This is a genomic window from Asaia sp. Ae19-3 (assembly GCF_059801175.1).
Window position 1 is genome coordinate 687420 of the sequence record NZ_JBCHWF010000001.1, and the last position, 55888, is coordinate 743307.

Consider the following 55888-nt stretch of genomic DNA (forward strand, 5'->3'; position numbering starts at 1 on the left):
TCCTCGCCGCTGTGACAGTTCGAGACCTGGCTCGACCTGTCATGCGGGGATACGCGCCGCGCGGCCTGTGCAGGATCGTAATTGATCGTTGCGTGTGTAAGGCGCTTTTTCAAGGGCAGGCCAACTCAGTAGGATTTCAGCAGCCTGTCCAGATAATTCAGTTCGCTCTGCGGACGCGTTCTGTCTGCGTCCCGACGACGTAATTCGCGTTCGATCTCACGCGCTTTTTCACGACTATCGGCATCGGGTATCGTGCCGTCCGTATCGGCGCCCGAATGCCCCTTGCCGAGTTTGCGCCCCAGAGGATCGCGATCAGCCTTGCTGCCGCCATCCCCTTCGGAGTCATCATCATCGCTGTCGGCCTGATGTTGGTCGCCCTTGCCTTTACCGCCTTGAGCGCTGTTGCCGGTCCCCATGGTCGGCAGAAGGGCGAGCGGACCACCACCGTGATTCTTGCCCTTCTGGGCTTCGCTCATTTGCTGCCCCGACTCAGCGAGGTCTTTCAGCACCTGGCGGATTGCACTTTCAGCAGGGCCATCCTGAACACTCGCCAGTGCCTGACGGACAGAATGCATGTCCTTGTCCGCCTTGGTGAGCCCCTCGAGGGTTTTGCCAGTCAGTGATTTGATGTCGTCATTGAGCAGCCGAGCTACCATCTGCAGGGCGCGCTGAACAGCGTGGTCATCGCGTCGCTGCTCATGCTGCGCGGTCGCTTCTTCCTGAGACAGGACAGGCGGTTGTGGCGGCGGGGCCGATTGCGGTTCGTCCATATCAGGAGGCGGTGCCATGCCCAGCCGTTTCAGCAATTCTGCTGTCGACATGGTGCTGACATCCTGATTCTGTCCCTGCTGGGCATCACGCGCGTTGCGCTGCCCGATGCCGAGGCGTGCCTGAACATGGTCGAGAAGAGTGGTCTCGCGCCGTACCAGATCGTGCAGTGTCGCCTTTTGCGCCTGTGCCCTCATGCGGGCGTGCATCTGCTGGGCAATCTGGGCGAGGTCCTGTGGCGTGGCGGACCTCATGCGCTCGACCATTTTCGATAGATCGTCGAAGCGTTTCAGAGCGTCGTCGGAATGGCCATTGGCTGCATCCGATTGCAGGCGCCGCATCAGCCTCGATACGGGATCGCTGCCATCATCAGCGCCCATATCCGGAATGACGCTGCCGAGCTGCATGCTGCGCTGCATCAGTGCCTGCATGCGCTGGTCGAGTGCCTCGCGCAGGCGCTTCATGCGCGTTGCCAGTTCCTGCTGCTCTGCTTCGCTATGCCCGTCCTTGCCGAGTGCCTGCATATGAGCGATCTGATCCTGGACCGCTTTCTGAGCCGCCCGGATTTCGAGATTGGCCTGAGCAGTTTCCCGGTCTGTATTGCGCAGATCTTCAAGATAGAGCGCGACGGCCCAGCACAGGCCGAGCGTATTTTCTTTTGCACGCTCTGCCAGCGGATCGTCGAGCTGGGCCGCAGCGTAGAGCAAAGCGAGTGTGCTTCCCTTTTCGCTGGAAGGCAGGGTCTGGGCTAGGGTCCTAAGCTCGTCTGCTGTCTGGGCTGCAGTCTCGCGGTCTAGCCCTAAGCGATGCCGCAAGGCAACCAGAGCCCGGGCGATCGGATCGTGAAAACTCCGGCTGGGCAGGGTGAGCTTCTCGACCGCGCTGTTCGCCTGACGGCCACTCCGGCTCGTGGCGTGCAACCTGATCGTGACATTCTCTCCGGCCCAGAGCGACTCTGTCAGATCGGCCTCGAAACTGCCTTCCGCCTTTTTGGGCTCACCTTTGAGGGGGATTGCCAGATCGATCGGGGGCAGGGTCGGCTTGGCGGCGAGGCTGATCTGAGCCTCAAGCCGTGTCACGCCGTGAGCCTGGGATACCTGCCAGGGGAGCACGACATCCGGGTTGTCGCTGGCTATGGAGGGCGGCTTCTTCCAGCAGACTTCAGGCGCGAGATCGGGCTCGATCGTGAAATTCCATTCGCCAATCGTCCGACCCCGGGACCTTACCGAGAGCCTGCCGCCATGGCTCAGACGCGTGACAAAGCTCCAGCTGCCGGGGTCGAGCTGCTTGACCCCGACATCGCTGATATCCACGCCCAGCAGATGGGGGCCAGAACGCGCGCCAGTAATATGAATGGTCAGCTTTGCGTCCTGGGGGATGGGCGGCGGCGTCGTGTCTCTGGAAAGGAAAATTGGGGCGCCGGGGGCGTAATCCGGGAGATCGACCCAGGCCTCTATCTGGGGCAGAGGGACGTCGATATCGTCAACGCCCGGCAGGAATGCGGCTTCAAGCCGGGAGGGGGCTGCGGGTCCGGCAAGGATGACGGCACCAAGCAGGGCTAGGGCGAAACCGGCCCAGCCGATCCTGCGCTCCAGGGTCCAGTGTAGAAGTGGCCAGCCCGCACGGAGCGGGCCTATGCTCGCGCGCAGGCGCTCCATATGTCGTTGCCAGAGCGCCGTCTCTTCCCCGTCCGCAGGCAAGTCATCGAGGCCAGCAAGCGGCTGATGGCGAAGGCCGGAACGGGATTCGATACGTCGGTCGATGGCGCTGCGCCGTGGGGGCGGCAGTCGGGAAAGATGGCGCGCCGCCAGAGCAATGGCGCCGCCGCCTACTCCAGCAAGAAGAAAGGCATGCAGCGTGTCGGGCAGGGATTGCGGAATACGCAGCAGGCCGCTCAGCGCATAACCGCCTGCCAGCCCAAGTGGCCATTGCACGGCCGACCATGCAGATTCGACCCAAAGCACGCGCCGCGCGCGGTGGCGGGCACGCTCGACCCGCTTTTCAAGCATGTAAGGAGACTGTGGCGCGGGCGGAGCCATGCTCATTCAGAATCCAGCCACTCCGGGACACTGTCATCGGCCCATAACGCTTCTACACGCTGCCGGGGGCGCACAAGTTTCCACTGACCGTTTTCGATCATTACCTGTGCGGCCAGAGGGCGACTGTTATAGGTCGAACTCATGACCGCACCATAAGCCCCCGTATCAAGCAGGGCGAGCGTATCGCCAGGGCGAACCGCGGGGAGGAGTCGGTCTTTTGCAAACACGTCGCTCGACTCACAGACGGGGCCGACCACCGTCTGCGGGCCGGTCTCTGCATAGGCGAGATCCGGGGCGAGGGGGACAATGCCGTGCCAGGCGCCGTAGAGACTGGGACGAGCCAGATCGTTCATGGCAGCATCGACGATGACGAAATCGGAGACGCCGTCGCGCTGAGCCTTGAGATCGATCACCGACGTCAGCAGCACCCCGGCGGGTGCGGCGATCCAGCGGCCCGGCTCGATGGCCAGTTTCAGATCGAGGCCGCCGAGTGTCTCGGCAATCGCGCCTGCCAGTGCTGCCGGAGGCGGCGCCAGTTCGTCGCGATAACGCACACCAAGACCACCACCGCAATCGACCACGCTGACGGTCAGGCCCTGGGCACGCAGATCGATCACAAGCTCTGCGATGCGGGCGTAAGCGGCCTTGAACGGAGCGGGAGAGAGAATCTGGCTGCCAATATGGGTGGCTAGACCACGTATATTGATGCCAGGCAATGTGCTGGCTTCGCGGTAGAGCGCGATAGCGTCTGCCCAGTCGATACCGAACTTGTCACCCAGGCGGCCTGTGCTGATCTTGTCATGGGTCTCGGCGTCGATATGCGGATTGACCCGCAAGGCAACCGGCGCATTCAGACCAAGCTCACGAGCGAGACGGGACAGGCGACGCAGTTCCTCAGCACTCTCAACATTGATCTGGCCGACACCCTCGCGCAGCGCCAGGGTGAGTTCAGAATCGGTCTTGCCCACGCCCGAGAACACGATGGCAGAGGGAGCAATTCCTGCCTGACAGGCGCGTTTCAGCTCGCCGCCACTGACAACATCGGCGCCGCAGCCTTCCTGTCGGAGCACGCTGAGCGTCGCGAGATGGTCATTGGCCTTGAGCGCATAATGAAGCGCAACATCGAGCCCGCGTTCGGTGAAGGCTTTCCTGAGATTGCGCGTGCGCCGGCGCAGCGTTCCCGCTCCCGTTACCCAACAGGGGGTACCAACCTGATTCGCAATGGTCTGCAGGGGAACGCCCTCGAAAAGCAGACCATCCTGCCCGTCCATATGCAGGGAGGGGCGTGACGCGAGAAGGTTCATGATATCAGGATCGTGGCGTGTCATGCCGGTTAGATTACAAGGGCAATCAGCAGCTTCCAAGCTGGGAATATGCCAGGAGAGGGGAATAATGATGAAAGACGCGCTGATCAGTGCTGCGCTGGATGCCCGGGCAAAGGCCTATGCGCCCTATTCACGTTTTCATGTCGGGGCTGCGCTGCGTTGCGATGGTGTGATCTATAGCGGGTGCAATGTCGAAAATGCTGCCTACCCGCAGGGAAGCTGTGCGGAAGCGGGCGCAATCTCGGCCATGGTTCTGGCTGGTAAGCGGCAGATCGACGAGATCGTGATTGTGGGTGGGGGTGATGCCGCCTGCACGCCGTGTGGCGGCTGCCGTCAGCGTCTGCGTGAATTTTCGTCATCTACCCTGAAGGTGACGATGGTGGATCCTCAGGGCGTTATATTGCTCGAGACCACACTCGGTGCGTTGTTGCCATGGTCATTCGGGCCGGAAAACCTCGTGTGATGTATTCTCTGACTGCTCAACGGGTTGTGGGGGCAGCCTGTCTTGCGCTGCTCATGATGGCGACCTGCGCTGGCGCGCCTGCTCGGGCGGCTCGTATCGTCCTGCCGGGAATTGGCGCGGGCGCGCGTCACGTTATCGACGTCAACCGCGAGCCGTGGCGTATTCTAGGGCGAGTGCAGACCGAACTCGGCGCCCGCTGCACAGGGTTTATGGTGGCGCCTTCTGTCATCATGACGGCGGCTCATTGTCTCTGGCGCGATGAGGCAGCGAATTTCGTCCAGCCTTCAAGCATCCATTTCATGCTTGGCTACGACACAGGGTCGTGGCGTGCCACAGCGCGTGCGGTGCGTTTCGTAATTGCGCCGAGCTATGATCCCTATCACCCCCTGCGTACCAGCCAGGGCGATCATGCGACCGTTATTCTCGATCATGCGCTCGTCAAAACGAATGAATTGCTCCCGATCGTTGCTGCCGAGCCGGGCGCACCGGCCATGCTGGCAGGGTACCAGCAAGACCGTATGGAGCTCGCCATGGGCGATCTTGCCTGTCATGTCGTTCATGTGCGCGGGCAACTGGTCGATCATGACTGTGCTGCCACGCATGGGGCGAGCGGCGCGCCTCTCCTGGTGCAAACAGACGGAAAATGGGGCATCGCAGGTATAGATGTGACCGCACGTGAAGGGCAGGGGGGTACAGCGGTCGGTTTCACGAATGAAGGGGTTTCTAACAAAAGCGTTAAAGGGAAGTAAGACGCTACTCTTTGAACTCGCGCGCATCCGGACCGTTAAAGGGAGCAGAATATTTTCCGAAGGGCGTGGCGGTTATGTCTGTAGAGGAACTTCACAGCGCAGGCATTGGCAAAACGGCCCCCAAGGCACCGACTGTGCTTGTGGTCGAAGATCAGGTTCTGCTCCGCCTTTACGTATCTGAAATGATTTCTGAGGCAGGCTATACGGTGCTCTCTGCCGAGAACGCTGATGAGGCGCTTTCAGTGATCACGAGCAACCCGGAAATTCGCCTGGTTTTTTCCGATTTCGAGATGCCCAGCGTCATGAATGGGCTTGATCTTGGCAATTATCTGTTCAGGACGCGTCCCGATGTCGCCTTTGTGCTGACGTCTGGTGCCAAGATGGAGGAAGGCTTTGCGCTGCCACCGCGTGGCCTTTTCGTCTCAAAGCCTTTTCTGGAGAGCGATGTCTGTTCCGCGCTCGCCCAGTTGGTGCACTAGGCACAACTCCTGTTTGCAGTGCGGCTGTTCGCAATAGGCGCGTTTGGGCGCTCCTGAGTGACGATCGTACTTCATGCGATAATCCCGCCATCACACGGTGCTACTTTCTTCGTGCCGACATCTCAGTGGGCGAGGGAGCTCAGCCGAAATGTCTCGGTGGGCAGTTTGGGCTGCAGGCGCATACGGCCTGCACCAAGCAGTCTCAGGCGGAGTGAGGATCAACTCGTTAATATTGACGCGGACGCCCACAGGCGTACATCTGGTCGTCGCTGAATTGTCTTGAAAGGAAATGGCGCACCCGAAAGGACTCGAACCTCTAACCCCCAGATTCGTAGTCTGGTGCTCTATCCAATTGAGCTACGGGTGCGTCGTGGGGCGGGTTCTACTGTGAGTTTTCAAACCCCGCAAGAGGGAAAAAGAATTTTTTTCAATCAACGGTTTGGACGGGTCATCACGACATGGGCGCGACAGGTCGGTGAGCCGTAGATACCGCCAATGGCATTGCCGACAGGATAGCCGTTGAAAACGATGCTGTACGGCTTGCGCTGTGCATCCTTCATGTCGAGCTGCGCATGGAAATGCTGCTTGTCGGCGCCACGCTCTCCCTTGAGCACAAGCGCATTATCACCCGGCGTGAAGCTGATGGCCCTCGTGCCAATCTGCAGGGTCGAATTTGAGTCGGTCGGGCAGCTTCCCTGATCGGTCACGAGCGCGCCTGTCCAGACTCCGATCGGGTCCTTGCTTGGCGGCTGAGGGCCTGAGCAGGCGGACAGCAGAAAGACTGCGCCCAGAAAAGCCGCGCCTGTCAGGTGGCGAAAACGGGAATGCGACATAACGATCTCGTCTGAATGAAGGAATCATGACATTAAGAGGGGCTCAAACGCGTCGTTTGGGATGACGTTGCCCAGCGAACATCCTATACGATGCCCACAGAATTTGCCCATGCACGACGTGTTGAAAGAGCGCCATGACCGACACCGCCCCGCCTAACGCCGATACTCTGGATACGCAGCTTCACGAGGATCGCATTCTGATTCTCGATTTTGGCAGCCAGGTGACCCAGCTCATCGCACGCCGCGTGCGCGAGAGCGGCGTGTATTGCGAGATTTGGCCTTTCACCGCGACAGAAGAGAAGATTCGTGGCTTCCACCCGAAAGGCATCATCCTTTCAGGCAGCCCTGCGAGCGTGCACGATGATAATGCGCCGCAGATTCCTGATGTCGTATTCGACCTCAACATTCCCGTCATGGGCATCTGCTATGGTCAGCAGGCCATGTGCGCCCGACTGGGTGGCAAGGTCGAAACGCATGAGCATCGTGAATTTGGTCGCGCCCATATCGAGATTGCCGAAGATTGTGCGCTGTTCCGTGGCGCCTGGTCGCGCGGTCATCGCGAGCAGGTCTGGATGAGCCATGGCGACCGCGTAACGGCGCTGCCTCCGGGCTTCCGTGCCGTTGCCTGGTCTGAAGGTGCGCCTTTCGCCATCATCGCTGATGAGGGACGTCGTCTCTATGGCGTGCAGTTCCACCCCGAAGTGGTGCACACGCCGCATGGTGCAGCGCTGATCAAAAACTTCACTCACGAGGTTGCGGGCTGCAAGGGTACCTGGACCATGGCCGGGTTCCGCGATCTCGAAATCGCCCGTATTCGCGAGCAGGTTGGCACGGGGCGCGTGATCTGCGGCCTGTCGGGTGGCGTCGATTCTTCGGTTGCGGCCAAGCTGATCCATGACGCAATCGGCGACCAGCTCACCTGCATTTTCGTCGATCCGGGCATTCTGCGTTCGGGTGAAGCCGATGAGGTGGTCAAGACCTTCCGTGGCCGCTTCAACATCAGTCTCGTCCATCGTGATGCATCGGATCTGTTCCTGAATGCGCTGGCAGGCGTCACCGATCCCGAGGTGAAGCGCAAGACGATTGGCCGTCTGTTTATCGAGGTCTTCGAAGAGGAGGCGACCAAGCTTGGTGGGGCGCAGTTCCTCGCACAGGGTACGCTTTATCCCGACGTCATCGAATCCATCAGCTTCACCGGTGGGCCTTCGGTCACGATCAAGTCGCATCACAATGTCGGTGGTCTGCCCGACCGCATGAACATGAAGCTGGTCGAGCCGCTGCGTGAGCTCTTCAAGGATGAAGTGCGTGCGCTGGGTCGCGAGCTGGGTATTCCCGAGGCGATCGTTGGCCGTCATCCCTTCCCGGGGCCGGGCCTGGCTATTCGTATTCCTGGTGCGATCGATCGCGAAAAGCTCGATCTGCTGCGCAAGGTCGACGCGATCTATCTTGAGGAAATCCGCAATGCCGGGCTCTACGACGCGATCTGGCAGGCCTTTGCCGTACTGCTGCCGGTTCGCACCGTCGGCGTGATGGGTGATGGCCGTACCTATGATCAGGCTTGCGCCCTGCGCGCCGTTACCAGCACCGATGGTATGACCGCTGAAGTCTATCCGTTCGATTTCGGATTCCTGAACCGTGTGGCCGGACGCATCGTCAACGAAGTGCGTGGCATCAACCGCGTGACCTACGACATCACCTCCAAGCCCCCCGGCACGATCGAGTGGGAATAAGGGGCTCTATCGCCCCTTTGCCGATGTAACGACCGATGGGAGAGCCCGCTCAATGAGCGGGCTTTTTCTGTTGCTATCAATTGTGCAGCAGGCGTGTCTGAGTGACGACTGATCCTGTCCGGTTAACGATGGCAGGCTGATTGTCCTGATCAACATGTTCAGGAAGCAGAGATGTGTCTTTCAGATGCTGATGCGATCGCGCGCCGCCATGGTCGGGGGAGGGCGAGGAAGGCGCATCGTGCGGCTGCGGCGCAGAGAGGGTGCTTACCTCTGCACACAGTGTTCAGAGGAGTCTGATGCCGCTTGCCACTTCACCCGGATCAGGCTGCTGTTTTGAAGCGACCGACGAGGGCTGTCAGATCGCTGGTGTTTTTCCCAAGGCTCAGAACCGCGGAAGTATTCTGTTCAACCATGGCGGCATTTTGCTGCGTAGCACGATCGAGTTCACCGATTGCGGTGTTCACCTGTGCCAACCCGCTTGCCTGTTCCTCGCAGCTCGAAGCAATTTCGCCGACTGTAAGCGTTACGGCGCCGATCTGCGTTACAATCCGCTGCAGCGCCGACCCGACTTCCCGAGCGAGAACGACACCGCTGCTGACTTCGGTTCGGGCCCTAGAGATCAGATCCTTGACCTGACTGGCCGCGTTTGCAGAGCGTTGCGCCAGAGTGCGGACCTCTGAAGCAACAAGGGCAAAGCCGCGACCCGCATCTCCGGCTCTGGCGGCTTCGATGCTCGCGTTGAGCGCCAGCAGATTTGTCTGCATTGCAATATCATCAATGACACCGATGATCTGACCTATCTCTGTCGAGGACGCCTCAATACGAGACATCGCCTGCATCGTATCGTCGACCACGACGCTTGAGCGCGAGGCCTCATCGCTTGCCAGTCGGGTTGAGCGGCGCATCTCGGCAGATCCTCTGGCAGTCCCTTCGACCCTTCTTGTGATCAGTTCGAGAGTGCCTGCTGTCTGCTCCAGCGCCGCGGCTTGCTGTTCAGTGCGACGTGACAAGTCGTCAGAAGCAGATCCGACTTCAGTAACGCTGGCGCTGATGCCGCGTGCCTTGGCAGAAACCTCTGCCAAGGCACGGCGGAGAGCGGTTTGAGCCGCATTGAAGTCAATCCGAAGCTGCTCATACTCTTGCGAAAATGGGGTGATGATCTGTTCGGTCAGGTTCCCTTCCGCCATATGCCCAAGGCCTGTGGCAAGTGCCCTGAGTACGGTATTCTGCTGCTCAGCAGCAAGCATCTCTCGCTCGGTACGTTTTTCTCTCTCCGCTTCGATAGCCTTCTGCGCGAGGCGGGTTTCCGCTTCCAATGTGCGTTTTTCCTGCGCAGAATCTTTGAAAACCTGCACAGCCGAAGCCATATGACCGATTTCGTCGCGGCGTTTGCGTGCCGGGATTTCGATCGTAAGGTCGCCTCCAGCGAGAATTTGCATGGCTTCGGTCATGGAGGCCAAAGGGGCCCCGATTGAACGGGCGATGAACCATGCAACGCCTAGTGCAATGATTGACCCAAGCACGGCTGAGCCAGCGACAATCGCTGCGATCTCACGCGTTGTCGCCAGCGCTTTGGCTGTCCAGGCATCAGACCAGTCACGCAAGGTGCGCTCCAATATGCGAGATGCCGCTTTCTGCTCCACCAGCAGCTGGTTATTCTGTCTTGAGATGATGCTCGCCATAGCATCTGCCTGGCGGGCCGGGTTGGCCGCCAGCCGGGCCTGGGGTATCGCCGCCTCGTCGATATAACGCTTGGCGATCTGGATATAGGCGTCGATCTGGCCGAGAGATTCTGGCTTTTCCTTACCTAGAATGGCGCGCAGTTGTGCGGCCTTTTGCATGATTTGTGTCTCATCGTCCTGGATCGCCGTGCTGTCTTCAGGACGATGCGTGATCAGGTATCGACTCAGCGAACCAGGAAGTCGTGTCAGAGCGGCATCTGCCTGATCCAGAAGATCGATTGTCAGATCGGACACGGCATTCATGCGCGTGATGCTCGCGACTTCGCGCGATTTCTGAAAGATGAACCCTGAACTGATTGCGAGAATGACCAGTATGCTGCCGAAGCCGACGGCCAGCTTGCGATATACAGTCAGGTCAGAGAACCAATTCATTCCAAAGCACCACATTCGAAAAGAGATCAGTAAGGAAGCGCAACCTCAAGGCACGAGCAAATAACGCCACGATCTTTTCGAAGAAGACACGGTTCGGTTAAGAGGAAATTAAAATTTCGATGAGGAAAGTCCGTAAAAGGTCAACTATCGTATAACTGCTTAGGTTTCGTTTTTATGAAGCATAACGGGATCGATTGTAATTATTCCTGTATTTGGATATCGATGGTCGGCGTAGAGCGTATATTAATAAATTTGATTTAAAACTATGATTATTTCTGAAAATATTTTCAAGTAATGAAGATATGATTTATTATATATTACAATTAATCGCTTATTTTCGTAGATGGGACTGTATCTTTGCTTGTGGCAAATGTCCGTGGAACAGCATAGTGCGCGGGATGATCACTGAAGGTATGCCCCTCGCTGCGTGTCTTGCATCCGCTTGCGAAATCAGGTGAGCTGGACCTTCTTTCCGAAACATAGTGCGCAATTCTGCTGGCCTGACAGGTGATAAAACTGATGCATGACGACCCGGTTCTCTTTGGGATCACCACCTGTGATACTGTCCGCAAGGCGCGCAAATGGCTCGAGAGCCTGGGGATAGGCTTCACCTACCATGACTTTCGCAAAGATGGTCTGAGCGAAGCGACCCTCATTTCCTGGGTGCAGGCGGTGGGGTGGGAGGCGCTCCTCAACCGTGCCGGAACGACATTCCGCAAATTGCCAGAGCCGGAGAAGCAGGTGACGACCGAGGCTGAGGCGGTGTCCCTGATGCTTGCGCACCCTACGCTCATCAAGCGCCCCGTGCTCGTTCGCGAAGGCTCCGTCGCGCTCGGGTTCAAGCCCGAACTCTATGAGAAGCTTTTCTCCTGACAGGCTGGCAGGGGAGGCTGGGAGCTGGAAGGATCAGCCTTCCAGCTCGCTGTCCCAATACAGATAGTCGCGCCAGCTCTCATGCAGATAGTTAGGCGGAAAGCTGCGCCCGTTTTCCTGAAGGCGCCTCGTCGAGGGTTGTACCGGCCTGATGCGCGGGTGCATGCCGATTTCGTGGGGTAGTTTAGAGCCCTTGATCAGATTGCAGGGGCTGCAGGCCGTCACCACATTTTCCCACGTTGTGCGACCGCCCTTGGCGCGGGGAATGACGTGGTCGAAGGTCAGTTCGTGGGTCGGTAGCCGGTCATGGCAATACTGGCAGGAAAAATTATCGCGCAGAAAGACGTTGAACCGTGTGAAGGCAGGGCGTCTGGCTGTGGGGATATATTCCTTGAGCGCAATGACGCTGGGCACACGCATCACACAGCTTGGCGAGTGAACCTCGACATCGTCATATTCACTTAATACCGAAACACGGTCTAGAAAGACCGCCTTGACGCTCTCCTGCCAGGACCATAGCGAGAGAGGAAAGTAGGAAAGCGGACGAAAATCCGCATTCAATACAAGAGCAGGGAAATGCTGGGCGGTGGCAAGCATCGATCGCATCCTCTTTTACAGGGCAGCACGATCGGATTATCTCAAGCGCGACGGGTAACCAGCGCCTATAGATACGCGCCGTCTGTCTGATAGGGCTGACTATTTCAGCTTTCTGTGAACGGGGCAAGCTAAGGTTTGATGACAGGATTTCACACGCGCTTTGCACCGAGCCCGACCGGTTTTCTGCATCTTGGTCATGTTGCTTCGGCGTTTCATGCGCGCGATCGGGCGGGCACGCAGGGTAAGTTTCTGATTCGTATCGAAGATATCGACGCTCAGCGTTGTCTCCCCGAATTTGAGGTGGCACTGCTGGACGATCTGGCATGGCTCGGTTTTGTCAGTGACGGCGCTGTTCTCAGACAGTCCGATCATCTGCCTTATTATCGTGCGACTCTGGAGCGCCTGCATGATCAGGGGCTGCTCTATGCGTGCACCTGCTCACGCGCTCAGGTTAAAGCCTGCGCCCTCGGCGTCGCCCCCGATGGCAGCCCGGTTTATGGCGGGACTTGCCGTGGCCGATCTCAGGCGCCCGGCCAGCCGCATGTCTGGCGTCTCGATATGGCAGCAGCGCTCAGTCGGCTTGGCGGCAGTCCGTCATGGCGTGAGCTTGGTCAGGGGGCTGTGGCAGGGCGTGCGGCTTCATTCGGCGATGTGGTGCTGGGGCGTCGGGATAACGGCGTCTCCTACCATCTCTGCGTCACCAGCGATGATGCACGGCAGGGGATCACGCTAGTGACGCGCGGTGCTGATCTGTTCGAGGCAACGTCTGTTCATCGCGTGCTGCAGGAGTTGCTGGGTTTTCCCGAACCGCTTTACGCGCATCACGGCCTGCTTCTTGACGAAGCAGGGTGCAAGCTCGCCAAGCGTGATGGTGCCGAGAGCCTGCGGGCCTTGAGGGCCAGGGGCCTTACCGCACCCGAGCTGATCGCTCTGGCACGGAAGGCGCTGGATCTTGCCGCGTTTATTCCGGAGGGTAGGAGTGCGGATAGGTGATGGCACTTGCGGGGCCGGGGGCATGAGGCGCCCCCTTCTTGCCGCAGCCAGTCAGCATGACCGAACCCAGAAGGGCGAGGCAGAAAAGCCGGGTTGAAAACCTCATGCCGCGTTCTCCTCAAGGCGGTTCAGCCAGGTCTGTGCGGCGCTGCTGACATTGTCAGGCGCCGTACCGCCTTCGCTGGTGCGTGAGGCTAGTGAGGATTCGACCGTCAGCACATCGAAAATGCTGGCATCGATCTGCGCCTCGACAGTCTGCATTTCTTCGAGCGTCAGATCGGCCAGGTCACATCCCTTGGCTTCTGCCATGCCAACCAGGCGCCCCGTGACATGATGCGCTGTGCGGAACGGCAGGCGCGGCACGCGAACCAGCCAGTCGGCCAGGTCGGTTGCCGTGGCAAACCCGGCCCCGGCAAGGGCGCGCATCTTGTCCGTATTCGCCGTCATGTCGCGGATCATGCCATCCATGGCAGCCAGCGACAGGGTGGCGGCTTCGGTCGCATCGAAAACCGGTTCCTTGTCTTCCTGCGTGTCCTTGGCATAGGCGAGGGGCAGGCCCTTCATCACCATCAGCAGGCCCATGAAATCGCCGGTAATGCGGCCGACCTTGGCGCGCACCAGTTCGGCGGCATCGGGGTTCTTCTTCTGCGGCATGATGGACGAGCCGGTCGTGAAGCCATCAGACAGGCGCACGAAGCTGAACGGGGCCGAACACCAAAGCACCAGCTCTTCAGACAGGCGCGAGAGATGCATGCCGAGCAGCGAGAGCGCCGAGAGATATTCAAGCGCGAAATCGCGGTCGGACACTGAATCAAGCGAGTTCGCCGTGGGGCGGTCAAATCCCAGCAGCGACGCCGTAAAGCGACGGTCGATCGGGAAGGAAGTGCCGGCCAGAGCTGCCGAGCCCAGGGGGCATTCGTTCAGCCGAGCCCGTGCGTCGCGCAGGCGGTCGCGGTCACGTGAAAGCATTTCCACATAGGCGAGCAGATGGTGACCGAACGTCACGGGCTGCGCCACCTGAAGATGGGTAAAGCCCGGCATGGCATCGGCAGCATGCTGCAAGGCGCGCGTGGCCAGAGAGCGCATGAGCGCCGAGATCTGCCCAGTGATGCCGTCAATGGCATCGCGTACCCAGAGGCGGAAATCCGTCGCTACCTGGTCGTTGCGCGAGCGCGCCGTGTGCAGACGTTTCCCGGCCTCGCCGATACGCTCTGAAAGGCGCGCTTCGATATTCATGTGAATATCTTCGAGATCCTGCGAGAACTCGAAATTTCCTGCTTCGATATCTGAGGCAATGCCATGCAGACCGTCACGGATTTCCTGCTCTTCGGCGGCGGTCAGCAGGCCGACGCGCGCCAGCATGGCGGCATGGGCCAGCGAGCCGCGAATATCCTGACGCCACAATTTCCGGTCGAAATCGATCGAGGCATTGATATCGGCCATGATGGCGGCGGGGCCAGCGGCGAAGCGGCCACCCCATTGCGGGTTGGCCAGTCTGGTTTCGGTCTCGGTCACGGGGTTGTCCATGGCGTAGGGATTATGGTCAAGAAGACCCTAACCTAGTCAGTCAGCATGGTGCGCGCAATTCATGAGCAGTTTTCTGCCTCTTCTCGGCCCCGAAGATCCGACGCCCTATCGAATCACAAAAGCGACAGCCAAGGGGCCTTTCGTGCTGGTCAGCGATCACGCGGGGCGAGCGGTGCCGTCATGTCTCAACCGTCTGGGGGTGGAAGAGGCGGAGTGGGAGCGTCATATTGCCTGGGATATCGGCATTCACGGCGTTGGTATCGCACTCTCCGGCCTGCTCGGGGCCGATCTTGTCGAACAGGTCTATTCGCGTCTTGTGATCGACAGCAACAGGGCACCCGGCCATCCAACATCCATCCCGGCAGTGTCTGACCGTACGGAAATTGCCGGGAACAAGGCCCTGTCTGCGGCCTGCCGCGCGCGGCGTGAGCGTGAGATCCTTCACCCCTATCATGACTGCATCGCCGCAATTCTGGGCGCGAGAAAAAGCCCGACGGCCCTGATCGCCCTGCACAGCTTCACGCCTGTCATGAACGGGGTGGCCCGGCCATGGCATGTGGGCATCCTGCATCATCGCGATACACGCTCGGCGCGTATCATGCTCGATTTGCTGCGGCAGGAGGGTGATCTCTGCGTCGGTGACAATGAGCCCTATGTGCTGACGGCGACATCGGATTATACCGTGCCCTATCATGCAGAGCGGGCAGGTCTGCCCTATCTGGAGATAGAGATCCGACAGGATCTGATAGCAGACGAGGCGGGACAGAAATCGTGGGCACAGAGACTGGCGCGGCTATTGCCGCTCTACTGGAACGCCATCTCCGGGGAGAACTGAGCCTCGATGAGGCGAAGGCTGCTCTTGCGGCGCTTTTCCCGGGAGGGATGCCGAAGCTTGCAGCGGTCACGGGCTGGCCGCTGACCTATACGCGCTCGCCGATCCTGCACAATTACTGGTGCGCGTGCTGCGGTATCGACGGGCTCTATCTGCGGCTTCCTCTGGCTCCGGAGGATTTCGAGCCCGGCATTCGTGCCTTGCAGGCGCTCGGCTTTGCCGGGCTGAATGTCACGATCCCGCACAAGGAAGCAGCCTTCGCGCTGGTGGATCGTCGCACCCCACCGGCGCAGCGCGCGGGTTCGGTCAACACCCTGATCTTCGAGGCTGACGGTACGGTCACAGGCGATTGCACCGATGGTGTAGGGTATATCGACTCCCTCAAGGAGGCCGGTGTCAGCTTGCCACGCAAGGCGCTGGTTCTGGGGGCAGGGGGTGCCTCACGCGCGGTATGCGCTGCGCTGCTCGATGCGGGGTGTACGCTGACCCTGGCCAATCGCACGAAAAGCCGGGCTGAGGGCATCGTCTCGGCGCTCGAGGGGGGAGACGTCATCTCGTGGGAGGACTGGACAGTACATCTGCCAGACGCCGAACTGCTGGTGAATACGACGTCGCTTGGCATGAAAGGACAGGAGGGTTTCGACTGGGGTAACTGCCTGACTCAGGCAGCCCCGTCACTCGTTGTGTCGGATATTGTCTATATGCCGCTCGAAACACCGCTGCTCGCTGCGGCGCGCGCCCGTGGTCTGAAAGCGGTCGATGGTCTCGGCATGCTGATCCATCAGGCCCGGCCCGGTTTTGCAGCCTGGTTTGGCCCGTATCCGAAGGCAGATGCGACCCTGCGTGCCCGTCTTGTCGAAACGCTGGACTGACGGGAAGACGCATCAGACATGATCGTTCTGGGTCTCACAGGAGGCATGGGTGCCGGCAAGACCACGGTTGCACGCTTCATGCGCCGGGCTGGCTGGCCGGTTTTTGACGCCGATGCCGCCGTGCATGCCCTTCAGGCAAGAGGCGGTCGCGCAGTACCCGCCATTGCACGGCTCTGGCCCGATGCGGTTCGGGACGGGGCGGTCGATCGTGTGGCATTGCGCAGGGCCGTTATCGGCCATCCGGCGGAAATTGAGGCGCTTGAGGCAATCATCCATCCTCTGGTGCGCGATGAACGTCGATCTTTCCTGCGGGCCATGACGCGCCGTGGGGTAAGGATCTGCGTGCTCGATATCCCGCTTCTGTTCGAAACCGGCGCCGATCGGGATTGCGACGCGGTCATTGTGGTGACGGCGCCTCTTGCCGTGCGCCTGCGTCGGGTCATGAAGCGCCGCTCACTCAGTGAAGCACAGGCCCGTCACCTTCTCGCCCGGCAGATGAGCGATCGCGAGCGCAACAGACGGGCCGATCATCTGTTGCGCAACGGGCTGTCTCGCGGCCATACCGCCCGTCAATTGAAACGCCTGATAACGAGTCTGGAGACTGCCCGATGAAACGGTCGATCCTTTTCGATACGGAGACCACGGGGCTGGACCCGGCAACGGGTGATCGTGTGATCGAGATCGCGGCGCTCGAACTGATCGATGACCTGCCGACAGGCGAGAATTTTCATGTTCTGATCAATCCAGAGCGTGATGTGCCGCCAGAGGCAAGCCGCGTTCACGGATTTACGCTGGATGATCTGCTCGACAAGCCGAAATTTGCCGAGATCGTTGACGGATTTCTCGCCTTTATCGGCGAGGACGAAATGATCGCGCATAACGCGCCCTTCGATTTCGGCTTCATCAATGCCGAGCTGAAAGCCTGTGGCAAGCCGCCGCTCGATCGCAAGCGCATGGTCGACACACTCGAAATGGCCAAAAAGCGGTATCCCGGCCTCCCCAATTCGCTCGATGCCTTGTGCCGTCGCCATGATATCGATCTCTCGGCCCGTACGACCCATAATGCCCTGCTCGACTGCAAGCTGCTCTCCGAGGTCTATCTGGAGCTGATGGGAGGGCGTCAGCGCGGGCTCGGCCTTGCTGTGTCGGGCAGTGGGGGCGGGGTCGCGACCTATCGCGCCAATCCCGACCGCAAGCCGCGCCCCATGGCACCGCCGGATAACGAAACCGCTGCGGCGCATGATAAATTTGTGGCCAGTCTGAAGGAGCCTATCTGGCTGCAATGAAACGGATCTTGTTCATAACCGCCAACCGTCTGGGTGATGCGGTCATCTCATCGGGGGCTCTGGGGGAGCTGATCCGGCGTTACCCGGCAGCGCGATTCACGATTGCCTGCGGGCCGGTCGCCGCGTCGTATTTCGAGGCGTGCCCCGTCGTCGAGCGCGTTATCGTGATCAGCAAGAAACGCTATGATCTGCACTGGGTGAGCCTCTGGGCGCAATGCGTCGGCCAGTGGTGGGACATGGTGGTCGATCTGCGCGGCTCAGGCGTATCTCTCTTTCTGCCGACCCTGCGTCGACGCATCCTGCGCGGGGGGCGTCGACCGGGCGCGCGTATCGGCCATCTCTCAGCACTGTTCCGTGACAGGCCCGCTCTCATGCCTCAGGCATGGTCGCGCCCCGATCAGGAGCGTCTCGCGAGCGAAATTCTGCCCGATGAGGGGCGGTATTGTGCTCTGGCACCAACAGCCAACTGGGATGGCAAGATCTGGCCTGCCGAAAACTTCGTCGAGCTCGGGCAGGCGATACAAGCGAGGGGCCTGTTGCCGGTCATTTTCTACGGTCCGGGCGAGGAAGAGCACCTGCGCGCCCAGCCGGTTCTGGCCGCGCTCGATGGCGCACTCGATCTGGGTGGACAGGCCGGGCTGGGTCTGGTCACGGCGCTTTTGCGTCGCTGCGCGCTTTTTGTAGGCAATGATTCAGGGCTGATGCATCTTGCGGCTGCTTCCGGTGTGCCAACGCTCGGCCTTTTCGGCCCGAGCCGCGCTTCGGAATATGCCCCGACTGGCCCCAAGGCCCGCTTTGTCGCCGCACCCGGCCCCGAGGGGGAGGCGCCAATCGCCGGGCTTTCAACCGAGCGTGTCGTGCAGGAAGCTTGTGCGCTTCTGGCGGATGAAGGATAGATCAGCCATGAGCCAGACGCGTCTTCTTCCGTCTTCTCCGCTGCGTATCGCCCATGTCATGGCCGGAGCGCCGAGCGGCGGCGCCGAACTGTTCTACGAGCGTCTTTGCATGGCGCAGCATGAATCGGGCCATGATGTACGGGCCATTCTGCGTCGTGATCCTGCCCGCGAAGCCCGTTTGACCGCGAAGGGCGTCAGGACAGAGGCCCTTCGTTTTGGCGGGCGCCTCGATTTCATGACAACGCCACGTTTGCGTCGAAGCCTTACGCAATTCGCGCCGCAGGTCGTGATTGCCTGGATGAGCCGCGCTGCCCGCATGCTGCCCAAAGGCCCCTGGCCAATGGCAGGCCGTCTGGGCGGGTATTACGATCTGGCCAATTACCAGCGCTGTTCCGACCTCATCGGTAATACGAGAGGGCTCGCAAGCTGGATGATCGCCGAGGGCTGGCCAGCTGATCATGTGCATTATCTGCCCAATTTCGCGACGGATCTGGCAGGCGTGGCACCTGAGCGCCCATCCTGCGTGGCAGAGGGGCAGAAATTCCTTCTGGCGCTTGGGCGCCTACATCGCAACAAGGCCTTCGATGTGCTCATACGGGCCATGAAGGGCCTGCCCGGCATTCATCTGGTCATCGCAGGTGAGGGGCCCGAACGCGAGGCCCTGACGGCACTCGCTGCAGGTGAGGGTGTATCTGATCGTGTGCATATGCCTGGCTGGGTGCAGGATAGTGGGGCCTGGCTGAAGGCCTGCGATCTTCTGGTCTGTCCGTCACGCATCGAGCCTTTGGGGAATGTGGTGATCGAGGCGCTCTCGGCCGCGCGCCCGGTTGTGGCCAGTGCCATTCAGGGGCCGGAGGAAGTGCTGTCAGGTACGGAAGACGGCCTGTTGTCGCCGGTGGAAGACCCGCAGGCATTGGCCGAAGCAATAGGGCGCGTTCTGGAGACACCGGAACTCGCCACGCGCCTTGCCCATAACGGGCGGCTGCGTTTCGAGCGGGAGTTCTCTGCACCAACGGTTCTGGCGCGCTGGGATGAATTTCTTTCCGCCATGGCTGCCCGTCAGAGCGGAGCGCGCTAGGCAATGTGCGGCATTGCAGGCATTGCCTGTCTACCCGGCCACAAGCCAGACCCGGTCCTTCTGAAGCGTATGGCGCAGGCATTGCGTCATCGCGGGCCTGATGGCGAAGGGTTTTACGAGACCGGGTCTGCCGCTCTGGTGCATCGACGTCTGTCGATCGTCGATCTTGAGGGGGGTGCGCAGCCACTTATTCAGGGGGCGACGGCCCTCGTTGCCAATGGCGAGATCTATAATGATCCTGCCTTGCGCCAGACACTGGCCGATGAGCCATTCAAGACGGGAAGCGATTGCGAGTCTCCGCTCTTTCTCTGGCCGCTCTCCGACACGCAATACACGTTTGAGCTGCGCGGCATGTATGCCATCGCCCTGCTCGACGGGAGCGGCCCGCAGACAGTTATAGCCCTCAGCCGTGACCCGTTCGGTATCAAGCCCCTTTATTATGCCCAGGTTGAGAGCGGAGTGATTTTCGCCTCCGAGCCGCAGGTGCTGCTGGCGACCGATCTGTTGCCGCGACGCATTCGCCCCGAGGCGCGCGATCAGCTTTTGCAGGCGCAATTCGTTGCTGGGCGTGAGACGATCTATCCCGGTATCATGCGTGTGCTCCCCGGTGAGACCTTGCGCTTTGTTGATGGGAGGCTCGACCAGGCAAAGAAGCAGCCCGCCTTTCACGGTAACATCGACAAAAGCCTCACTGAAGAAACCGCGCTCGCCCGTCTTGATGCGGCGCTCATGGACAGTGTTCAGGCGCATGAGCGCGCTGACGTGCCATTTGGCATGTTTCTTTCCGGCGGCATCGATAGCAGCGCGGTCCTCGCCGCCATGACCCGTCTGGGGAATGGCGCGCCTCTGGCCTGGACAGCGCGTTTCGATACGGGTGCCATCGATGAGAGCGCTCAGGCCGCGGAACTCGCTCGTACACTCGGCGCGCAGCATCATGTCCTGACGGTAACGGAGGCGATGGTCTGGCGCCATCTGCCGCAGATTGTTGCCTGCCTGGATGATCCGGTTGCCGATTATGCGGTCATTCCCAGCTGGTTTCTGGCGCGCGAGGCGCGCAAGGACGTGACGGTCATTCTCAGCGGTGAGGGGGGTGACGAGTTATTCGGCGGTTATGGCCGCTATCGGCGCGCCATGCGCCCGTGGTGGCGTGGCGGGCGTCTGCCCTGGCGTCGTGGAATGATGGACGGGATCTGCCCGCTTGCCACTGGCAGAAAGTGGCGTGAGGCCTTTGCACCACAATACGAGGAGACCCGCCTGCGCAGCGTGCAGGCGCTCGATCTGCGCGAATGGCTGCCCAATGATCTGCTGATCAAGCTCGATCGCTGCCTGATGGCGCATGCCATAGAGGGGCGCACCCCGCTGCTGGATCCGGCTGTTTCGGCGGTGGCATGGTCTCTGCCTGATTCGTTGAAGGTTCAGGGCAAGCACGGCAAGTATCTGCTGCGGCGCTGGGTTGAGAAGAACGTGCCGGGTGCAACGCCCTTTGCGCCCAAGCAGGGCTTCACCGTGCCGGTCGGGGAATGGATCGCGGCGCAGGGCGCCCGCCTGGGGCCGCTCGTGGCAGATAGTGCCGCATTCAAGGGGCTTATTGCTCCTGAAACCATCAAGGCGCTTTTCACCCGTGCTGCGGGTCGGCGCGAGCGCCATGCGGCCTGGGCGCTGTTGTTTTATGCCCTTTGGCACCGCATCCACATCGAGACCGGGTCTTTCGAAGGCGATGTTTTCGAAACCCTTGCCTATTCGGGCACCGGCTCCCGGAACTGAGGAGAAAACCATGCATTACGATCTGATCATCAGGCACGGCACCTGTGTTTTTCCCTGGGGAGAGGCGCAAGCCGATCTCGGTGTGAAAGAGGGCCGCATCGCGAGCCTTTCCGTCACCGCCGAGGATAGCGCCGCCCAAGAGATTGACGCGACAGGGCTTCATGTTCTGCCCGGCATGATCGATGCGCATGTCCATCTGCGTGATCCGGGCAATGCCGCCATCGAATCCATTGCCACCGGCACACGCGCCGCAGCGCTGGGTGGTATCACCATGGTGTTCGATATGCCGAACACCTCGCCCTCGATTACCTCTGCCGAAACCATTGCCGACAAGCGACGCACGGTAGCCGAGAATGCCCTGATCGATATGGGGCTCTATGTCGGTGCCACACGCGCCAACACGCCGCAACTGGCCGCGCTGGAGCAGGAAGAAGGCGTGTGCGCGATCAAGGTCTTTGCCGGGTCATCGACCGGCGATCTAATGATCGAGGATGACGAGGGCATTGAGGCGGTGCTTCGCAGCGGGCATCGCCGCGTGGCTTTCCATTCGGAAGATGAATATCGCCTTCAGGCACGCAAGCCGCTTTTCGAGACCGGCATGCCGCATGTGAACCACATGATCTGGCGCGATGAAGAATGCGCCTTTCTTGGTACGCGGCGTATCACGGCACTCGCCCGCAAGACTGGCCGACCGGTGCATATCCTGCATACCTCGACCGCTGAGGAGCTCGACTGGTTGGCAGCGCATCGCTCTCATGTCAGCGTCGAGGTTCTGGTCAATCATCTCACCCAGGTTGGGCCGGAATGCTATGAGACGCTCGGCGCCTATGCGGTCATGAACCCGCCCATTCGTGACCAGCGTCATTATGACGCCTGCTGGGCGGCTGTGCGTGACGGGCGCGTCGATGTGGTTTCCTCCGATCATGCGCCCCATCCTCGCGAGGCGAAGGAAAAGCTCTGGCCTCTGTGCCCGGCGGGGCTGACGGGTGTGCAGACGATTCTGCCCGTGATGCTCGACCATGTGAATGCCGGGCGCCTGAGCCTGACTCGTCTGGTCGATCTCATGGCCGCAGGGCCTGCGCGTATCTACGGATTGCAGACCAAGGGGCGTCTGGCGGTCGGCTTTGACGCCGATTTCACCCTGGTCGATCTGAAGGCACAGCGTGAAATCCGCAATGACTGGATTGCAAGCCCCGTTGGCTGGACACCATTCGACGGCAAGCGCGTAACCGGCTGGCCGGTCGGTACCATCGTGCGTGGGACGATCGTCATGCGAGACGATGAAATCGTCACAAAGCCGATCGGTCGTTTGGCCCGATTTGCGCCGTAATTACTGTGCAAATACCTCTTCAGTTCTTCATCCGTAACCGGCAGCCCGCTCGATCATGAAACGCATCGTTCTCTCGCTTCTTTCCGCCTCGTTTGCCTGTGCCAGCATAAGCGTCTCCTCGGCGCTTGCTGACCCGCGTGCCAAATGCGGACAGGAGCCTTCCGCTCCGGCAATCACTGCGACCGATACGGCGCATTACAATGCGAGTGTCGACAAGTTTCAGGCCTATGAGAAGGAGGCGCGCGCCTATAACAGCTGCGTAGCGTCAGCGGCCCAGAAGGAAGAGCAGGCAATCAGCGAAGATGCGCGCGATCGTATTGCCAAGATCCACGCGGTCAGCACTGGGGTGCAGCAGCGTATTGCCGCCAATTTCAGTCATATATCTGCCGAGCTGACGACGGCTGGCAAGAAACTTGCCAAGCACTGAGTGCTGTCAGCCAGGACCGAAGCCGCAAGGCTGGGTCATTGAGAGTTTTGTGAAAGGGTGGGGGCAACCCCACCCTTTTCGCGTTCAGCCGACAAGCTGGGGCGCCAGGGCGCCAATGTCACGAAACACCTTGCGAAACCGCGTTTCATCCGGTGTACCGCCCGCCGTATAGGCGGTCATGATGACCGATTTGCCTGCTTGGCCTTCGGGTGCGGCAAAAGCGATATCGGCGCTGATATCCTTGCCGTTATTACCGGTCTTGTCTCCGGCGACCCAGTGTGGTGGAAGCCCCGCGCGCAGACGATGGGTTCCGGTCGTGCAGCTGATCATCCATCCGCGCAGAAGCGCTGCGGAATGGGGGTGCAGCAGCGTGCCATGGATCAGCCGGTGCAGGGTGCGCGCCATGGCAACAGGGCTTGTGGTGTTGGCCTGCGGGTCGGCGGAGGGACGATTGAGTTCGGGCTCGAACGCATCGAGACGGGTCACATCATCGCCGCTCTCACGCCAGAAACGGGTCAGCACGGCTGGCCCGCCGATATGGCGCAGCAGCATATTGGCACAGATGTTGTCGCTCATGGTGACAGCGCCGGCACAAAGCGCCGCGATGCTGAGACTGCCCGCATCCCGGTTTGCGCGGGCAACTGGTGCCCAGTTGTCCTTGAAGTCGGAATCGACGAAAGCCAGTCGATGAGTCAGGTCATCGACATCTCTGTCGCAGCGTTCGAGAACGCAGGCAACCAGCGACGCCTTGAAGCTGCTGCACATCAGAAAGCGTTCTTCGCCACGCCATGACAGGGCGGCGCCGGTCTCCGGGCAGAAGAGATGAGCACCAATGCGACCGCCTGACTCTTTCTCGAAGCGTCGCGCGATAACGGCGAGCGCATCACGCTGTGCGTCCGGCGGGGGAACTGCGGCCGCGTCGGCTGCGAAGGCGCTGCGGGTGGTGATCCCGATCAGGGGAAGGCTGACGAGAAAACGTCGTCTCGCCATCTTCATACCGGGCGCTGAACGCATGGAAGGTGTCTCTCCTGTGACAAAAGGTCTCTGTAAGGAGTGCTTGTGGCCGAAGTTTGACCGATGCGACAGCATAATGACAAAGCGATTTGCCGCATTGTCGCGGCGTCTGTATGCTCGCCGCGATAGTGTCGCAAGAGGATCACGGTGGCAGACGAGTTTTTCAGTCAGGCCCAGGCGGAAATGCGTGCAGCTGAGCTGCGCGCTACCGCCCGGCGTTTCGGAGGTGTAGCGATCGGTGCGGCACTGATCGCATTGATTGGCGTCGGTGGATGGCAGTGGCAGATCCATCGCCATCATCAGGCCCAGGCAGAGGCTTCGCGGCGCTATTTCACGGCGATAGAGGCGCTCCAGGCGCCTCAGCCGGATGCGACCCTGCGCGCCCAATCCGAAAAACAGAATCAGGCGATTCTGGCCGATCTCGCCTCGACTGCGCCCGGTGCGACACGTAGCTTTTCTGCTCTTAGGCTGGCACAGCTTCTTGCTCAGAAAGGCGATATGGCAGGCGCCAGAAAGGCGTGGCAGGGCGTGATCGATACGCAGGACGCCAATCCGTCTCTCAAGGCACTGGCCCGTCTGCTTCTGCTCAACAGCCATATCAACGATGCCGATGTGACCGAGACGCGCAAGCAGCTCGAACTCCTTGCCGCCAATACGGGCCCCTGGCGCGCCTTCGCTCAGGAGAGCCTCGTCGCGCTTGATCTGCGCGCCGATGCGACTCCCAAGCAGCGTGACGAAGCCCATAGCCTTCTGCTGGGCCTTGCCCAGTCTCCCGATGCGCCTGACGGTGTCAGACAGCGCGCTTCCATTCTTCTGCAAACCTTTGGCGGAGCCGGCTGATGCCTATCGAGAACAAGACCATGGTGCGTGCGCCCGGCCGTCGCTTTTTTCTGGGCTCGGCTCTGGCAGGCACGGCCCTGCTCTCCGGCTGCGGCATTTTCAAAGATGATCCCAAGCCCGTTCTGGCAGGCAAGCGCTATGACGTGTTGTCCACCGGCGCCGGTCTGGTGATCGACGAGGAAGATCATACGCCGATCGTTCTGCCGCCGGCACAGCCTGTCGCTGCCTATCCTGTCGTAGGGCGTGTGCCTGACCATCTTTCGGTCAACACGAACTGGGCCGGGCCGCATCTCGCCTGGTCGCGTTCCATCGGCCATGGCGTGTCCGAGCCTGCTTTCCTGCATTTTGCAGCACTTGGTCCGAACGGACGTGGTGCCATCCAGTCGCCGCCGGTCATTGATGCAGGCCGCATCTATACCCGTGACGGTGTCGGCACCGTGCGTGCCTGGACCTGGCCTGCCATGAGCCCGCTCTGGACGTTCATCCCCAAGGGCAGCAAGTCGCGTTCGAGCGATATCGGCGGCGGTCTGGGTGTGTCCGGGGATACGCTCTATATCGTTGACGGCGTCGGTCAGGTGATTGCCGTCGTTGCCGAGACGGGTAAGGTCAAATGGCGTGCCGAGACAGTGGTGCCCGGGCGTTCGGCGCCGACGATCGTTGATGGGCGCGTCTTCTTCGGCACCATCGACGAGCGTCTATTCGCGCTCAATGCCGAGACCGGCGAACAGATCTGGACCTATCAGGCAACTGAAGCCGATACGGTCATCTTCGGTCAGGCCGCCCCTGCCGTTGCGAATGGCGTCGTCGTGGCCGGATTCGGCAGTGGCGATCTCGTGGCGCTGCGTGCCGAATCGGGCGAACTGGTCTGGAGCGATTCGCTCGGCGGCTCCAATGGTCGTGGTGCCATGCTCGATCTGGCCTGCGTCCGCGGGGCGCCGGTCGTCAAGGACGGCACGGCTTACGCAATTTCGCTCTCGAAGGTGCTTGTCGCCATCGACATGCGCTCCGGCCGTCGCCTGTGGGAGCGCGAAGCCAGCGGTCAGAACACGCCACTGATCGTGGGTGACTGGCTCTATATCATCTCGTCCGATCAGCAGCTTGCCTGCCTTGATCGTCTGTCTGGCCATGTGCGCTGGATTCATGACCTGCGCCGCTTCAAGAACGAGACCAAGCAGAAATACGCCGTGACCTGGCTTGGCCCGGTCATGGGCGATGGCAAGCTGGTTTGCGTTTCGTCGCTTGAAGAGACCGGACTGCAGGTTGTTGACGCCGTGACCGGCAAGGCCGATGCCCCTCTCAAGACCAAGCTGCCTACGCTGGTCGAACCCATCATCTGTGACGGCAAGGTGCTTGTGCTGTCTACGGATGGCAATCTGAACGCATATGGTTAATCCGTGACTGACTCTCTCTCCCTTCCGCTCGTCGTTATTGCCGGGCGTCCCAATGTCGGCAAATCGACTCTCTTCAACCGGCTGGTAGGGCGTCGTCAGGCCATCGTGTCTGACATGCCGGGCGTAACGCGCGATCGCAAGGAAGGAGAGGCGCTCCTTCGCGGGCGCAAGGTCCGACTGATCGATACCGCTGGTCTCGAAGAGGCCGCGCCCGATACGCTTTACGGGCGTATGCGTGCGTCATCTGAATCTGCCGTGGCGCAGGCCGATCTGGTGCTGTTCTGCATCGATGCGCGCGCCGGTGTGACGCCTGCCGACAAGCATTTCGCGGCCTGGCTGCGCAAGCAGAACAAGCCTGTCCTGCTTCTGGCCAACAAGGCCGAAGGTTCGGCAGCCACCAATGAGGTGATCGAGGCCTATTCGCTCGGTCTGGGGACGCCTCTGGCGCTCTCGGCCGAACATGGTGAGGGGATTGCCCATCTCATGGGCGAGATTGCCGACCGCCTGCCCGAGGGCGAGCGTGTGCGGATCAAGACGCGCTCGCGCAGCAAGCCCGTGGAAGACGAAAGCGAAGAGATCGAAGAGCGTCCGGCAGGACCTCTGCGTCTGGCGATCGTTGGTCGCCCGAACGCAGGCAAGTCGACGCTCCTGAACTGCCTGCTTGGCGAAGAGCGCATGATCACCGGGCCGGAGCCGGGTCTGACGCGCGATTCGATTGCCGTGTCGCTGCATGACGAAATCGGGCCGATCCAGCTTGTCGATACGGCTGGCCTGCGTCGCAAGGCCCGTATCGAGCAGGATCTCGAGCGCATGTCGGTTTCAGCCTCGATCGAGGCCCTGAAGATGGCCGAGGTCGTTGTTCTTACGCTCGATGCCACGCTCGGTGTGCATGAGCAGGATCTGCAAATTGCCCGCCTGATTGAACGAGAAGGCCGCGCCTGCGTGCTGGCACTGAACAAATGGGATGCGGTCGAAGATCGCGCCGCCACGCGTCAGGCCATTGCCGATCGTATCGAGACATCGCTTGCCCAGATGCGCGGCATCCCCGTCGTGACATTCTCTGCGCTGACCGGGGCAGGGGTGAACAAGCTCCTTCCCGCCGTGCGTCGCGCACATGAGGTCTGGAACAGCCGTGTCACGACAGGCGAACTCAATCGCTGGTTCGAAGGCGCACTCGAGCGTCATCAGCCGCCTCTGGTGGATGGGCGCCGCCTCAAGCTGCGCTACATGACGCAGGCGAAGTCGCGTCCGCCGACATTCATCCTTTTCGGCACGCGTGCCGAGATGTTGCCCGACGCCTATAAGCGCTATCTGGTGAACGGGCTGCGCGAGACGTTCCACCTGCCGGGAACGCCTATCCGTCTGCAGCTGCGTGGCACGAAAAACCCCTATGCAGAGAACAAGTCATGAGTCAGTCCGCGCTTGTCCTGATTGAATATCAGAACGACTTCCTTTCAGAGGGAGGCGCCCTGCATGAGGGCGTGCGCAGCGAGTTGAACCGGACCAACATGCTGGCGCATACTGAAGCGCTGGTAAAAGAAGCGCGTGACAAGGGCGTCAGGATTATCTGGGTCCCGATTGAGTTTGCGTCAGGATATCCTGAACTCTCGGCGGCGCCCTATGGTATTCTGGCCGGGGTCAAGGCGACAAATGCCTTTCGTCTCGGTAGCTGGGGCGCGCAGATTGTCGACAGTCTGAAGCCCCATGAGAGCGATATCGTAATCGCTGGTAAGCGCGGCCTTTGCGGCTTTGCCAGCACCAATCTTGATTTTGTCCTGCGCCAGAACGGAATCACGCGCATTGCCTTGGGTGGGCTACTGACTGATTGCTGTGTCGAATCGACAATGCGCAGCGCCTATGAGCGTGGCTATGACGTTGTAACCCTTACAGATTGCACCGCCACGCTGTCTCAGGCGCAGCATGAGGCCGCCATTGCTTATACCTACCCCATGTTTTCCCATCCGATGACTTCAGAGGCGTTTCTCGAAACGCTTTCCTGATCGATGCGCAAAGGGGGGCTTCGGCCCCCTTTTTTGTTTCAGTGCCCGATATAGCGACCCGGGCGGTGATAGACGATCAGGATCCCGCTCGTGGCAGCGGCGCTTAGCAGCGAAAGCAGGATCTTGTGCGCTGGCAGGAACAGCGCCGAGATTGCCATGATGACGATATCGATCGATATCTGCACACGCCCAGCATTGATGCCACGCGTTTTCTGAAGCCATAGCGTGACGATGCCGGTGCCACCGACCCCTGCCTGATGGCGTGCCAGGCAGAGAATACCCAACCCGATGATGGTGCCCGCAAAGAGCGCAGAAAACAGAGGGTCGATTTCTGATACCGTAATGACGCGTGGCATCAGCCCTGCGAAAAACGTCACGCCACAACTGGCGATCATGGTTCTGACGGCAAAGCCGGGGCTCATGGCACGCAGCGCGAAGGCAAGGAAGGGAATGTTGATGAGCGTGAACAACATCCCCGGCGATACCGGAACGAGATAGGACAGAAGCAGTGCGATGCCGGCCATGCCGCCTGTCACCAGTCCGGCCTTGTGCAGACAGACCAGCCCCATGACGATAAGCGAGCAGCCAATCAGAAAGGCGTAGACATCTTCAGCCAGGGTGTGACGCAGCCCCGGCGCGTAGGGCGTTGCTGTTTCCTCAGCTATGCTGGCGTCAGGTGCGTCATTGAGCATCAGTGTGTCGGCTGTATCGAGTGTGGCGCAGGCGGCACAGGGGGGCATGGCAGGGTCAATCCGTCTGGTTGGTGGGTGGCTCAGCTGTCGTAGAGTGTGTCGATGGCACCATGCAGCGCCATGGCGACAGGAGCGGCGTCGTAGCGCTTCATTTTGATTTCGATGAAATGCGCACGATGCGTGTCGGTATTGCAGGCCTCGAAAGCTGCCAGAAGGGCTTCACGCGTGCTGACCGAGCTGACAACCCAGTCATGACAACCGAACGCCTCTGGCAGCAGGCTGTAACGCCATTGGGCGAGGTCGTTGTAATAGGTTTCGCCATCTGCGCAGAGCAGGCGTTCGATGAGATAGCCGTCATTGTTGATGATGAGCACAACCGGCTTGCGGCCAAACCGGGCGAACTGGCCCAGTTCCTGCGTGGTGAGCTGATGCGAGCCTTCACCGGTCACGAGCACGACCCGTCTGTCGGGCTCGGCCATGGCCATGCCGAAAGCGGCGGGAGTAGCCCAGCCTATCGACCCCCAGAGTGTCTGGTTGTGATAGGCGCAGCCATCCGGCAGACGGATTTCAGACAGGCCCATGGAGGCATTGCCTGTCTCCGCCGCAACGATGTCGCCGGGTCGCAGCAGGGTCTGGATATCGTGATAGAGCGTTCCTGAAGAAAGCGCTGCCCCGTCTGACGCTTCAGGAAGTTTCTGATGTGGCACGGTGCCGCCGAAGCAGGGCAGGTTCGTGCAGGCGGCGATAAGCCCTTGAAGAACATCAGCCATGGCAACGCCGTCGATACGTTCCCCACCGATCACGACATGGTCGGGCAGGATGTTGATGAGACGCTCTTCCGGCAGGCGTGCGGTGAAGGCACCCGTGTTGAAATCCGAAAGCTGGACGCCGATACCGAGTATGACCCTGCTTGCCTCGACAAAAGACGCGATGTTCTCGTGAAGCAGATGGCCGTAATAGAGCCCCAGATAGAGGGGGGAGGATTCGAGGGCCATCCCCTTATCCGCGAACATCGTGGCATGGGGCAGGCCGGATTGCCTGATAAACTCACGCGCCAGATCCAGCGCACCGAAGCGGTCGCAGAGATTGCCCGGCAGGATGCAGCTCTGTGAACTGGCCTGCAATTTCGCTGTGATACGCTCGACGACGGACGCAAGTCTCGCGTCGTCTCTCGCCGGTGCTGCAACAGGCGCGGGCGTAGCTGGTTTTGCCTCGGCTCCGGCATGATCTGACGGGATGCCGAAATAGATCGGGCGACGATGGGTCTTGAGTGCTGCAAGCGCCTTGTCGATTTCCTCGACGCAGTTTTCAGGGGTGAGAATGGCGCGGGCGCAGGTGAAGGCCGCACAGGCCTCATAAAACGCCATGAATGTCCCGTTGCCGAGCGAGTGATGCACCAGGCGGTCCGATGTCATGACCGCAGAGGCAGGCATGCCGACGATATGGATAAGCGGCAGATGCTCGGCAAAAGCGCCTGCGATGCCGTTGAGGGCGCTCAATTCGCCAACGCCATAGGTCGTGCTGAGCGCGGCCATGCCCTTCATGCGCGCGTAGCCATCGGCGCTGTAGGCAGCGTTGAGTTCGTTGCAGCTGCCGACCCAGCGCATGTCGTCGCGGGCACAGACAGCATCTTCGATCGGGAACGCGTAATCGCCGGCAACGCCAAACACATGGTCTATGCCGAGGGCTGCAAGTCTATCCAGTAGATGCTCAATGACGGTCGAACTCATCTCGGAAACCCTCCATCGGTTGGATTTCCAAGGCTCTACCGAAAAGACAACACATAAGATAATATGATCTTTTGATAGAGAAGATAGGTGATTGACTATGATCCAGCCCCAGATCACCTTTCGTGAACTCAATCATTTTCTGAGTGTCGTGTGTCAGGGGGGCTTCGTGAAAGCCAGTGAGGCCCTTAACATCAGTCAGCCTTCCATCAGCCAGAGCATTCAGGCACTTGAAGCCAAACTCGGAACAAGGCTGATCATACGCAGCAAGAAAGCGGTGCTGCTGACCGAGAAGGGCGAGATATTCCGCCGCTATGCCGAGCGCACCCTGCGCGAGGAAATTGCGTTGCGCGAGGTGCTTGCGGCTGACAGGGAGAGCCTCGAAGGCCCTTTGCGCGTGACAGTGCCCCCCGCCATCTCCTCAATCTGTTTTCCGGCAATCATCGAGAGTTTCTGCAGCCAGTATCCAGGGGTGATGCTCGAGATCGATGAATGCCCATCGGACAGGCTGATTCCCCGATTGCGCGGAGGTCAGACCGAAATTGCAGCGCTCATCCTTCCGATTGGTGAAAAGGATCTGCACCTCTACCCACTCGGGCGGGATCATCTCTGTCTCGTGGTACCGGATCAGCATCGCCTGAGCGACAGCAAAAGCTGCTGTCTGGCCGATATCCTGCAAGAGCGCGTGGTGCTGCTCAGGGAAGACTTCAAGATCAACAGCTTCATCGCCCAGGCCTATGCAGAGCATGGTGCCGTGCCCAGAGCAGCGGGGCGCACAGGGGATATCTATCTTCTGATGGCCATGGTGCGGGCCGGTGTGGGTCTTGGAATCGTGCCCTCCGCCCTGTGTCGTGGAAGCTGGATGGAGGGTCTCAACGCGCTGCATCTGCTGGCACCGACCATGGGGTTCGAACTTGCCCTCGCAACGCGTCGCGACCATGTTCTGTCACCTGCAGGCGAGGCGTGGCGGTCTGTCTGCCTGGATCATTTCACCCGATCCATCCTCGCCTGACGGGAGCAGTCCTGCATCGGATATCGAACGTCTGCGTTATTGATCTTGTCTGAAGCGAGCGCCTGAAATTTCGTCAGCACGCTTCATTCAGGAAGGTTTTTGCTCTCAGAAAGAAAAAGAACATGATCAAAAGATCGGAAATACAGGACTACGTTCAGCGCCGTTACGGTATCGGCCCCGATTATACTTTCGCGCAATATCCTGATTATGCAGTTTTCCGTCATCCGGGGGACGAGAAATGGTTCTGTCTGCTTATGACTGTCGCCAAAGACCGGCTCGGTCTCGAGGGAGAAGGGGAGTGTGACCTAATCGACGTCAAATCTCCGCCCATGAAAGTGGATGATCTGAGAACCCAGCCCGGATACCGGCCTGCTTATCACATGAACAAGACCCATTGGCTGAGTGTCCTGCTCGACGGCAGGGTCAAGCGAGAAACGCTGTTCGATCTTATCGATCATAGTTTCGAGCTGACACGGTAACTCGCGCGTTCCCAGCTGGGACGCGTCGCGTTCTGATGCAGTTGTTGTGTCGGCTAGCTTACAAGACTGGCATGCCCCTCGCTGTGAGGGCGCATGCCAGTGAGCAGGATGATCCGTCAGATCACCATTGAAGCCATCAGGCAGAAGCCGAGGCCGAGGAAGGCAATCAGGGTTTCGATAACGCACCAGGTCTTGATGGTCTGGGGCACGGTCAGGCCCAGATATTCCTTGATCTGCCAGAAGCCTGCATCGTTCATCGGGCCGAAAGCGACCGATCCGGCGCCGGTGACGAGCACCATGAGCTCAGGCGAGACGCCGTGGCTCTTGAGCAGGATGGGACCTGCGATGCTCGATGCCGTGCTCATGGCAACCGTGGCAGAACCGCAGGCAACGCGAACGATGACGGCCAGAAGCCAGCCCAGCACCAGAATGGGCACATTGAAGTCCAGTGCCGTGTCGGTGATGACCTTGGACACACCGCTATCGACCAGCTCACGCCCGAAGCCGCCGCCCGCGCCGACCAGCAGCATGATAAGCGCGGTCGGGCCAAGGCACTCATTGGTGAACTTCAGAATGGTGTCGCGCGAGAAGCCGCGGGCGAGACCCAGCACATAGAAGGAGAGAATGACGGCCAGAACCAGGGCGATATCGGTATTGCCCACGAAATGCAGCGCCGTGTTGAGGCTCGTACCGGGGGCGGAAACGCGATCGGCAATCGAGGCGATCAGCATCAGAACCACGGGTGAGAGAATCGTGAAAACTGTGATGCCAAAACCGGGCATGTTCTTCGGCGGTTCGCGATTGACGAATTGCTCCGCCAGCGGGTTTTCCTCGGTCAGGGGAACACGCGGCGCGATGAACCGGGCATAAAGCGGCCCTGCAATAATCGCGATCGGCGTGCCGATCAGGATGCCGAGAAAGATCGTGTGGCCCGTATTGGCGTGATAGGCCGAGAGCGCCAACAGCGTCGCCGGGTGGGGCGGGATCATGGCATGGGTGACGGAAAGAGCCGCGCCCATAGGCAGAGCAACACGCAAAAGCGGCGTATCGGTACGCGCCGCAAGCACGAAGGCGAGCGGGATCAGCAGCACGAAGCCGACTTCGAAGAAGACCGGCAGACCGATCAGCAGACCAATGACCATCATGGCCCAGTCGACGCGCGATCGTCCGGCCCAACTCGATATGGTCAGGGCAATCCTGTCTGCGCCGCCAGACTCCGCCAGCATCTTGCCCAGCATGGTGCCGAGCGCGATGACGGTGCCGACATGGCCCAGAACATGGCCAGCGCCCTCTTCGAAGGATTTGACGACCTTGTCGGCAGGCATACCGGCGGCAAGCGCCAGAGCCAGCGAGGTCGTGAAGAGGACAATGAAGGGGTTGAGCCTGAAATAGGCGATGAGAACGACGATCGCGAGGATCGCGGCCGTGGCGAGGGAGATGGCAAATAGCGCAGACATGGCGTGATCTCGGGACCGGAAACGGATTTCTGTCAACGTGTTGAGACGCGTCTGATGTTCACATATTGGGCAGAAATCTTACAAGCCGCGTCAGGGCTGGTCCGGCGCCAAAAAAATCTGGATCGATCCAACCCTTCCGAAAGCCGTGAAACGAGTCGCGATGGTCGGCAGGCATGGCGCCCCGGCCTGAACCGGACTATGCAAAAGGATCATTTCGCTTCTGGCGCCGCGTCATGTCTCTTTTTCTGTCAGGTGGTTTCTCTCACCCCGAAAGAGCCGGGGGCGCCAAGACCGAACAGGGAGATCTGGCATGCTGATTCGCACCGACGAGAAAGCGGATATCGACACCCCGACCGGCAAGATGCGCGTGCATCTGTTCCGTCCCACAAAAGAGGGGCGCTTCCCGGCCATTCTGCTGTTTTCGGAAATCTATCAGGTAACGGCGCCGATCGAGCGTCTGGCCGCCATGATTGCGGGGCAGGGTTATCTGGTGGCTGTTCCCGAAGTCTATCACGAATACGAGGCGGCGGGCTGCGTTCTGGCCTATGACAAGCCCGGCACGGATCGGGGCAACGAGCTGAAATACACCAAGCCTGTCGGGCAGTTCGACAGCGACAATGTCGCGTTGATCGACTGGCTGCGCGGCCATGAGGCATGCAGCGGCCGCTTCGGGGCTTTCGGTGTCTGCCTCGGGGGGCATCTCGCCTTTCGCGCGGCGCTGAACCCGGCCATTGAGGCGACTGGCTGTTTCTACGCGACCGATCTGCACACCGGCACGCTGGGCGGTGAGCGCCATGACGGTACGCTAGCCCGTGCTGCAGAGATCAAAGGCGAGATCATGATGGTCTGGGGCCGTCATGATCCGCATGTGCCCTATGAGGGCCGTCGCCAGATCCGCGATGCGCTGGAGCAGGCGGAAGTGGCGCTTGAATGGCACGAAGTTGATGGCCAGCATGCCTTCCTGCGCGACGGAGCCCCTCGTTTTGACGCGGCGCTGTTCCTGCAGGGCATGAGCTGGACCAATGCGCTTTTCCAGCGCGTCTTCATGGCGCAGCCCTGAGCGATGGCCATGGTGCAGCACGGTGAGGGGCTTTACGGCTGGGAACGCGCCAAGGCGATGCTCGCCGTTGCGCTTGCCGTGCTGCTCTCTGTTCTTGATTATGCCGTGGCCAATGTCGCTTTGCCGAGCATTGCCCATGACCTGAATATTGCCTCGTCGCAGTCGATCTGGGTCATCAATGCCTATCAGCTGGCGTCATTATCGATGCTGCTGCCCCTGGCTTCTCTTGGCGCGCGCATCGGCTTTGCGCGCATGTGTCGGGTGGGTATTGCGATCTTCCTCGTGGCGTCCGTGCTATGCGCCCTGTCTCACAGCCTGCTCGAACTGGCTCTGGCCCGCGCTCTTCAGGGGGTTGGTGGGGCCAGTATCATGAGCGTGGCGATCGCGCTTATCCGCTTCATCTATCCCAAGGAAGCGCTCGGCAAGGGCCTCGCTCTCAACGGGCTGATTATTGGTACCGGGGTGGCGCTCGGTCCGACAGTGGGCTCCCTGGTCATGTCAGTGGCTGACTGGCCGTGGATTTTCTGGATCAATGTGCCGCTTGGGCTGTTTGCTCTTGGCATGGCCAGTTTCGCCCTGCCGGTGACACCGCGTTCGGAGAAGGCGGTTGATCTCGCTGCAATCTGTCTGACGGTCGCGGCCTTTACCTTCACGGTGATCGGCGTTGATGATCTGGTGCATGGCGGGCTCTTCAGCGCCTTGGCGCTGTCTGGCATCGGCATGGCCTGCTGGCTGGCCCTGCTGCGGCATCAACGGGGAAGCAGCGAGCCGGTCGTGCCCGTCGATCTGCTAGGCGTGCCGTCTTTCCTGATCGCTTTTATTGTCGGTATGACCGGTTTTGTTGCGTCGAATTTCTTCATCATTGCCATGCCGTTTACGCTGGAAACGGTATTTCAGCGTCCCGTGACCGTGACGGGTTTTCTGATTACGCCCTGGGCCGTGGGCGTGGCCAGCATGTCGTTCCTGATCGGACGCTGGGCGGACAGGATACCGGCAGCGCAGCTTTCGAGCCTTGGTCTTGCCATAACGGGATGCGGCTTTGCCCTGTTGTGGATGCTGCCGAACGATGCGTCCAATTTCGACATCATCTGGCGTACCTGGCTTGCGGGCTCGGGTTTTGGCATGTTTCAGCCCCCCAATAATCGCGTCATGATGCTTGCAGCCCCCCGTGGCCGCGAGGGGAGTGCCAGCGGTCTTGTTTCAGTCGCCCGGCTTGGCGGGCAGACGCTGGGCGCGCTGCTGGTGGCGAGCGTCTTTCGTTTCAGCACCCATGCCTCAACGCTTTGCCTGCTTTGTGCGATGATCATTGCATGGCTCGGCGCCGGTCTCAGTCTCGGGCGGACGCTACGGCTCGGTTCCAAGCGCTGATCGCTCAGCTGTGAGGCGCCTTCCCGTCTGTGGCCGGGCTAGGATGGCACCCTGACCGGGTATGACCGGCGGATGAGAAGGAAAGAAGCACGTCAATGAATGGCCTTGTGCGTCGCGCCAAGATATTTGCGACCAGAGCCCATGCCTCGATCGGGCAGAAACGCAAATATGACGGCCAGGATTATATCGTTCACCCTGAGGCAGTGGCGCTGATCGTGGCGACAGCGGGTGGACGGCCCGAGGCGGTCGCTGCGGCCTGGCTTCATGACGTCGTTGAAGACACACCCGTTACCCAGGCCGAGATCGACACCGTCTTCGGTTCCGATGTCGGGAGTCTTGTCGAGATGCTGACCGATGTGAGCCGCCCCGAGGATGGTAACCGCGAGACGCGCAAGGCGATTGACCGGGCCCATTCGGCACGGGCGAGTGCCGAGGGACAGACGATCAAGCTGGCTGATCTGCTGGACAATGCCCGTTCGATCATCCGTCACGACAATGATTTCGCCGTGACGTTCCTGCGCGAGATGAAGCAGCTCATGCCGCTTCTGACGAAGGGAGATCGCAGGCTTCATCGCGAACTCGGCGACGTGCTGGATGCCTGGGAAAAATCACGGTCATGACACCCGTCATTCGCATGGTGGCGGGATCGCATCTCTTTGGCACCGATACGCCTGCTTCTGATACCGATCTCAAGGCAGTCTTTCTGCCCTCGGCACGCGATATCCTGCTGCAATCCTGTCAGGATGTCGTTGTGACGCAGCGTGAAAAGACTCACGGCGAGCGTAACCAGGCTGGTGAAGTCGACGAAACCGGCTTCTCGCTCCACCGCTTTCTCGATTTTCTCGGGCAGGGCCAGATTGTTGCGCTCGATATGGTTTTTACGCCTCCTGAATTCTGGCTGGAGGAGCCGCATCCTGTCTGGCATCGCATTGTTGGCTCCCGTCTTTCGCTGATCGGGCTGAGTACGGCGAGTTTTCTGGGCTATTGCCGTGCCCATGCAGAGCGCAATGGCGCGCGCGGTGCGCGACTGGCAGAGTTGACTCAGATGGCACGCTTCCTAAGAGAGGAGCGCGCCTCTCATGGGGGCGCCGGGCGTCTGGAAGATATCGAGACAAGGCTGCGCGATTTTATCGCCACCTCGAATTTCGCGCATACGGCAATCGTCATGATCGATCAGCCGGGCCCTAACGGGGCTGTTGCGCATCTGAGCTGTGCCGGGCGCAAGACGCCTTTCAGGACGAAGCTGAGTGACGCGGAGGCGCTTCTGGCTCGTGCTGCAGCGAGCTACGGGGCCCGCGCCAATGCGTCCAGCGACGGTTCAGACGGGAAAGCGCTCAGCCATGCGTTGAGGTTGGGCTATCAGACCAGGGAATTGCTGAGCACGGGTCATATCACCTTTCCAAGGCCCGAGGCCGACCATCTGCGTGCGATCAAAGGAGGGAAAGTGAGTGCTGAGTGCGTTGGTCAGGAACTCGAAGCTCTGCTGATAGAGATCGAACGTCTTGCAGACTCGACCTCATTCGTCGGCGTCGAACCCGATCGTGCTCTAAGAGACGATCTCATCTGTCATACGTACAAAAATGCTATCTTCGAGTTGGAAAAAATTTAACTTATATAGTTTAATTATGTGTTTATAGGATTCATGATCCTGTTATGTGTTGTGTAAGTAATTGGAGAAACTTACGGTCATAAATGGAAATGTTCTTGTCCCGGGCGAAAAGTACCTGATGAAAATATGGACCGGGCTGAGCAGTGAGGTTTTTAAAAAGACGGAGGAAGTAACCTTCGTTGGATATATCTTCGATGGTCTACCGGTTCTCGGAAAGTCTTTCGCAATGAAAGATCTGGTGCCGGGCAAAAACCAGAAAGCCTATATGCTCGCGTTAGATGGCCAATACATTGTGATCGGCGCTCCCGTTCACAATGGGATCTGGGCGACAGATGAGGGAGACAGGGTCACATTCTCCACATTGGCGAGCAACTGAGAGAATAACCCTATTGCGGCTAGGGCAAGATACGACACAATCTTGTCTCTCTGGTCGTCTTGCCTTCCAGTTCCATGGTCGTCGGTAGCGTGGCGGAACTGAGGATGTCGATGCCGTCTTTGGGGGCATAAGGGCGGCCGGGGTCGGCCATCCAGACTTCCATGTCCTGAGCGCAGCGGCGCAGCCAGGGAATGATGCGGTCCGCCATCGGCTGATTGTAGCAGACATCCCCGCAGAGCAGCAGATCGACGGGGGGAACCTTGCCAATCTGATCGCCATGGAGCGGCGTCACGCGCAGCCCGTTCAGTGTTGCGTTGAGTTGGGCGGCGTCGAGGGCGAGAGGATCGATGTCATTGACCAGCACCTCGCTCGCGCCGGCTTTTGCACAGGCAAGCCCGGCAAGACCACCGCCACAGGCAAAATCGAGCACACTCTTGTCGCGAACGCTTTCGGGATGATCGAGAATCCAGCGTGCGAGAAGCTGGCTGCCAGGCCAGGCAAAGGCCCAAAAGGGCGGTTCGATATTCATCTCGGCTAGATGGGATTCGGTTGCCTGCCAGATCGGGGTGATTTCGGTTGCCAGATGAAGGCGCAGCTCAGGAACGAGAGGGGCGGTCTCGATGGACGTCTGGCTGACAATGAAAGCGGCAGGGTCTTTCATGAGAAACTGCGCCCGAGAATGAAGGCGAGGGCCAGCACGAGACCGAAGGGCACGTTCTGACGAAACAGTTTCAGGCAGAGAGCCGGATTGTGGATATCAAGCCGTGTGATTTGTGTCAGGAGGATCAGACTCGCGAAGGCGGCGACGGGCCAAGCCGACCAGTGCAGATGGCCAAAAGCCATGGCTGCGGCGAAAAGCACGATTGCGCCCCCATAGCAGCTTGCAATGAAACCTCGCGCCTTCGAGGCCCAGAGACGAGAGGTTGAGCGCACGCCTATACGGGCATCGTCATCCATGTCCTGAAAGCCGTAGATCGTGTCAAAACCGAGCTGCCAGATGATCGTGCCCGCGTAAAGCAGGGCACAGACCCAATCGACATGTCCGGCGCTCGCGGCGTAGCCCATGGGCGCGCCGAAGCCGAATGTGAAACCCATGACAAGCTGCGGCCACCAGGTGACACGTTTCGCGGCTGGATAGAGACCGACCAGAAGCAGGGCCAGAGGCGCCAGCGCCCAGCAGATGAGCGGCAACTGGAAAAGGACAAGCGCGCCGATCAGCAGGAGAGCCGCCAGAAATGCGAGTGCCTGTTTGACCGAAAGGCGTCCGCTCGCCAGAGGACGCCCTGCGGTGCGGGCGACCTGCGCATCGATCTTGCGATCCCAGATGTCGTTCACGACGCAGCCCGCCGAGCGCATGGCCAGAGAGCCGATGGCGAAAAGCAGGATCAGCACCGCCCGGTGCAAAGGCGTCGTGCCCTGTGCAAGTTCGATGCCCCAGATCCCGGGCAGAAGCAAAAGCCATGTTCCGACAGGGCGGTCCAGACGTGCCAGCAGCACATACGGGCGCAATCCCTCCGGCAGACGGGCAACCCAGCCGTGAGCGCGGATATCGGTATGGGCTGCGGTCTGACGTATCATTAGGGTCTCCGTGTCGTCATGACGGTTCATTGCGTCTATGAGGGTCGAACGTCAATCACGCATCAAGAGGGTCTCATGCAGGACGCGCCCCGGCTATATCTCGATCTGCCATTTCCGCCCCAGGGCGAGGGGGTGGCGCTCGATGCGGATCAGATGCGCTATCTGGCCACGGTGCTGCGCCTGCAGAATGGCGATACGGTTCATGTCTTCAACGAGGCAGCCGGGGAATGGGAGGCTCGTCTCGAGATCCAGCGCAAGGACAGGGGGCAGGCGCTTCTTGTTGCGCAGGTCAGGGCGCCCGAGCAGCCGATCGGGCCGGTGCTGGTTTTTGCCCCGCTCAAGCGTGATGCCACCGATCTCGTTCTGCGCATGGGGACCGAAATGAGGGTGACACGATTCTGTCCAGTGATCACCGAGCGCACGAATACCCACAGAATCAATGCCGAGCGTTTTCGTGCCATCGCCATCGAGGCGGCAGAACAATGTGAGCGGCTCGACATTCCCCTTATTGATCCGCTCAGGCCGCTCACTCAGCTTCTGGCCGAATGGCAGGGAAGCAGAGCGCTTTACGCTGGGCTGGAACGACAGGAAAGCGAAAGCGTTGGTGTGGTACCGGGTGATTACGGACTGCTCATCGGGCCGGAGGGTGGTTTTTCCGAAACCGAGCGTCGTTTGTTGAATACCCATGAGGCGATTATTCCGATTTCGCTCGGAAAACGCATATTGAGGGCCGATACCGCAGTTGTTGCAGGACTTGCCCAGTTGGCGTTTCGCTCCTCACAGTCCATATAGGACGAAACTCATCAGTTTCTTTTTCCAGACACCCCTGAGGCTCCAGTAACGCCCATGTCCAATCCAGGTGACCTGAACGACACGCCCATCCAGAGCAAGGCCCAGCTCGTCACGCTTCTTGCCGATGGCGCAAAGCCGCAAGCCTCCTGGCGTATCGGCACCGAGCACGAGAAATTCGGCTTCGTTCTGCCTGACGATCAATCCGGGCGCGTCGCCTACAGCCCACCCGCCTATACACCGGACGGTATTGAATCGCTGCTGCACAGCTTCAGGGGCGATGGCAGTGCCTGGGAGTCGATCGAGGACCACGGCAAGCTCATCGGTCTGAAGGGCAGGGGCGTTCATAAGGGGGAGTCGGTCTCGCTCGAACCCGCGGGCCAGTTCGAGCTATCGGGGCGCCCGACAGCCGATCTGCACGAGACCAGGGCCGAGATGGAAGCTCATTTCGCCGATCTGCGTGCGCCTGCCCAATCCCTGGGTCTTGGTTTCGCCCCGCTGGGCTTTCAGCCGCTCTGGTCGCGTGATGCCATGCCGATCATGCCCAAAAGCCGCTACGCCATCATGCGTCGTTACATGCCCAAGGTAGGTACGCTCGGTCTCGACATGATGACGCGCACCTGCACAGTGCAGGTCAATCTCGATTTCGGCTCTGAGGAAGACATGGCGCGCAAGATGCGCGTCTCTCTGGCGCTTCAGCCTCTTGCCACCGCCCTTTTCGCCAATTCGCCGTTCTATGAGGGCAAGCCTAACGGGCTGCTGTCGAACCGCGCGCATGTCTGGACCGATACCGACAATGCCCGTTCGGGAATGCCAGCCTGCTGCTTTGAAGACGGCTTCGGCTTTGAGCATTATGTCGACTGGGTGCTTGACGTGCCAATGTATTTCGTGATGCGCGATGGCGAGATACGCGATGTGGCAGGGGCGTCGTTTCGTGACTGGCTCGCGGGCAAGGCGCAGCCCGCGCTGGCCGGGCTTACGCCGACCATGGGTGACTTCGAAGACCACCTTACGACAGCGTTCCCCGATGTCAGGCTCAAGCAGTTTCTTGAAATGCGCGGTGCCGATGCCGGCAGTCCTGCCATGATGCTGGCGCAGTCTGCGCTCTGGGTCGGCCTGCTCTACGATCCGGCGACGCTTCTTGCGGCAGAGGCACTCGTGCGTGAGCAGGATTGGGACAGCTATCGTGCCCTACGCGCTGCGGTGCCGGGAAAGGGCTTGGATGCCACCTTCCCCGGTGGGCTGCGTGCGCTCGCAAAGCGCGTGATTGCTCTGGCGGAGCAGGGCCTGCGTGCACGCAAGCTCGGTGAGGAGAATTATCTGGCCCCGCTCCAGGCCATCGCTGATGGCGCTAAAACCCAGGCCGAACACTGGCTCGATCGCTATCATGGGGACTGGCAGGGTGATGTCAGGTTTATTTTCAACGAAGCTGCTATCTGACGGATCGGCCATGACACTGCGCGCAGCCTGCCTGTTCACCGGCCTCGCCGGTCTCCTTTTTGCTCCGGTGCCGGTCATGGCGCAGGTCAAGCCCGCTGTGTTGCGTCCGGCTGATGCAGGCTGGATTGCCCGCGTTCAGGATGCGCTGAACGGCATTCATGCCATCAAGGCGCGCTTTCAGCAGATCGCGCCCGATGGCGCGCGTACGACGGGAACGGCCTGGCTCGATCGGCCGGGGCGCATGCGCTTCGATTATGACAAGCCGAGCCCGCTGCTGTTGATCGCCAATCAGGGGCAGATCGTCTATCAGGACCGTGAGTTGGGCCAAGTCACGACATTACCGCTCGACCGCACCCCGCTTGGTCTGCTTCTGCGCCCCGATCTGCGCCTGTCCGGGGATGTGACCGTCACAGGATTTCAGCACGACAAGGGACTGGTGCAGGTCACGCTCGTGCGTAGCGCGACACCTTCCGAGGGCAGTCTGACGCTTATTTTCGCTGACTCGCCGCTGACTCTGCGCTCATGGGTTGTGAAAGACGCGCAGGGGCGCGAGACTCAGATCGATCTTTTCGATGTCGCAGCCAATCCCACCCTGCCGGACACGCTTTTTGCGCTTCCGAAAGAGCAGGATTGATCACTTGTCCCCGGCGTGACGCCGGGGAGCCTTTTATTCCTTCCCGAGTTCCAGGGCGCGGGCATAGACGACGCGCTTTGGCAGATTGACTGCCCCGGCGACCAGGGCGGCGGCATCCTTGACTGAATGCGTCTTCAGGGCCGTGCGCAGGCGGGCATCGAGATCTTCCTCCGTGGGCGCTGTATCTTCTTCGGTCGGTCCAACTAGAATGGTGATCTCGCCACGCGGAGCAGTCTGGGTGAAGTGGGTCTTAAGCTCGCTCAGCGTGCCGCGCCTTACTTCTTCGAAACGCTTGGTCAGTTCGCGTGCCACCGCTGCCTGACGGTCGGCGCCAAAGACCGCAATCAGATCCTCGATCATGTCCAGCAACCGGTGAGGGGCCTCATACCAAATCAGGGTCGCGCTGAATCCTGCCTGTTCTGCGGCGCGCAGCACGGCGAACTGGCTCCGTCGCGCCGATGACCGCGAGGCGGCGAAGCCACTGAAAAGATAGGGATGAGGCGGCAGACCCGACAGGGTAAGGGCGAGGGTCGCTGCATTGGGGCCGGGCACCGCGCCGACATTCATTCCTTCGGCAATGGCGGCGCGTGCCAGACGAAAGCCCGGATCGGAGACCAGGGGCGTCCCGGCATCAGAAACCAGCGCCATTTTCGCACCGGATTGCAGTCGGCTCAGCAGACCGGGAATACGGCCTTCTTCATTGTGATCATGAAGAATCTGTGTCGGAGTGGAAACATTATAGGCCTTGAGCAGTTTCGCTGTTACCCGCGTATCCTCGCACAGGATGACGTCCGCTGCGTTCAGCGTGGCAATGGCGCGGGCGCTGATATCGCCCAGATTGCCTATGGGCGTTGCGACCAGTGTCAGGCTTCCCGCCGCAAGGGTCGCAGAACGGGAGGAAGTGTCATAAGCATGCTGCGGACCATCAAGGGTCGAATCGTCAACAGGAGTATGGGTGCAAGATGGTAAGTCGGACATTCGGTCCCCGTCAGCGCGTGGTTTCCTTCACATCGCTCAGGTCGGCCTCTGCATGCAAGGTTTCCGCACTCGCCGGTGTTGCGCTGCTCGCCCTGAATGCCTGTAGCGGGCCGGAAACGCCTCCGCCCATCAGCCCTCCTTCATCCGGCACGGCCCAGCAGGACACGACCCGGAAGATCGGCATGCTGCTGCCGCTTACTGGACGCTTCGCCAAGCTTGGCCAGCAGATGGCCAATGCCGCCCATATTGCAGTGCCCGAGGGCCATGGCGTAACCCTCGATATCCGCGATACCGATGCTTTGGGCCAGACTGCCGAAGGCGCTGCCCGGGCAGCACTCGATCATGGCGATATGGTTGTGCTGGGGCCGCTTACCGCCCCCCAGACTGCTGCGGTGGCCTCTGTCACGCAGCCAGCCAATATCCCCGAATTTGCCTATACCAGTGATCAGGCCCAGGCGAAGCCGGGTGTGTGGGTCATGGGTGTTACGGTCGAGCAGCAGATCGGGCGGCTTGTCGATGCGGCGGCACAGGAAGGGCGCAAGACTTTTGCTGCCTTCCTTCCCGATAATGCGCTCGGCCATGCTCTTGGTGACGCACTCCTCAAGGCCTGTTCAGCCAAGGGGCTGGCCGCACCACAGATCGTGTTCCACACCGAGGCTCCCGATTCGATCACGGGCGGCATCAAGACGCTCGCCAATCTGCAGTTCCGTCAGGGGCAGGTGGCGCAGCAACCTGACGCCGCGAAGGCGGAAGAACCCGACGCGGTCAATCCTCTAGGCACGGCAGAGGCTCCGACCCCGTCAGCAACGCCTACCCGCCCGGCGACACCGCCTGCAACTCCAGGTGGCGCCCCGCCTCAGGCCGTTCCCGGCCCTGTCGCGCTGCCGCCTCCGCCCTTCGATGCGCTTTTGCTTGGCGATACGGGGCTGCAACTGGCCACGGTCATCGACGGGCTCAAGCAAGCTTCGGTCGATCCGCATCAGACGCGTATCCTCGGACCGGCTCTCTGGAGCGCTTTTGCAGCAAAACTCGGGGCTTTGCAGGGCAGCTGGTTCGCCGCGCCAGATCCGACGTCGCGTACGGATTTCGTTCAGCGTTATCGCAGCCGCTATGGCTACGCGCCGTCCGTACTCGCCAATGTGGCCTACGACACCGCAACCATGGCTGCCGTGTTGAGCCAGAGTCCTGACGGGTTCTCGCAGAAATCGCTCCTGCGGCCAGACGGGTTTGCAGGTTCAGATGGCACTTTTGTGTTGCAGCCTGACGGGACTGTCGCTCGTGGTCTGGCGGTCTTCGAGATTCTTCCCGGTGGCGGTGTGAAAATGGCCTCCGCGGCGCCTAGAAGACTGGTCCGCAACGCCCCCTGACGTCGTCAGGGGCTAGGCCGTCCTCTCGCGTTTCCCTTTATCGCCCCTGCATTTGATTGGGGGCGACAGGCGAGATTTTCAGGCTGCCGCGATGGATTTGAGCGGCAGGACCGGGCGCACCGTGTGTAGGGCGAGTTCGAGGCTGGCATAGACACCCAGCTCGTGCTCGCGGATATGGTCGATCAGAACCCAGCGCAGGCCGCGTGGCTTGATCATGTAGGCAGGGTCTGCGTTCTCGCGAACCCAGATCAGGATATGGGCCACAGCTTCGTCGCGTCCTTCGAAACACTCAGTCTCGATATCGGCATCACATAGCCCCATGGCCATACCGGCCTGCAGCCACTGCGAGAGATACTCGCGATGACGGGGCAACACATTAAAGCGCAGTGGAATCACATTGCTGAGAGGTGCTGGAGTTTCGTTCTTGGGAAACGGCAGCGTCTGGGCCATACGTTGCGTCCTCATTTCTGGTGCAACTCCGAGGCTAGACGGCAAAAGCCGCCGGTCTCAACGTTAAATTACGTCCAACGCACATTTTTTGTCATGAGATTGAAGCGGTGTTGCATAAAAGCAATGGTTTGTTTCGTCTACGCGCAAATTGGGTATGCGAAACTAAAAGGCCGATTTTTACCTGATATATTCCATGTTTATGAATTATATAGAGTATTCATCTAATTTGCGTCTTGTATTCATGCCTCTCGTTGGTTGGGAGACACTTGCCTTGAGGCCGATGCTTCGCCTCAGCCCGATTTTCTCGCATAGAGTTCTTTGGGCCATCTACGATGTAGCCAAAGCCAGCATCCCGGTATTTCCCTGATCCATTTTTCGAGACGGTCATTCAGTTGCTGGGTCAGTGATCCGATCTCATCCTGCCTCGGCATAGACTGATCGGGCATCAGCACGGGGCCGACCTCCAGATGAAGCCGGGCGGGCCCCAATCTGATGATTCGCCCGGTCACGATCGGGCAGTCATATTTCACCGCAAAGGTCGCCGCAGCCGATGCTGTCATGGCAGGCAGGTTGAAAAACCGGCACTCGATGCCATCATTCATCTTCTGGTCACCGAGAATGCCCAGATGCCCGCCTTGTGCGAGGTGGCGCAGCGCAAGCCTCGCGCCTTTGGCGCCCTTGGCAAACATGGGCACGTCGCATCCCATTGCCTTTGCCCGCAGATCAATGATCAGCCTATCGATCAGAGGATTGCCTGCGGCGCGATAGAAAGAGGCAAAGGGCAGGCCATGTCGTGCCACCACCGGGGGAAGCATTTCCCAGTTGCCGATATGACCGGAGAAGAAAATGACCGGCTTCTTTGTCGCGGCCATTTCCTCAAGGATATGGGCATTGGCAATGCTCCAGCCCGGACCGGTTGCCGTATCCTGTTTCAACCGGGCCAGATGCGGAAACTCGGCAACGGTGCGGCCGAGATTGTCCCATACATCGCTGATGATCTGCGCCCGCTCTGCTGCTGTGGTTTTCGGCATTGCCAGGGCAATATTGGCATCGGCCACACGTGAGACCGGCAGGCGAGGACCAATCTTGCGGGCCAGCCACCCACCCAGATTGGAGGCGGTGGCCGGATTGAGGCAGGAAAGCCCGGTCAGACAGAGACGCGCCACAGCATATTCGGCACGGTGTAGCAGGGTGACGGCAGGTTTCTCGCTCATAAGGCGGCTCTACACATTCGTCAGGAGCAGGTCCAGCAGCCTTTCCGGTGCTTCAGGATCGGCCCAGAGCAGTTCGACATCAATCACGACGACGTCGCTGCGTAGCCAGTCCGGAAGTTTTACCCAGTCCTTTCTTGTGGTCACCAGAACGGCGCCGGGCTGATGCGAAAGCACGGACAGGCGCCGGCAATCGCGCTCGGTGTAGTCATGATGATCGTCAAAGGTGATCATGCGCATTGGGGCTGCCCCGGCATCTGACAGCATGTCGAAAAACTTGCCCGGACGCCCGATACCGGCAAACGCGATGACTTGCTTGCCCTGTAATCGCCTGATGGCAGCCGAGGGGATCAGTTTTGCGGCGAGGCATGGCAGATGAGGGGGGAGGCGTGTCGCGAGTGCTGTGTCGTCGCGTCCGATCAGCACGACCGCATCCGCACGGCTCAGTCCCTTGGACACCGGCTCGCGCAGTGGCCCGGCGGGAAGGGTGCGTCCGTTTCCGAGGCCTGCACCACCATCGATCGTGATCAGCCTGAGCGTCTGGCGCAGGCTGAGATTTTGCAGCCCGTCATCCATCACCAGACATGTGGCGCCTGACTCGGCGGCGAGCCTCGCTGTCTCCGCCCGATTGGCGCCAATCCAGACCGGAAATTGCTGAGCGAGCATGAATGGTTCATCGCCTACGTCTTGCGCTGTGTGGTGGGCGGTGTCGACGCGCAACGGGCCTTGCAATTTTCCGCCATAGCCCCGGCTCAGGATGTGAGGTTTCTCGCCGCGGTTTTCGAGGCGACGGGCCAGATCATGCACAAGAATGGTCTTGCCGGTCCCGCCGACGCTCAGATTGCCGCAGCACAGAACGGGCAGGGGCGAGACAGCAGGAGAGGCGCGCAGCGTCCGGATATGCGCCAGGGTTCCGACGATCCATGACGCAGGGGCGAGTGCCCGGGCCTGCCAGCCAGGATTCTCCTCTTTCCAGAAATGCGGTGGACCCAATTTCAGGCGCACAGCGCGTCAATCCTGTCGAGCAGGGCTGCTGGGACAGCTTCCTGCGAGGCAATGGCGGCTTGCGCCTGCCGGGCCTTGGCCTGCCATGTTGTCGGGTTATCCACCACTGCTCCGATCCACTCAGCCAGATCCTGTTCACCCTTAATAGCTGTCACGAAGCCCCCGAGTTTCTCGAAAGCAGGGCGAAAATTGCCGTGGTAGGGCCCTGTTGCCAGCACGACATCAAGCCGGACGGGCTCGAACGGGTTATGGCCGCCACCGGAAGGGAGGAGTGAATTGCCGATCAGGGCGCAATCGGCCAGACGATAGAACAGGCCGAGTTCGCCAAGCGTATCGGCAATCCAGACCGGGTCGGCGTCAGAGGGCTTTTGTCCGAGTGACCGTCGCGGCGGAGACGGCGTGGCGAGCGTGGCGATCTGCTCCGCCCGTACAGGATGCCTGGGGGCGATAATCGTCAGAAGGTCAGGCAGGGTGCGACGCGCCAGAGCTGCTGCGCGCAGGACGATTTCATCCTCGCCTTCATGGGTGGAGGCTGCCAGAAAAACCGGTCTGTTTCCGATTTGGGCCCTAAGCGCGGCCAGTTCTCCCTGGTCGACCGAAGGGGGCGGCGCATTCTGTTTGAGATCGCCGAAACATACGACATCGCGCACACCCAGCGCGGCGAAATGGCGGGCATCTTCTGCGCCACGTGCCGCGACAAAAGCGAGGCGTTTGAAAAGTGGCGGCGCGAAACGCTTCATTTTCTGCCAGCGCTGCCAGGAACGTGCGGAGAGGCGACCATTGAGAACGCCTACAGGGATGGCGCGGCGCGTACAGGCAAGAATGATACCCGGCCAGAGTTCGCTATCGGTCAGCAGCAGGGCCGAGGGACGCCAGTGATCGAGAAAACGCTTTGTCCAGAGCGGTACGTCATAGGGGATGAACTGGTGGATCAGTCGCGATGCCAGCGGACCGGCCTGGCGTTGATAGGCGGCGATGATATCCGCGCCGCTGGTCGTGGCGGTGGTGATCAGAAAATAATGCGTCGGATGGCGTTCCGCCAGGGCCGCGATAAGCGGCAGGATCGAATGCGTTTCTCCGACGCTGGCGGCGTGAAGCCAGAGAATGGTGCCTTGCGGGCGTGCCAGTCCGGTGCGTCCGCGTCGCTCCGGCAACCGGTCGAGCCGTTCCTTCCCCCGGCGCAGACGGATCAGTGACATGGCGCGTAGTGCGGGAAGCAGGGCCGTACCCAGTGCCTTCCACAGGCGATCGGCGAGTGTGGCGCGTCCCAGGGCGAGACTACTCTCTGCGCGAGCCGAGAGTGTCTTCAGCTTTGCAGCTATCTCGTCACCCGTCATGGGATAGGTGCATGGCGCGCCGTAAAGCAGATAGCCGCGCCCGAAAGGAAGCGGTACCCTTAGTCGGTCCCAGCTGGGAAGGGTGAAGCCAGTGCAGGCGGCTCCGATGGGCACTAGTGGTTTTCCGGTAAGGCGCATAAGGGTTTCCGTGCCCGCCTGCACGGTCTCGGCCGGGCCGCGTGGACCGTCCGGGGTGATCATGAAGATCGCACCGTTTTTGAGGGCGGTGCACGCCTCACGCAGCGCACGGCTGCCACCCTTGTTCTTGCCGTTGCGGTCGCTCGAGCCTTCGATGCTCGCAATATTCCATGGGGCGATGAGATCGCTGATGAAGCGACCGTCGCGGTTACGACTGATCATGACCGTGATGGGCAGGTCGGGCTTCTGATGATGCGCCCAACGGCACATGGCAGGCAGCATCAGAAGTGTCCGGTGCCATGCTGCGGTGATGCAGCCGTCTGCAAGACGTTCGGATGTCTGCAGGAGAGACGGGAAGGATTCCGGCGCGCCGGTGATTGTCCAGCGCGTCGTGCGGATCGTCAGGTCGACATAAAAGCGCGCCAGAACGAGAAGAGAGCGACCTGCCGCGCGTTTCAGGCTGATGCGGTTCATTCGGCGTCTGAAAGGAAAGCACGCATCATGCGGCGGTAGCATGTCCGACGCAGTATGGCAAAATCCTCAGCGGCTCATGAGCACGGTCAGCTCGGCATGTTCCAGAATATGACGTGTGGCCCCGCCAAGGATCATCTGGCGCAGGCGGGAATGCGAGTAGGCCCCCATTGTCAGCATGTCTGCACCGAAATCGGCACAGGCTGCCAGAATACCGGCACCGACATCCCGGTCGATCCCCTTGAAGACCCTGATTTCGGCCTCGACGCCGTGCAGTCTGAGATAATCCTGCACCGTATCGGCTTCCGGGCCGCGCCGGTGGTAGTCGACACTGGTCAGGATCTGCACCGCCTCGGCGCGTTTGGCATAGGGAATGGCGCCGCGCAGCGCCGATGCGGCTTCTGCCGTCCCGTTCCACGCGATGCAGAGGCGGTTGCCCGAACTGACCGGCGGGCTGGGCGGAGCGATGACGAGAGGGCAGCCACTGTCATACAGTACGGCGTGCAGAACCTCTGAAGCGCGCGCATTATCATTCGGGCCGAGATGGGGCATCAGCGTAATGTCGGACAGACGTGCGCGCCAGGTAACGGCTTCATGCTCCGAGCCCGTCAGGAATTCGAGAGAGGCGCTCAGGCGGGACTGGGTGAGTGGGTCATTCTCAAGGAAGCCCTGTTTGGGCTCGATATCGTTTTCCTTGACGAACGCGTCGAATTTCAGCCGCACCTGCAGCATGCGCCTATGCGCCTCGTGCTCGGCGGCTTCCATCATCTCGTTGATCATTGAACTCGACAGGCCTTCGCCGGTCAGGGCTGCCATTTCATTGGGGTCGTCGCCGACGAGCACGGTCGAGAGATGGGCATTGAAAGCACGGGCATGGAGAAGCCCCACGCGCAGAACGGCATCGATATTGCCTGCGCCATTGAGCGGGACGAGGATGTTTCGGACGTCGTTTGCCATGGAAAGTCTCGCTTGATGTTCGTTCGCTGAAAAGAGAGGGAACGCCCGCAAGCATTCCCCGGTATGAAGGTCACTCAGGGGTAGAGGCGCGTCACAGCCCAGTCATTTTCCTGTCGTGTCCAGGTGGCGCGGTCATGCATCCGGTAGGGACGGTCCTGCCAGAATTCCATCTGCTGTGGCACGAGCCTGAAGCCGGACCAGTTGGCGGGGCGCAGGGGCTCCTGTCCTTCGAAACGCGCTGTGACCTGTCTGATGCGGTCTTCGAATTCGGCACGATCGGCCAGCGGGCGTGACTGATCGGAAGCAATGGCACCGATGCGCGAATTGCGGCTGCGGCTGGCGAAATAGCGATCCGCCTCTTCCTCGCTTACCGGTTCGACAGGGCCTTCGATGCGGATCTGACGGCGAAGCGACTTCCAGTGAAAAAGCAGTGCGGCATGGGGATTTGCAAGAAGCTCGCCACCCTTGCGGCTTTCCAGATTGGTATAGAAAACGAAACCGCGCTCATCAGCCCCCTTGAGCAGGATCATGCGCACTGACGGCACGCCAGACTCCGTGGCCGTTGCGATGGCCATGGCATTCGGGTCGTTCGGTTCGCTCGCCTCGGCTTCCTTCATCCATTCTGCAAAAAGCACGAACGGGTCTGCGTCGAGCGGAATAAGGGGAAGGGTGGCTTCGTCGGGCATGGTAATGTGCCTCCTGCTTGTCTTCGTTCCGTCTTTGTCGCCCCCTCTAACGTGTCATCTCCAGACTTGTTTGCGCAGCGGGCATGTGCGACGTAGCGGTTCGTTATTATTTCTTTTGCTGACATTAACCGGGATCTGCCTCATGTCCACCGCTTCGTTCGATCTCCCCACCGGGACGCTGATGACGGGCAAGCGCGGCCTTGTGATGGGCGTCGCCAATGACCGCTCCATCGCCTGGGCCATCGCTTCAGCCTGCGCTGCTCAGGGGGCAGAGCTCGCCTTTACCTATCAGGGTGAAGCGCTGGGCAAGCGGGTCAAGCCTCTAGCAGAAAGCGTCGGGGCTTCGCTGGTCATCCCCTGCGATGTCAGCGATGACGCCGATATCGACCGTGCTTTCGACGAAATCGAGAAGGAATGGGGCAAGATCGACTTCGTCGTTCATGCCATTGGCTGGGCCGACAAGCAGTACCTGCGTGGGCGCTATGTCGATACGCCTCGCGATGCCTTCCTGAAGGCGATGGATATCTCGTGCTTCTCGTTCACTGCTGTTGCGCGCCGCGCAGCTGCGCTCATGACCGATGGCGGCTCACTGCTGACCCTCTCTTATCTGGGTGCCGAGCGTGTCATGCCTCATTACAATGTGATGGGTGTTGCCAAGGCAGCGCTTGAGGCTTCCGTGCGCTACATGGCCGCCGATCTGGGCAAGGACAATATTCGCGTCAACGCGATCTCTGCCGGTCCGATCATGACTCTCGCCGCTAACGGCATTGGTGATTTCCGCTACATCCTGCGCTGGAACCAGCTCAACGCGCCGATGGAGCGTAATGTGTCGCTCAAGGATGTCGGCGGTTCGGGCCTGTATTTCCTGTCTGATCTCTCTTCGGGCACCACTGGCGAGGTTCATCACGTCGATTGCGGCTACCACGTGGTTGGCATGAAGAACCCGACAGCGCCCGATATCGCCGTCGCATCTTCAGAAGGCTGAGATGTCGGATAACAGTTTTGGCACGCTGTTCCGGGGCACGACCTGGGGCGAAAGCCATGGCCCCGCCATTGGCTGCGTCATTGATGGGTGCCCTCCGGGCATTGCCCTGAGCGAGGCCGACATCCAGCCCTGGCTGGATCGTCGGCGACCCGGTCAGTCGAAATTCACCACGCAGCGTCAGGAGGCCGATCAGGTCCGTATCCTGTCCGGTGTGTTTGAGGGCAGGACGACGGGGACCCCGATCTCGCTAATGATCGACAATACCGATCAGCGTTCGAAAGACTATTCCGACATCGCTCTGCGTTATCGACCCGGGCATGCCGACGTTACGTATGATCTGAAATATGGCCATCGCGACTATCGTGGTGGTGGGCGTTCCTCGGCGCGCGAGACGGCCTGTCGGGTTGCCGCCGGGGGCGTTGCCCGACGGGTGATAGCTGAACTGCTTGGTGAGGAAGCCCAGATCAGGGCGGCTCTCGTTCAGGTTGGGGGGCTTGCTATCGATCGCAGCCGCTGGGACTGGGACGAGGTTCTGCGCAACCCGCTTTTCTGTCCTGATCCGATTACGGCCATCGAATGGGAAGGTCTGCTCTCCAGCGTGCGCAAGGACGGGTCTTCCATCGGGGCGCTGGTTGAAGTCGTCGCTGAAAACTTCCCGGCCGGTCTGGGTGCGCCGCTCTATGGCAAGCTCGATGCGGATATCGCCTCGGGTCTGATGGGTATCAACGGCGTCAAGGCTGTTGAGATCGGCGAGGGGTTCGGTGTGGCCACCTTGCGTGGCGAAGAGAATGCAGACCCGATGCGTATGCATGATGGTGTTCTGCATTTCGAGGGCAATCGCGCCGGGGGTATTCTCGGGGGTATTTCTACCGGGCAGCCCATTACCGCACGCTTTGCGATCAAGCCGACCAGCTCAATCCTTGTGCCTGTGCCGTCAGTCAACCGTCATGGCGAAAATATCGATGTCATGACCAAGGGGCGTCATGACCCCTGTATCGGTATCCGGGCCGTGCCGGTGGCAGAGGCCATGATGGCCTGCATTCTGGTCGATCATCTGTTGCGTGATCATGCCCAGAACAGCTGGCATCGCAACCGCAGCTGAATTTGCGTCGCGGGTCATGGCCGCTTTGAGAGAAGCGGCCATGAAGCCTGTTCAGCCCAGAGTTGCTGTCAGGGTAATCTCAGTCTTGAAGAGCTGCGAAACGGGGCAGCCATTTTTCGCCTTGGTGGCAAGCTCCTCGAACTTCGTCTGATCGGCGCCGGGAACGCTGCCCTTGAGATCGAGATGGATCTTGGAGATCTCGAAACCGGACTCGGTCTTGTCGAGCGAGACGGTTGCCTTGGTCTCAAGCGAGGTAGCCGTCAGACCGGCTTCGCCGAGAATCATCGAGAGCGCCATGGTGAAGCAGCCAGCATGGGCTGCGCCGATCAGTTCCTCGGGATTCGTGCCCGGCTTGTCTTCAAAACGGGTGTTGAAGCCGTAGGGCTGGTTTGACAGCGCGCCGCTCTGGGTCGAGATGCTGCCCTTGCCATCCTTGAGGCCGCCACTCCACTGGGCGCTGGCTGATTTCTTGATCGTCATTGCAAGATCTCCTGCTTTTCCGGGCCCGATCCGGGCCGGTTGCTCAGCCAACGCGGCGCAACGCGAAATGTTCATCGCGCATCCTGTGACATCGCGGCCACGCTCTCTGACGGAGTGAAAAAACCTCAGCCATGGAACCTTAGGTTCCTCAAGGGCTTCTTGCCCTGTCAACACCATATGTAGTGTTGGGGGTGAAATTTAACCCGATATATTGCTTGTCTCGGGGGCGGCTCTTGCGCCAAGAGGACACTCTGAATTTGGGATTTCGGTCCCGGTTAGATCTTGGGGAGATGGCCCGTGAGCCTGCTAGACGACACGACCAGTGAGACTGTTTCTGCATCGGCTGACGTGCTGCCCGAGCCTTGTGACCGCGCACCGCAGCAGATCGAGGCCGAGCCGGACATGTTCGACGATGTGGTGCAGCTTGAAGGCCATCATCCAGTCCGCGTCAACCGCTCTCGCGATGCTCTTCTGACCGATTTCGGTCGTGCGACGCTCGATAACCGCTATCTGCTGCCGGGTGAGCATTACCAGGATCTGTTTGGCCGCGTGGCGTCCTATTATGGTGCCGACGCAGCCCATGCGCAGCGCCTGTATGACTATATCTCGCAGCATTGGTTCATGCCTGCCACGCCGGTCCTGTCCAATGGCGGCACCACGCGTGGTCTGCCTATCTCCTGCTTCCTGAACGAGGCGGATGACAGCCTGCGCGGTATTGTCGATCTCTGGAATGAGAATGTCTGGCTGGCGTCGAAGGGTGGCGGCATTGGCTCGTATTGGGGCAATCTGCGTTCGATCGGTGAAAATGTCGGCAAGAACGGCAAGACCTCGGGCGTCATTCCGTTCATTCGTGTCATGGACAGCCTGACACTGGCCATTTCGCAGGGCTCGCTGCGCCGTGGTTCGGCTGCGGTCTATCTGCCGGTCTGGCACCCCGAAGTTGAGGAATTTGTTGAGATGCGTCGCCCCACGGGTGGCGATCCGAACCGCAAGGCGCTCAATCTTCATCATGGTGTGCTGATCACGGATGATTTCATGCGCGCCGTTGAGCAGGATGCCGAATGGGGCCTGCGCTCGCCGAAGGACATGTCCATCGTCCGCAGCATCTCCGCGCGCCAGCTCTGGATCCGTATCCTGACGGCCCGTATGGAGCAGGGCGAGCCCTACATCATCTATTCGGATCACGTGAACAAGGCGCGCCCCGAGCATCACAAGCTTGCCGGACTGGAGGTAAAAACCTCCAATCTCTGCGCGGAAATTACACTGCCCACGGGCCTTGATCATCACGGCAAGAACCGTACGGCTGTATGCTGTCTGTCGTCGCTCAATCTCGAGACCTGGGACGAGTGGAAAGACAACCCGCAATTCATCGAAGACGTCATGCTCTTCCTTGATCGCGTGCTGCAGGACTTTATCGACCGCGCACCCGATGACATGGAGCGTGCGCGTTATGCCGCCATGCGCGAGCGTTCGGTCGGTCTGGGTGTAATGGGGTTCCACTCCTTCCTCCAGGCGCGCAACATCCCGTTTGAGAGCGTGATGGCCCGCGTATGGAACAAGCGTATTTTTGAGCAGATCAAGACTCAGGCCGATGCGGCATCGAAGCATCTGGCCGAGGTATTGGGACCGTGTCCTGACGCCGAGGAATACGGCTTTATGGAGCGTTTCTCGAACAAGATGGCCATCGCACCGACAGCGTCGATCTCGATTATCGCCGGCAATGCCAGCCCCGGTATCGAGCCGATCTCGGCCAATGTGTTCCTGCAGAAGACGCTTTCCGGCTCGTTCACCGTGCGTAACCGCCATCTGCTCAAGCTTCTGGAACAGAAGGGCCAGAATAATGATGCGGTCTGGTCATCCATCACACTGAACAAGGGGTCGGTCCAGCATCTGGATTTCCTCACCCAGGATGAGAAGGATGTTTACAAGACGGCCTTTGAACTGGATCAGCGTTGGGTGATCGAACACGCGGCCGACCGTGCGCAGTTCATCTGCCAGGCACAGTCGATCAATGTGTTCCTTCCGGCCGATATCCATAAGCGCGATCTGCACCAGATTCATTATCTGGCATGGAAGCGTGGTGTGAAGTCGCTCTATTATTGCCGCTCGCTTTCGATCCAGCGTGCTGATGCTGTGAGCGACATGGCCCTCAAGACCAATATTCTCGAGGAAGAAGACTACAGCTCGAATGCGGCTGAAGCTGCCAAGAAGCCCGTGGCGACGACAAGCTATGAAGAATGCCTGTCATGTCAGTAAGAGCTTTCACCCTCGCGGCCTGTC

55 protein-coding genes and 1 tRNA gene (1 of these 56 running past the window's edge) are annotated in these 55888 nt (G+C 60.3%); 34 read left to right on the forward strand and 22 right to left on the reverse strand.

Features of this window, described 5'->3' with window-relative positions; genetic code table 11:
• Positions 1-125 precede the first annotated feature (125 nt).
• Positions 126-2813 (reverse strand): DUF4175 domain-containing protein, encoded by a 2688-nt coding sequence (locus tag AAID99_RS02940; RefSeq protein WP_498493117.1) that lies wholly within the window; start codon positions 2811-2813, stop codon positions 126-128.
• The gene (gene lysA / locus AAID99_RS02945; protein ID WP_229719501.1) at positions 2810-4111 is read right to left on the reverse strand and encodes a diaminopimelate decarboxylase; all 1302 of its coding nucleotides are present in this window, start codon (positions 4109-4111) and stop codon (positions 2810-2812) included. The genes AAID99_RS02940 and lysA overlap by 4 nt, the downstream gene beginning before the upstream one ends.
• Positions 4112-4199: 88 nt before the next feature.
• Here lysA and AAID99_RS02950 point away from each other — a divergent pair, with 88 nt between their 5' ends.
• The 3 genes from AAID99_RS02950 to AAID99_RS02960 all read left to right on the forward strand — a co-directional run bounded on the left by AAID99_RS02950 (position 4200) and on the right by AAID99_RS02960 (position 5823).
• Positions 4200-4595, forward strand: a complete 396-nt coding sequence (locus AAID99_RS02950) for a cytidine deaminase (protein ID WP_188425263.1) — start codon at positions 4200-4202, stop codon at positions 4593-4595.
• Positions 4595-5344 carry a trypsin-like serine peptidase gene (locus tag AAID99_RS02955; protein ID WP_229719502.1) on the forward strand — a complete coding sequence of 250 codons (750 nt, stop codon included), beginning with the start codon at positions 4595-4597 and terminating at the stop codon, positions 5342-5344. The genes AAID99_RS02950 and AAID99_RS02955 overlap by 1 nt, the downstream gene beginning before the upstream one ends.
• A 74-nt stretch (positions 5345-5418) precedes the next feature.
• Positions 5419-5823: a response regulator gene (locus AAID99_RS02960; RefSeq protein WP_188425264.1), complete on the forward strand. Its 405-nt coding sequence runs from the start codon at positions 5419-5421 to the stop codon at positions 5821-5823.
• A 290-nt stretch (positions 5824-6113) separates the two neighbouring features.
• Here the strand turns inward: AAID99_RS02960 and AAID99_RS02965 are convergent.
• Both AAID99_RS02965 and AAID99_RS02970 read right to left on the reverse strand, forming a co-directional pair.
• A tRNA-Arg gene (locus AAID99_RS02965) sits at positions 6114-6190 on the reverse strand.
• A gap of 64 nt (positions 6191-6254) precedes the next feature.
• Positions 6255-6656 carry a hypothetical protein gene (locus AAID99_RS02970; RefSeq protein ID WP_498493118.1) on the reverse strand — a complete coding sequence of 134 codons (402 nt, stop codon included), beginning with the start codon at positions 6654-6656 and terminating at the stop codon, positions 6255-6257.
• Positions 6657-6790: 134 nt separating this feature from the next.
• On the opposite strand from AAID99_RS02970, the gene guaA reads away from it, so the two are divergent.
• Positions 6791-8386, forward strand: a complete 1596-nt coding sequence (guaA, locus tag AAID99_RS02975; protein ID WP_188425266.1) for a glutamine-hydrolyzing GMP synthase — start codon at positions 6791-6793, stop codon at positions 8384-8386.
• A 320-nt stretch (positions 8387-8706) separates the two neighbouring features.
• Here the strand turns inward: guaA and AAID99_RS02980 are convergent, their stop codons facing one another.
• On the reverse strand, positions 8707-10500 hold the full coding sequence (locus AAID99_RS02980) for a methyl-accepting chemotaxis protein (RefSeq protein ID WP_498493119.1): 1794 nt from the start codon (positions 10498-10500) through the stop codon (positions 8707-8709).
• Positions 10501-11019: 519 nt separating this feature from the next.
• Between AAID99_RS02980 and AAID99_RS02985 the strand changes: the two genes are divergently transcribed.
• Positions 11020-11373, forward strand: a complete 354-nt coding sequence (locus AAID99_RS02985; RefSeq protein ID WP_188425268.1) for an arsenate reductase — start codon at positions 11020-11022, stop codon at positions 11371-11373.
• A 33-nt stretch (positions 11374-11406) separates the two neighbouring features.
• Here AAID99_RS02985 and AAID99_RS02990 read toward each other — a convergent pair whose 3' ends face one another.
• On the reverse strand, positions 11407-11970 hold the full coding sequence (locus tag AAID99_RS02990) for an HNH endonuclease (protein WP_188425269.1): 564 nt from the start codon (positions 11968-11970) through the stop codon (positions 11407-11409).
• 138 nt (positions 11971-12108) lie between these two features.
• Between AAID99_RS02990 and gluQRS the strand changes: the two genes are divergently transcribed.
• Positions 12109-12963 (forward strand): tRNA glutamyl-Q(34) synthetase GluQRS, encoded by an 855-nt coding sequence (gene gluQRS / locus AAID99_RS02995; RefSeq protein ID WP_498493120.1) that lies wholly within the window; start codon positions 12109-12111, stop codon positions 12961-12963.
• Here gluQRS and AAID99_RS03000 read toward each other — a convergent pair.
• Positions 12932-13069 (reverse strand): hypothetical protein, encoded by a 138-nt coding sequence (locus tag AAID99_RS03000; protein WP_188425271.1) that lies wholly within the window; start codon positions 13067-13069, stop codon positions 12932-12934. The two genes, gluQRS and AAID99_RS03000, sit on opposite strands and share 32 nt — an antisense overlap.
• A complete protein-coding gene (gene argH, locus AAID99_RS03005) occupies positions 13066-14490 on the reverse strand; it encodes an argininosuccinate lyase (protein ID WP_188425272.1) in 1425 nt (474 codons plus the stop codon). The genes AAID99_RS03000 and argH overlap by 4 nt, the downstream gene beginning before the upstream one ends.
• 61 nt (positions 14491-14551) lie before the next feature.
• Here argH and AAID99_RS03010 point away from each other — a divergent pair, with 61 nt between their 5' ends.
• The 9 genes from AAID99_RS03010 to AAID99_RS03050 are packed head-to-tail and all read left to right on the forward strand — an operon-like array spanning position 14552 to position 22975.
• Positions 14552-15325: an N-formylglutamate amidohydrolase gene (locus AAID99_RS03010; RefSeq protein WP_188425273.1), complete on the forward strand. Its 774-nt coding sequence runs from the start codon at positions 14552-14554 to the stop codon at positions 15323-15325.
• Positions 15326-15372: 47 nt separating this feature from the next.
• Positions 15373-16194 carry a shikimate dehydrogenase gene (locus AAID99_RS03015; RefSeq protein WP_188425423.1) on the forward strand — a complete coding sequence of 274 codons (822 nt, stop codon included), beginning with the start codon at positions 15373-15375 and terminating at the stop codon, positions 16192-16194.
• 18 nt (positions 16195-16212) lie between these two features.
• Positions 16213-16806 carry a dephospho-CoA kinase gene (gene coaE, locus AAID99_RS03020; RefSeq protein ID WP_498493121.1) on the forward strand — a complete coding sequence of 198 codons (594 nt, stop codon included), beginning with the start codon at positions 16213-16215 and terminating at the stop codon, positions 16804-16806.
• Entirely contained in the window at positions 16803-17480 is a 678-nt protein-coding gene (gene dnaQ, locus AAID99_RS03025; protein ID WP_188425275.1) for a DNA polymerase III subunit epsilon, read from the forward strand. The genes coaE and dnaQ overlap by 4 nt, the downstream gene beginning before the upstream one ends.
• Positions 17477-18376, forward strand: coding sequence for a glycosyltransferase family 9 protein (locus AAID99_RS03030; protein ID WP_498493122.1), 900 nt, complete (start codon positions 17477-17479; stop codon positions 18374-18376). Before dnaQ ends, AAID99_RS03030 begins: the two co-directional genes overlap by 4 nt.
• 7 nt (positions 18377-18383) lie before the next feature.
• Positions 18384-19454: a glycosyltransferase gene (locus AAID99_RS03035; RefSeq protein WP_229719504.1), complete on the forward strand. Its 1071-nt coding sequence runs from the start codon at positions 18384-18386 to the stop codon at positions 19452-19454.
• A gap of 3 nt (positions 19455-19457) precedes the next feature.
• The gene (asnB, locus tag AAID99_RS03040) at positions 19458-21218 is read left to right on the forward strand and encodes an asparagine synthase (glutamine-hydrolyzing) (protein WP_498493123.1); all 1761 of its coding nucleotides are present in this window, start codon (positions 19458-19460) and stop codon (positions 21216-21218) included.
• A 10-nt stretch (positions 21219-21228) separates the two neighbouring features.
• Positions 21229-22548 (forward strand): dihydroorotase, encoded by a 1320-nt coding sequence (locus AAID99_RS03045; RefSeq protein WP_498493124.1) that lies wholly within the window; start codon positions 21229-21231, stop codon positions 22546-22548.
• 55 nt (positions 22549-22603) lie between these two features.
• Positions 22604-22975, forward strand: a complete 372-nt coding sequence (locus tag AAID99_RS03050) for a hypothetical protein (RefSeq protein WP_188425279.1) — start codon at positions 22604-22606, stop codon at positions 22973-22975.
• 84 nt (positions 22976-23059) lie between these two features.
• On the opposite strand, the gene bla is transcribed toward AAID99_RS03050, so the two are convergent.
• Entirely contained in the window at positions 23060-23989 is a 930-nt protein-coding gene (gene bla, locus AAID99_RS03055) for a class A beta-lactamase (protein ID WP_229719505.1), read from the reverse strand.
• A gap of 147 nt (positions 23990-24136) precedes the next feature.
• Between bla and AAID99_RS03060 the strand changes: the two genes are divergently transcribed.
• From AAID99_RS03060 to AAID99_RS03075, 4 genes are read left to right on the forward strand one after another with little or no spacing between them, the layout of a single operon-like run.
• Positions 24137-24829 carry a tetratricopeptide repeat protein gene (locus AAID99_RS03060; protein ID WP_188425280.1) on the forward strand — a complete coding sequence of 231 codons (693 nt, stop codon included), beginning with the start codon at positions 24137-24139 and terminating at the stop codon, positions 24827-24829.
• Positions 24829-26220 carry a PQQ-binding-like beta-propeller repeat protein gene (locus tag AAID99_RS03065; protein ID WP_229719506.1) on the forward strand — a complete coding sequence of 464 codons (1392 nt, stop codon included), beginning with the start codon at positions 24829-24831 and terminating at the stop codon, positions 26218-26220. Before AAID99_RS03060 ends, AAID99_RS03065 begins: the two co-directional genes overlap by 1 nt.
• A 3-nt stretch (positions 26221-26223) precedes the next feature.
• Positions 26224-27630 (forward strand): ribosome biogenesis GTPase Der, encoded by a 1407-nt coding sequence (gene der / locus AAID99_RS03070; RefSeq protein WP_188425281.1) that lies wholly within the window; start codon positions 26224-26226, stop codon positions 27628-27630.
• On the forward strand, positions 27627-28220 hold the full coding sequence (locus AAID99_RS03075) for a cysteine hydrolase family protein (protein ID WP_188425282.1): 594 nt from the start codon (positions 27627-27629) through the stop codon (positions 28218-28220). Before der ends, AAID99_RS03075 begins: the two co-directional genes overlap by 4 nt.
• Before the next feature lie 38 nt (positions 28221-28258).
• Here the strand turns inward: AAID99_RS03075 and AAID99_RS03080 are convergent, their stop codons facing one another.
• Positions 28259-28960: a YitT family protein gene (locus AAID99_RS03080; protein WP_498493125.1), complete on the reverse strand. Its 702-nt coding sequence runs from the start codon at positions 28958-28960 to the stop codon at positions 28259-28261.
• 32 nt (positions 28961-28992) lie between these two features.
• The gene (locus tag AAID99_RS03085) at positions 28993-30642 is read right to left on the reverse strand and encodes an alpha-keto acid decarboxylase family protein (protein ID WP_498493126.1); all 1650 of its coding nucleotides are present in this window, start codon (positions 30640-30642) and stop codon (positions 28993-28995) included.
• A 97-nt stretch (positions 30643-30739) separates the two neighbouring features.
• Between AAID99_RS03085 and AAID99_RS03090 the strand changes: the two genes are divergently transcribed.
• Positions 30740-31651 carry a LysR family transcriptional regulator gene (locus AAID99_RS03090; protein WP_498493127.1) on the forward strand — a complete coding sequence of 304 codons (912 nt, stop codon included), beginning with the start codon at positions 30740-30742 and terminating at the stop codon, positions 31649-31651.
• A 122-nt stretch (positions 31652-31773) separates the two neighbouring features.
• A complete protein-coding gene (locus tag AAID99_RS03095) occupies positions 31774-32130 on the forward strand; it encodes an MmcQ/YjbR family DNA-binding protein (RefSeq protein WP_188425285.1) in 357 nt (118 codons plus the stop codon).
• Positions 32131-32246: 116 nt separating this feature from the next.
• On the opposite strand, the gene AAID99_RS03100 is transcribed toward AAID99_RS03095, so the two are convergent.
• Positions 32247-33587, reverse strand: coding sequence for a GntT/GntP/DsdX family permease (locus AAID99_RS03100; protein WP_188425286.1), 1341 nt, complete (start codon positions 33585-33587; stop codon positions 32247-32249).
• A 310-nt stretch (positions 33588-33897) separates the two neighbouring features.
• Between AAID99_RS03100 and AAID99_RS03105 the strand changes: the two genes are divergently transcribed.
• The 5 genes from AAID99_RS03105 (at position 33898) to AAID99_RS03125 (ending at position 38000) form a co-directional block, all read left to right on the forward strand.
• Positions 33898-34647 (forward strand): dienelactone hydrolase family protein, encoded by a 750-nt coding sequence (locus AAID99_RS03105; protein WP_188425287.1) that lies wholly within the window; start codon positions 33898-33900, stop codon positions 34645-34647.
• A gap of 9 nt (positions 34648-34656) precedes the next feature.
• The gene (locus AAID99_RS03110) at positions 34657-36015 is read left to right on the forward strand and encodes an MFS transporter (RefSeq protein WP_229719508.1); all 1359 of its coding nucleotides are present in this window, start codon (positions 34657-34659) and stop codon (positions 36013-36015) included.
• Between the two features lie 95 nt (positions 36016-36110).
• Positions 36111-36635, forward strand: coding sequence for an HD domain-containing protein (locus AAID99_RS03115; protein ID WP_498493128.1), 525 nt, complete (start codon positions 36111-36113; stop codon positions 36633-36635).
• On the forward strand, positions 36632-37624 hold the full coding sequence (locus AAID99_RS03120) for a DNA polymerase beta superfamily protein (RefSeq protein WP_498493129.1): 993 nt from the start codon (positions 36632-36634) through the stop codon (positions 37622-37624). The genes AAID99_RS03115 and AAID99_RS03120 overlap by 4 nt, the downstream gene beginning before the upstream one ends.
• A gap of 118 nt (positions 37625-37742) precedes the next feature.
• Positions 37743-38000, forward strand: coding sequence for a hypothetical protein (locus tag AAID99_RS03125; protein WP_229719509.1), 258 nt, complete (start codon positions 37743-37745; stop codon positions 37998-38000).
• Between the two features lie 19 nt (positions 38001-38019).
• Here AAID99_RS03125 and AAID99_RS03130 read toward each other — a convergent pair whose 3' ends face one another.
• Both AAID99_RS03130 and ubiA read right to left on the reverse strand, forming a co-directional pair.
• Positions 38020-38661, reverse strand: coding sequence for a class I SAM-dependent methyltransferase (locus tag AAID99_RS03130; RefSeq protein WP_498493130.1), 642 nt, complete (start codon positions 38659-38661; stop codon positions 38020-38022).
• Positions 38658-39578, reverse strand: a complete 921-nt coding sequence (gene ubiA, locus AAID99_RS03135) for a 4-hydroxybenzoate octaprenyltransferase (RefSeq protein ID WP_371869817.1) — start codon at positions 39576-39578, stop codon at positions 38658-38660. Before ubiA ends, AAID99_RS03130 begins: the two co-directional genes overlap by 4 nt.
• Before the next feature lie 75 nt (positions 39579-39653).
• On the opposite strand from ubiA, the gene AAID99_RS03140 reads away from it, so the two are divergent.
• From AAID99_RS03140 to AAID99_RS03150, 3 genes are read left to right on the forward strand one after another with little or no spacing between them, the layout of a single operon-like run.
• Complete coding sequence (locus AAID99_RS03140) at positions 39654-40370, forward strand: 16S rRNA (uracil(1498)-N(3))-methyltransferase (protein ID WP_498493131.1); 717 nt, start codon at positions 39654-39656, stop codon at positions 40368-40370.
• Between the two features lie 54 nt (positions 40371-40424).
• Entirely contained in the window at positions 40425-41807 is a 1383-nt protein-coding gene (locus AAID99_RS03145) for a glutamate--cysteine ligase (RefSeq protein ID WP_188425294.1), read from the forward strand.
• A gap of 10 nt (positions 41808-41817) precedes the next feature.
• Positions 41818-42441 (forward strand): LolA family protein, encoded by a 624-nt coding sequence (locus tag AAID99_RS03150; RefSeq protein WP_188425295.1) that lies wholly within the window; start codon positions 41818-41820, stop codon positions 42439-42441.
• A 33-nt stretch (positions 42442-42474) separates the two neighbouring features.
• Here AAID99_RS03150 and rsmI read toward each other — a convergent pair whose 3' ends face one another.
• Complete coding sequence (gene rsmI / locus AAID99_RS03155) at positions 42475-43419, reverse strand: 16S rRNA (cytidine(1402)-2'-O)-methyltransferase (protein ID WP_188425296.1); 945 nt, start codon at positions 43417-43419, stop codon at positions 42475-42477.
• Between rsmI and AAID99_RS03160 the strand changes: the two genes are divergently transcribed.
• Positions 43404-44786: a penicillin-binding protein activator gene (locus AAID99_RS03160; protein WP_188425297.1), complete on the forward strand. Its 1383-nt coding sequence runs from the start codon at positions 43404-43406 to the stop codon at positions 44784-44786. The two genes, rsmI and AAID99_RS03160, sit on opposite strands and share 16 nt — an antisense overlap.
• 78 nt (positions 44787-44864) lie before the next feature.
• Here the strand turns inward: AAID99_RS03160 and AAID99_RS03165 are convergent, their stop codons facing one another.
• The 6 genes from AAID99_RS03165 to pdxH all read right to left on the reverse strand — a co-directional run bounded on the left by AAID99_RS03165 (position 44865) and on the right by pdxH (position 51041).
• The gene (locus AAID99_RS03165) at positions 44865-45236 is read right to left on the reverse strand and encodes a hypothetical protein (RefSeq protein ID WP_188425298.1); all 372 of its coding nucleotides are present in this window, start codon (positions 45234-45236) and stop codon (positions 44865-44867) included.
• Between the two features lie 290 nt (positions 45237-45526).
• Positions 45527-46450, reverse strand: coding sequence for a lysophospholipid acyltransferase family protein (locus AAID99_RS03170; protein WP_188425299.1), 924 nt, complete (start codon positions 46448-46450; stop codon positions 45527-45529).
• Positions 46451-46459: 9 nt separating this feature from the next.
• Complete coding sequence (lpxK, locus tag AAID99_RS03175; protein ID WP_306414298.1) at positions 46460-47446, reverse strand: tetraacyldisaccharide 4'-kinase; 987 nt, start codon at positions 47444-47446, stop codon at positions 46460-46462.
• A complete protein-coding gene (locus tag AAID99_RS03180) occupies positions 47443-49401 on the reverse strand; it encodes a glycosyltransferase N-terminal domain-containing protein (protein WP_188425300.1) in 1959 nt (652 codons plus the stop codon). The genes lpxK and AAID99_RS03180 overlap by 4 nt, the downstream gene beginning before the upstream one ends.
• Positions 49402-49467: 66 nt before the next feature.
• The gene (locus tag AAID99_RS03185; protein ID WP_188425301.1) at positions 49468-50355 is read right to left on the reverse strand and encodes a universal stress protein; all 888 of its coding nucleotides are present in this window, start codon (positions 50353-50355) and stop codon (positions 49468-49470) included.
• A 74-nt stretch (positions 50356-50429) separates the two neighbouring features.
• Positions 50430-51041 carry a pyridoxamine 5'-phosphate oxidase gene (pdxH, locus tag AAID99_RS03190; RefSeq protein WP_498493132.1) on the reverse strand — a complete coding sequence of 204 codons (612 nt, stop codon included), beginning with the start codon at positions 51039-51041 and terminating at the stop codon, positions 50430-50432.
• A gap of 142 nt (positions 51042-51183) precedes the next feature.
• Here pdxH and fabI point away from each other — a divergent pair, with 142 nt between their 5' ends.
• Together fabI and aroC are read left to right on the forward strand one after the other, a co-directional pair.
• On the forward strand, positions 51184-52026 hold the full coding sequence (gene fabI, locus AAID99_RS03195) for an enoyl-ACP reductase FabI (RefSeq protein ID WP_188425303.1): 843 nt from the start codon (positions 51184-51186) through the stop codon (positions 52024-52026).
• Position 52027: 1 nt separating this feature from the next.
• Positions 52028-53128 (forward strand): chorismate synthase, encoded by a 1101-nt coding sequence (aroC, locus tag AAID99_RS03200; protein ID WP_188425304.1) that lies wholly within the window; start codon positions 52028-52030, stop codon positions 53126-53128.
• 51 nt (positions 53129-53179) lie between these two features.
• Here the strand turns inward: aroC and AAID99_RS03205 are convergent, their stop codons facing one another.
• On the reverse strand, positions 53180-53608 hold the full coding sequence (locus AAID99_RS03205) for an OsmC family protein (protein ID WP_498493133.1): 429 nt from the start codon (positions 53606-53608) through the stop codon (positions 53180-53182).
• Between the two features lie 297 nt (positions 53609-53905).
• Between AAID99_RS03205 and AAID99_RS03210 the strand changes: the two genes are divergently transcribed.
• Positions 53906-55864, forward strand: coding sequence for a ribonucleoside-diphosphate reductase subunit alpha (locus AAID99_RS03210; RefSeq protein ID WP_371869818.1), 1959 nt, complete (start codon positions 53906-53908; stop codon positions 55862-55864).
• On the forward strand, positions 55855-55888 hold the 5' end (the start) of the coding sequence (locus tag AAID99_RS03215; RefSeq protein ID WP_188425306.1) for an META domain-containing protein. The gene runs 791 nt beyond the window's last position; 34 of the gene's 825 nt are visible here — the first part of the coding sequence; the start codon lies at positions 55855-55857; the stop codon falls past the right edge of the window. The genes AAID99_RS03210 and AAID99_RS03215 overlap by 10 nt, the downstream gene beginning before the upstream one ends.

What these genes read in the sequence shown, in the direction of transcription:
- AAID99_RS03050 (WP_188425279.1), top strand. Translation starts at nt 22,604, where the DNA reads ATGAAACGCATCGTTCTCTCGCTTCTTTCCGCCTCGTTTGCCTGTGCC.
- AAID99_RS03160 (WP_188425297.1), top strand. Translation starts at nt 43,404, where the DNA reads ATGGTAAGTCGGACATTCGGTCCCCGTCAGCGCGTGGTTTCCTTCACA.
- AAID99_RS03185 (WP_188425301.1), bottom strand. Translation starts at nt 50,355, where the DNA reads ATGGCAAACGACGTCCGAAACATCCTCGTCCCGCTCAATGGCGCAGGC.
- coaE (WP_498493121.1), top strand. Translation starts at nt 16,213, where the DNA reads ATGATCGTTCTGGGTCTCACAGGAGGCATGGGTGCCGGCAAGACCACG.
- AAID99_RS03115 (WP_498493128.1), top strand. Translation starts at nt 36,111, where the DNA reads ATGAATGGCCTTGTGCGTCGCGCCAAGATATTTGCGACCAGAGCCCAT.
- bla (WP_229719505.1), bottom strand. Translation starts at nt 23,989, where the DNA reads ATGCGTTCAGCGCCCGGTATGAAGATGGCGAGACGACGTTTTCTCGTC.
- dnaQ (WP_188425275.1), top strand. Translation starts at nt 16,803, where the DNA reads ATGAAACGGTCGATCCTTTTCGATACGGAGACCACGGGGCTGGACCCG.
- AAID99_RS03110 (WP_229719508.1), top strand. Translation starts at nt 34,657, where the DNA reads ATGGTGCAGCACGGTGAGGGGCTTTACGGCTGGGAACGCGCCAAGGCG.
- AAID99_RS03065 (WP_229719506.1), top strand. Translation starts at nt 24,829, where the DNA reads ATGCCTATCGAGAACAAGACCATGGTGCGTGCGCCCGGCCGTCGCTTT.
- AAID99_RS03000 (WP_188425271.1), bottom strand. Translation starts at nt 13,069, where the DNA reads ATGAGGTTTTCAACCCGGCTTTTCTGCCTCGCCCTTCTGGGTTCGGTC.
- AAID99_RS02955 (WP_229719502.1), top strand. Translation starts at nt 4,595, where the DNA reads ATGTATTCTCTGACTGCTCAACGGGTTGTGGGGGCAGCCTGTCTTGCG.
- AAID99_RS03120 (WP_498493129.1), top strand. Translation starts at nt 36,632, where the DNA reads ATGACACCCGTCATTCGCATGGTGGCGGGATCGCATCTCTTTGGCACC.
- AAID99_RS03140 (WP_498493131.1), top strand. Translation starts at nt 39,654, where the DNA reads ATGCAGGACGCGCCCCGGCTATATCTCGATCTGCCATTTCCGCCCCAG.
- argH (WP_188425272.1), bottom strand. Translation starts at nt 14,490, where the DNA reads ATGGACAACCCCGTGACCGAGACCGAAACCAGACTGGCCAACCCGCAA.
- AAID99_RS02950 (WP_188425263.1), top strand. Translation starts at nt 4,200, where the DNA reads ATGATGAAAGACGCGCTGATCAGTGCTGCGCTGGATGCCCGGGCAAAG.
- pdxH (WP_498493132.1), bottom strand. Translation starts at nt 51,041, where the DNA reads ATGCCCGACGAAGCCACCCTTCCCCTTATTCCGCTCGACGCAGACCCG.
- gluQRS (WP_498493120.1), top strand. Translation starts at nt 12,109, where the DNA reads ATGACAGGATTTCACACGCGCTTTGCACCGAGCCCGACCGGTTTTCTG.
- aroC (WP_188425304.1), top strand. Translation starts at nt 52,028, where the DNA reads ATGTCGGATAACAGTTTTGGCACGCTGTTCCGGGGCACGACCTGGGGC.
- AAID99_RS03130 (WP_498493130.1), bottom strand. Translation starts at nt 38,661, where the DNA reads ATGAAAGACCCTGCCGCTTTCATTGTCAGCCAGACGTCCATCGAGACC.
- AAID99_RS03205 (WP_498493133.1), bottom strand. Translation starts at nt 53,608, where the DNA reads ATGACGATCAAGAAATCAGCCAGCGCCCAGTGGAGTGGCGGCCTCAAG.
- AAID99_RS02940 (WP_498493117.1), bottom strand. Translation starts at nt 2,813, where the DNA reads ATGAGCATGGCTCCGCCCGCGCCACAGTCTCCTTACATGCTTGAAAAG.
- AAID99_RS03145 (WP_188425294.1), top strand. Translation starts at nt 40,425, where the DNA reads ATGTCCAATCCAGGTGACCTGAACGACACGCCCATCCAGAGCAAGGCC.
- rsmI (WP_188425296.1), bottom strand. Translation starts at nt 43,419, where the DNA reads ATGTCCGACTTACCATCTTGCACCCATACTCCTGTTGACGATTCGACC.
- AAID99_RS03030 (WP_498493122.1), top strand. Translation starts at nt 17,477, where the DNA reads ATGAAACGGATCTTGTTCATAACCGCCAACCGTCTGGGTGATGCGGTC.
- guaA (WP_188425266.1), top strand. Translation starts at nt 6,791, where the DNA reads ATGACCGACACCGCCCCGCCTAACGCCGATACTCTGGATACGCAGCTT.
- fabI (WP_188425303.1), top strand. Translation starts at nt 51,184, where the DNA reads ATGTCCACCGCTTCGTTCGATCTCCCCACCGGGACGCTGATGACGGGC.
- AAID99_RS03035 (WP_229719504.1), top strand. Translation starts at nt 18,384, where the DNA reads ATGAGCCAGACGCGTCTTCTTCCGTCTTCTCCGCTGCGTATCGCCCAT.
- AAID99_RS03095 (WP_188425285.1), top strand. Translation starts at nt 31,774, where the DNA reads ATGATCAAAAGATCGGAAATACAGGACTACGTTCAGCGCCGTTACGGT.
- AAID99_RS03100 (WP_188425286.1), bottom strand. Translation starts at nt 33,587, where the DNA reads ATGTCTGCGCTATTTGCCATCTCCCTCGCCACGGCCGCGATCCTCGCG.
- AAID99_RS02970 (WP_498493118.1), bottom strand. Translation starts at nt 6,656, where the DNA reads ATGTCGCATTCCCGTTTTCGCCACCTGACAGGCGCGGCTTTTCTGGGC.
- AAID99_RS03090 (WP_498493127.1), top strand. Translation starts at nt 30,740, where the DNA reads ATGATCCAGCCCCAGATCACCTTTCGTGAACTCAATCATTTTCTGAGT.
- AAID99_RS03015 (WP_188425423.1), top strand. Translation starts at nt 15,373, where the DNA reads ATGCCGAAGCTTGCAGCGGTCACGGGCTGGCCGCTGACCTATACGCGC.
- AAID99_RS02985 (WP_188425268.1), top strand. Translation starts at nt 11,020, where the DNA reads ATGCATGACGACCCGGTTCTCTTTGGGATCACCACCTGTGATACTGTC.
- ubiA (WP_371869817.1), bottom strand. Translation starts at nt 39,578, where the DNA reads ATGATACGTCAGACCGCAGCCCATACCGATATCCGCGCTCACGGCTGG.
- asnB (WP_498493123.1), top strand. Translation starts at nt 19,458, where the DNA reads ATGTGCGGCATTGCAGGCATTGCCTGTCTACCCGGCCACAAGCCAGAC.
- AAID99_RS03150 (WP_188425295.1), top strand. Translation starts at nt 41,818, where the DNA reads ATGACACTGCGCGCAGCCTGCCTGTTCACCGGCCTCGCCGGTCTCCTT.
- AAID99_RS03170 (WP_188425299.1), bottom strand. Translation starts at nt 46,450, where the DNA reads ATGAGCGAGAAACCTGCCGTCACCCTGCTACACCGTGCCGAATATGCT.
- AAID99_RS03125 (WP_229719509.1), top strand. Translation starts at nt 37,743, where the DNA reads ATGAAAATATGGACCGGGCTGAGCAGTGAGGTTTTTAAAAAGACGGAG.
- AAID99_RS02980 (WP_498493119.1), bottom strand. Translation starts at nt 10,500, where the DNA reads ATGAATTGGTTCTCTGACCTGACTGTATATCGCAAGCTGGCCGTCGGC.
- AAID99_RS03080 (WP_498493125.1), bottom strand. Translation starts at nt 28,960, where the DNA reads ATGCCCCCCTGTGCCGCCTGCGCCACACTCGATACAGCCGACACACTG.
- AAID99_RS03085 (WP_498493126.1), bottom strand. Translation starts at nt 30,642, where the DNA reads ATGAGTTCGACCGTCATTGAGCATCTACTGGATAGACTTGCAGCCCTC.
- AAID99_RS03105 (WP_188425287.1), top strand. Translation starts at nt 33,898, where the DNA reads ATGCTGATTCGCACCGACGAGAAAGCGGATATCGACACCCCGACCGGC.
- AAID99_RS03075 (WP_188425282.1), top strand. Translation starts at nt 27,627, where the DNA reads ATGAGTCAGTCCGCGCTTGTCCTGATTGAATATCAGAACGACTTCCTT.
- AAID99_RS03180 (WP_188425300.1), bottom strand. Translation starts at nt 49,401, where the DNA reads ATGAACCGCATCAGCCTGAAACGCGCGGCAGGTCGCTCTCTTCTCGTT.
- AAID99_RS02960 (WP_188425264.1), top strand. Translation starts at nt 5,419, where the DNA reads ATGTCTGTAGAGGAACTTCACAGCGCAGGCATTGGCAAAACGGCCCCC.
- AAID99_RS02990 (WP_188425269.1), bottom strand. Translation starts at nt 11,970, where the DNA reads ATGCTTGCCACCGCCCAGCATTTCCCTGCTCTTGTATTGAATGCGGAT.
- lysA (WP_229719501.1), bottom strand. Translation starts at nt 4,111, where the DNA reads ATGAACCTTCTCGCGTCACGCCCCTCCCTGCATATGGACGGGCAGGAT.
- AAID99_RS03010 (WP_188425273.1), top strand. Translation starts at nt 14,552, where the DNA reads ATGAGCAGTTTTCTGCCTCTTCTCGGCCCCGAAGATCCGACGCCCTAT.
- AAID99_RS03045 (WP_498493124.1), top strand. Translation starts at nt 21,229, where the DNA reads ATGCATTACGATCTGATCATCAGGCACGGCACCTGTGTTTTTCCCTGG.
- AAID99_RS03165 (WP_188425298.1), bottom strand. Translation starts at nt 45,236, where the DNA reads ATGGCCCAGACGCTGCCGTTTCCCAAGAACGAAACTCCAGCACCTCTC.